The sequence below is a fragment of the Rossellomorea sp. ABR4_004 genome (assembly GCF_056159585.1).
The window spans coordinates 1,380,127-1,437,377 of record NZ_JBSWVM010000001.1 but is presented as its reverse complement, the minus strand read 5'-3'; the positions used below and the strand labels follow the sequence as shown (position 1 = coordinate 1,437,377).

At 43.3% G+C, this 57,251-nt stretch carries 49 protein-coding genes, 21 tRNA genes, 3 rRNA genes, 1 pseudogene and 4 riboswitches (2 of these 78 only partly in view); of the genes and pseudogenes, 58 read left to right on the top strand and 16 right to left on the bottom strand.

Annotated elements, in window-relative coordinates:
* The 3 genes from pfkB to ACXAF2_RS07600 form a co-directional block, all read left to right on the top strand.
* Window positions 1-868 carry the 3' portion of a 1-phosphofructokinase gene (gene pfkB, locus ACXAF2_RS07610; RefSeq protein WP_475138022.1) on the top strand. 44 nt of this gene lie to the left of the window's left edge, so the window shows 868 of its 912 coding nt (coding positions 45-912); its start codon lies off the left edge, out of view; it ends in the stop codon at window positions 866-868.
* A 12-nt stretch (window positions 869-880) separates the two neighbouring features.
* Window positions 881-2,752, top strand: a complete 1,872-nt coding sequence (locus ACXAF2_RS07605) for a PTS fructose transporter subunit IIABC (protein ID WP_475138021.1) — start codon at window positions 881-883, stop codon at window positions 2,750-2,752.
* Window positions 2,753-2,863: 111 nt separating this feature from the next.
* The gene (locus tag ACXAF2_RS07600) at window positions 2,864-3,589 is read left to right on the top strand and encodes an MgtC/SapB family protein (RefSeq protein WP_475139142.1); all 726 of its coding nucleotides are present in this window, start codon (window positions 2,864-2,866) and stop codon (window positions 3,587-3,589) included.
* A gap of 38 nt (window positions 3,590-3,627) precedes the next feature.
* Here ACXAF2_RS07600 and ACXAF2_RS07595 read toward each other — a convergent pair whose 3' ends face one another.
* Complete coding sequence (locus ACXAF2_RS07595) at window positions 3,628-4,320, bottom strand: MgtC/SapB family protein (RefSeq protein ID WP_148995191.1); 693 nt, start codon at window positions 4,318-4,320, stop codon at window positions 3,628-3,630.
* Window positions 4,321-4,422: 102 nt separating this feature from the next.
* Between ACXAF2_RS07595 and ACXAF2_RS07590 the strand changes: the two genes are divergently transcribed.
* Both ACXAF2_RS07590 and ACXAF2_RS07585 read left to right on the top strand, forming a co-directional pair.
* Complete coding sequence (locus ACXAF2_RS07590; RefSeq protein ID WP_148995190.1) at window positions 4,423-5,352, top strand: DMT family transporter; 930 nt, start codon at window positions 4,423-4,425, stop codon at window positions 5,350-5,352.
* Window positions 5,333-5,833 carry an N-acetyltransferase family protein gene (locus tag ACXAF2_RS07585; protein ID WP_475138020.1) on the top strand — a complete coding sequence of 167 codons (501 nt, stop codon included), beginning with the start codon at window positions 5,333-5,335 and terminating at the stop codon, window positions 5,831-5,833. Before ACXAF2_RS07590 ends, ACXAF2_RS07585 begins: the two co-directional genes overlap by 20 nt.
* 58 nt (window positions 5,834-5,891) lie before the next feature.
* On the opposite strand, the gene ACXAF2_RS07580 is transcribed toward ACXAF2_RS07585, so the two are convergent.
* Window positions 5,892-6,068 carry a hypothetical protein gene (locus tag ACXAF2_RS07580; protein ID WP_187443431.1) on the bottom strand — a complete coding sequence of 59 codons (177 nt, stop codon included), beginning with the start codon at window positions 6,066-6,068 and terminating at the stop codon, window positions 5,892-5,894.
* Window positions 6,069-6,408: 340 nt separating this feature from the next.
* Here ACXAF2_RS07580 and ACXAF2_RS07575 point away from each other — a divergent pair.
* From ACXAF2_RS07575 to ACXAF2_RS07435, 29 genes and pseudogenes are all read left to right on the top strand, one after another.
* Window positions 6,409-7,960, top strand: a 16S ribosomal RNA gene (locus tag ACXAF2_RS07575).
* Window positions 7,961-8,158: 198 nt separating this feature from the next.
* Window positions 8,159-11,095, top strand: a 23S ribosomal RNA gene (locus ACXAF2_RS07570).
* A 298-nt stretch (window positions 11,096-11,393) separates the two neighbouring features.
* A 5S ribosomal RNA gene (rrf, locus tag ACXAF2_RS07565) occupies window positions 11,394-11,510 on the top strand.
* Together the 16S, 23S and 5S rRNA genes with 21 tRNA genes alongside form the textbook arrangement of a ribosomal RNA operon.
* A 10-nt stretch (window positions 11,511-11,520) precedes the next feature.
* A tRNA-Val gene (locus ACXAF2_RS07560) sits at window positions 11,521-11,596 on the top strand.
* A gap of 94 nt (window positions 11,597-11,690) precedes the next feature.
* Window positions 11,691-11,766, top strand: a tRNA-Thr gene (locus tag ACXAF2_RS07555).
* Between the two features lie 30 nt (window positions 11,767-11,796).
* Window positions 11,797-11,872 (top strand) — tRNA-Lys (locus ACXAF2_RS07550).
* A 40-nt stretch (window positions 11,873-11,912) separates the two neighbouring features.
* Window positions 11,913-11,997: transfer RNA gene (locus ACXAF2_RS07545), tRNA-Leu, on the top strand.
* 8 nt (window positions 11,998-12,005) lie between these two features.
* Window positions 12,006-12,080, top strand: a tRNA-Gly gene (locus ACXAF2_RS07540).
* A gap of 11 nt (window positions 12,081-12,091) precedes the next feature.
* Window positions 12,092-12,180: transfer RNA gene (locus ACXAF2_RS07535), tRNA-Leu, on the top strand.
* A 70-nt stretch (window positions 12,181-12,250) separates the two neighbouring features.
* Window positions 12,251-12,327 (top strand) — tRNA-Arg (locus ACXAF2_RS07530).
* Between the two features lie 6 nt (window positions 12,328-12,333).
* Window positions 12,334-12,410, top strand: a tRNA-Pro gene (locus ACXAF2_RS07525).
* A gap of 6 nt (window positions 12,411-12,416) precedes the next feature.
* Window positions 12,417-12,492, top strand: a tRNA-Ala gene (locus ACXAF2_RS07520).
* Between the two features lie 76 nt (window positions 12,493-12,568).
* Window positions 12,569-12,645 (top strand) — tRNA-Met (locus ACXAF2_RS07515).
* Window positions 12,646-12,649: 4 nt separating this feature from the next.
* Window positions 12,650-12,726, top strand: a tRNA-Ile gene (locus tag ACXAF2_RS07510).
* A gap of 16 nt (window positions 12,727-12,742) precedes the next feature.
* Window positions 12,743-12,835 (top strand) — tRNA-Ser (locus tag ACXAF2_RS07505).
* A gap of 24 nt (window positions 12,836-12,859) precedes the next feature.
* Window positions 12,860-12,933 (top strand) — tRNA-Met (locus ACXAF2_RS07500).
* Between the two features lie 119 nt (window positions 12,934-13,052).
* Window positions 13,053-13,129, top strand: a tRNA-Asp gene (locus ACXAF2_RS07495).
* Window positions 13,130-13,180: 51 nt separating this feature from the next.
* Window positions 13,181-13,256, top strand: a tRNA-Phe gene (locus ACXAF2_RS07490).
* Between the two features lie 22 nt (window positions 13,257-13,278).
* Window positions 13,279-13,354 (top strand) — tRNA-His (locus ACXAF2_RS07485).
* A gap of 20 nt (window positions 13,355-13,374) precedes the next feature.
* Window positions 13,375-13,448: transfer RNA gene (locus ACXAF2_RS07480), tRNA-Gly, on the top strand.
* Between the two features lie 15 nt (window positions 13,449-13,463).
* Window positions 13,464-13,540 (top strand) — tRNA-Ile (locus ACXAF2_RS07475).
* Window positions 13,541-13,549: 9 nt separating this feature from the next.
* Window positions 13,550-13,624: transfer RNA gene (locus ACXAF2_RS07470), tRNA-Asn, on the top strand.
* Between the two features lie 7 nt (window positions 13,625-13,631).
* Window positions 13,632-13,722, top strand: a tRNA-Ser gene (locus ACXAF2_RS07465).
* Between the two features lie 6 nt (window positions 13,723-13,728).
* Window positions 13,729-13,800 (top strand) — tRNA-Glu (locus ACXAF2_RS07460).
* A gap of 818 nt (window positions 13,801-14,618) precedes the next feature.
* Window positions 14,619-16,616: pseudogene (gene glgB, locus ACXAF2_RS07455) on the top strand (1,4-alpha-glucan branching enzyme).
* Window positions 16,519-17,652 carry a glucose-1-phosphate adenylyltransferase gene (locus ACXAF2_RS07450; protein WP_475138019.1) on the top strand — a complete coding sequence of 378 codons (1,134 nt, stop codon included), beginning with the start codon at window positions 16,519-16,521 and terminating at the stop codon, window positions 17,650-17,652. The pseudogene glgB and the gene ACXAF2_RS07450 overlap by 98 nt, the downstream one beginning before the upstream one ends.
* A 39-nt stretch (window positions 17,653-17,691) precedes the next feature.
* Window positions 17,692-18,720 (top strand): GlgC family sugar phosphate nucleotidyltransferase, encoded by a 1,029-nt coding sequence (locus tag ACXAF2_RS07445; protein WP_475138018.1) that lies wholly within the window; start codon window positions 17,692-17,694, stop codon window positions 18,718-18,720.
* Window positions 18,717-20,162, top strand: coding sequence for a glycogen synthase GlgA (gene glgA, locus ACXAF2_RS07440; RefSeq protein ID WP_475138017.1), 1,446 nt, complete (start codon window positions 18,717-18,719; stop codon window positions 20,160-20,162). The genes ACXAF2_RS07445 and glgA overlap by 4 nt, the downstream gene beginning before the upstream one ends.
* Window positions 20,152-22,557: a glycogen/starch/alpha-glucan phosphorylase gene (locus tag ACXAF2_RS07435; RefSeq protein ID WP_475138016.1), complete on the top strand. Its 2,406-nt coding sequence runs from the start codon at window positions 20,152-20,154 to the stop codon at window positions 22,555-22,557. Before glgA ends, ACXAF2_RS07435 begins: the two co-directional genes overlap by 11 nt.
* Before the next feature lie 38 nt (window positions 22,558-22,595).
* Here the strand turns inward: ACXAF2_RS07435 and ACXAF2_RS07430 are convergent, their stop codons facing one another.
* Both ACXAF2_RS07430 and ACXAF2_RS07425 read right to left on the bottom strand, forming a co-directional pair.
* Window positions 22,596-23,357, bottom strand: a complete 762-nt coding sequence (locus tag ACXAF2_RS07430; RefSeq protein ID WP_475139140.1) for a TraR/DksA C4-type zinc finger protein — start codon at window positions 23,355-23,357, stop codon at window positions 22,596-22,598.
* 506 nt (window positions 23,358-23,863) lie between these two features.
* Window positions 23,864-24,787: a 1,4-dihydroxy-2-naphthoate polyprenyltransferase gene (locus ACXAF2_RS07425; protein WP_475138015.1), complete on the bottom strand. Its 924-nt coding sequence runs from the start codon at window positions 24,785-24,787 to the stop codon at window positions 23,864-23,866.
* A 300-nt stretch (window positions 24,788-25,087) separates the two neighbouring features.
* On the opposite strand from ACXAF2_RS07425, the gene ACXAF2_RS07420 reads away from it, so the two are divergent.
* The 8 genes from ACXAF2_RS07420 to ACXAF2_RS07385 all read left to right on the top strand — a co-directional run bounded on the left by ACXAF2_RS07420 (window position 25,088) and on the right by ACXAF2_RS07385 (window position 33,668).
* Window positions 25,088-26,497, top strand: coding sequence for an isochorismate synthase (locus ACXAF2_RS07420; protein WP_475138014.1), 1,410 nt, complete (start codon window positions 25,088-25,090; stop codon window positions 26,495-26,497).
* Window positions 26,490-28,232 carry a 2-succinyl-5-enolpyruvyl-6-hydroxy-3-cyclohexene-1-carboxylic-acid synthase gene (gene menD / locus ACXAF2_RS07415; RefSeq protein ID WP_475138013.1) on the top strand — a complete coding sequence of 581 codons (1,743 nt, stop codon included), beginning with the start codon at window positions 26,490-26,492 and terminating at the stop codon, window positions 28,230-28,232. Before ACXAF2_RS07420 ends, menD begins: the two co-directional genes overlap by 8 nt.
* A gap of 2 nt (window positions 28,233-28,234) precedes the next feature.
* Window positions 28,235-29,038: a 2-succinyl-6-hydroxy-2,4-cyclohexadiene-1-carboxylate synthase gene (gene menH, locus ACXAF2_RS07410; RefSeq protein ID WP_475139138.1), complete on the top strand. Its 804-nt coding sequence runs from the start codon at window positions 28,235-28,237 to the stop codon at window positions 29,036-29,038.
* Between the two features lie 15 nt (window positions 29,039-29,053).
* Window positions 29,054-29,872, top strand: coding sequence for a 1,4-dihydroxy-2-naphthoyl-CoA synthase (gene menB / locus ACXAF2_RS07405; RefSeq protein ID WP_044340358.1), 819 nt, complete (start codon window positions 29,054-29,056; stop codon window positions 29,870-29,872).
* A gap of 94 nt (window positions 29,873-29,966) precedes the next feature.
* On the top strand, window positions 29,967-31,457 hold the full coding sequence (locus tag ACXAF2_RS07400) for an o-succinylbenzoate--CoA ligase (RefSeq protein WP_475138012.1): 1,491 nt from the start codon (window positions 29,967-29,969) through the stop codon (window positions 31,455-31,457).
* Window positions 31,447-32,553, top strand: coding sequence for an o-succinylbenzoate synthase (gene menC / locus ACXAF2_RS07395; RefSeq protein WP_475138011.1), 1,107 nt, complete (start codon window positions 31,447-31,449; stop codon window positions 32,551-32,553). The genes ACXAF2_RS07400 and menC overlap by 11 nt, the downstream gene beginning before the upstream one ends.
* A 188-nt stretch (window positions 32,554-32,741) precedes the next feature.
* Window positions 32,742-33,194: a helix-turn-helix domain-containing protein gene (locus ACXAF2_RS07390; protein WP_475139136.1), complete on the top strand. Its 453-nt coding sequence runs from the start codon at window positions 32,742-32,744 to the stop codon at window positions 33,192-33,194.
* A 102-nt stretch (window positions 33,195-33,296) separates the two neighbouring features.
* Window positions 33,297-33,668 carry a VOC family protein gene (locus ACXAF2_RS07385; protein ID WP_475138010.1) on the top strand — a complete coding sequence of 124 codons (372 nt, stop codon included), beginning with the start codon at window positions 33,297-33,299 and terminating at the stop codon, window positions 33,666-33,668.
* 53 nt (window positions 33,669-33,721) lie between these two features.
* Here ACXAF2_RS07385 and ACXAF2_RS07380 read toward each other — a convergent pair whose 3' ends face one another.
* The 5 genes from ACXAF2_RS07380 to yidD all read right to left on the bottom strand — a co-directional run bounded on the left by ACXAF2_RS07380 (window position 33,722) and on the right by yidD (window position 39,236).
* A complete protein-coding gene (locus ACXAF2_RS07380) occupies window positions 33,722-34,444 on the bottom strand; it encodes a 3-ketoacyl-ACP reductase (RefSeq protein ID WP_475138009.1) in 723 nt (240 codons plus the stop codon).
* Window positions 34,445-34,552: 108 nt separating this feature from the next.
* The gene (locus ACXAF2_RS07375) at window positions 34,553-35,584 is read right to left on the bottom strand and encodes a cytochrome d ubiquinol oxidase subunit II (protein ID WP_475138008.1); all 1,032 of its coding nucleotides are present in this window, start codon (window positions 35,582-35,584) and stop codon (window positions 34,553-34,555) included.
* A 24-nt stretch (window positions 35,585-35,608) separates the two neighbouring features.
* Window positions 35,609-36,967: a cytochrome ubiquinol oxidase subunit I gene (locus ACXAF2_RS07370; protein ID WP_475138007.1), complete on the bottom strand. Its 1,359-nt coding sequence runs from the start codon at window positions 36,965-36,967 to the stop codon at window positions 35,609-35,611.
* Window positions 36,968-37,199: 232 nt separating this feature from the next.
* On the bottom strand, window positions 37,200-38,174 hold the full coding sequence (locus tag ACXAF2_RS07365) for a metal ABC transporter substrate-binding protein (protein ID WP_475138006.1): 975 nt from the start codon (window positions 38,172-38,174) through the stop codon (window positions 37,200-37,202).
* 816 nt (window positions 38,175-38,990) lie between these two features.
* Window positions 38,991-39,236, bottom strand: coding sequence for a membrane protein insertion efficiency factor YidD (gene yidD / locus ACXAF2_RS07360; protein WP_475138005.1), 246 nt, complete (start codon window positions 39,234-39,236; stop codon window positions 38,991-38,993).
* A 240-nt stretch (window positions 39,237-39,476) separates the two neighbouring features.
* On the opposite strand from yidD, the gene ACXAF2_RS07355 reads away from it, so the two are divergent.
* Window positions 39,477-39,950, top strand: a complete 474-nt coding sequence (locus ACXAF2_RS07355; protein ID WP_148971031.1) for an S-ribosylhomocysteine lyase — start codon at window positions 39,477-39,479, stop codon at window positions 39,948-39,950.
* A gap of 47 nt (window positions 39,951-39,997) precedes the next feature.
* On the opposite strand, the gene ytzI is transcribed toward ACXAF2_RS07355, so the two are convergent.
* Window positions 39,998-40,171 carry a YtzI protein gene (gene ytzI / locus ACXAF2_RS07350; protein WP_148971030.1) on the bottom strand — a complete coding sequence of 58 codons (174 nt, stop codon included), beginning with the start codon at window positions 40,169-40,171 and terminating at the stop codon, window positions 39,998-40,000.
* Window positions 40,172-40,365: 194 nt separating this feature from the next.
* On the opposite strand from ytzI, the gene ACXAF2_RS07345 reads away from it, so the two are divergent.
* Complete coding sequence (locus ACXAF2_RS07345; RefSeq protein WP_475138004.1) at window positions 40,366-40,548, top strand: polyribonucleotide nucleotidyltransferase; 183 nt, start codon at window positions 40,366-40,368, stop codon at window positions 40,546-40,548.
* Between the two features lie 193 nt (window positions 40,549-40,741).
* On the opposite strand, the gene ACXAF2_RS07340 is transcribed toward ACXAF2_RS07345, so the two are convergent.
* Entirely contained in the window at window positions 40,742-40,987 is a 246-nt protein-coding gene (locus ACXAF2_RS07340) for a DUF6154 family protein (RefSeq protein ID WP_044340349.1), read from the bottom strand.
* A 229-nt stretch (window positions 40,988-41,216) separates the two neighbouring features.
* On the opposite strand from ACXAF2_RS07340, the gene ACXAF2_RS07335 reads away from it, so the two are divergent.
* The 3 genes from ACXAF2_RS07335 (at window position 41,217) to ytkD (ending at window position 42,571) form a co-directional block, all read left to right on the top strand.
* A complete protein-coding gene (locus ACXAF2_RS07335; protein WP_475138003.1) occupies window positions 41,217-41,606 on the top strand; it encodes a phage holin family protein in 390 nt (129 codons plus the stop codon).
* A gap of 56 nt (window positions 41,607-41,662) precedes the next feature.
* Window positions 41,663-42,001 (top strand): hydrolase, encoded by a 339-nt coding sequence (locus tag ACXAF2_RS07330; protein WP_148971029.1) that lies wholly within the window; start codon window positions 41,663-41,665, stop codon window positions 41,999-42,001.
* 96 nt (window positions 42,002-42,097) lie between these two features.
* Entirely contained in the window at window positions 42,098-42,571 is a 474-nt protein-coding gene (ytkD, locus tag ACXAF2_RS07325; RefSeq protein WP_475138002.1) for an RNA deprotection pyrophosphohydrolase, read from the top strand.
* Here ytkD and ACXAF2_RS07320 read toward each other — a convergent pair.
* From ACXAF2_RS07320 to ACXAF2_RS07310, 3 genes are all read right to left on the bottom strand, one after another.
* The gene (locus ACXAF2_RS07320) at window positions 42,561-43,361 is read right to left on the bottom strand and encodes an ABC transporter permease (protein ID WP_475138001.1); all 801 of its coding nucleotides are present in this window, start codon (window positions 43,359-43,361) and stop codon (window positions 42,561-42,563) included. The genes ytkD and ACXAF2_RS07320 overlap by 11 nt on opposite strands.
* Window positions 43,342-44,118, bottom strand: coding sequence for an ABC transporter ATP-binding protein (locus tag ACXAF2_RS07315; RefSeq protein ID WP_475138000.1), 777 nt, complete (start codon window positions 44,116-44,118; stop codon window positions 43,342-43,344). The genes ACXAF2_RS07320 and ACXAF2_RS07315 overlap by 20 nt, the downstream gene beginning before the upstream one ends.
* A gap of 71 nt (window positions 44,119-44,189) precedes the next feature.
* A complete protein-coding gene (locus ACXAF2_RS07310; RefSeq protein ID WP_475137999.1) occupies window positions 44,190-45,191 on the bottom strand; it encodes an ABC transporter substrate-binding protein in 1,002 nt (333 codons plus the stop codon).
* A gap of 218 nt (window positions 45,192-45,409) precedes the next feature.
* Here ACXAF2_RS07310 and ACXAF2_RS07305 point away from each other — a divergent pair, with 218 nt between their 5' ends.
* Both ACXAF2_RS07305 and ACXAF2_RS07300 read left to right on the top strand, forming a co-directional pair.
* Complete coding sequence (locus ACXAF2_RS07305; protein WP_475137998.1) at window positions 45,410-46,192, top strand: alpha/beta hydrolase family protein; 783 nt, start codon at window positions 45,410-45,412, stop codon at window positions 46,190-46,192.
* A gap of 229 nt (window positions 46,193-46,421) precedes the next feature.
* Complete coding sequence (locus ACXAF2_RS07300) at window positions 46,422-46,664, top strand: DUF2584 domain-containing protein (RefSeq protein ID WP_475137997.1); 243 nt, start codon at window positions 46,422-46,424, stop codon at window positions 46,662-46,664.
* 39 nt (window positions 46,665-46,703) lie between these two features.
* Here ACXAF2_RS07300 and ACXAF2_RS07295 read toward each other — a convergent pair whose 3' ends face one another.
* The gene (locus ACXAF2_RS07295; protein ID WP_475137996.1) at window positions 46,704-47,036 is read right to left on the bottom strand and encodes a hypothetical protein; all 333 of its coding nucleotides are present in this window, start codon (window positions 47,034-47,036) and stop codon (window positions 46,704-46,706) included.
* A 130-nt stretch (window positions 47,037-47,166) separates the two neighbouring features.
* A riboswitch (cobalamin riboswitch) is annotated at window positions 47,167-47,353 on the top strand.
* A 166-nt stretch (window positions 47,354-47,519) separates the two neighbouring features.
* Here ACXAF2_RS07295 and ACXAF2_RS07290 point away from each other — a divergent pair.
* The 8 genes from ACXAF2_RS07290 (at window position 47,520) to ACXAF2_RS07255 (ending at window position 56,053) form a co-directional block, all read left to right on the top strand.
* On the top strand, window positions 47,520-48,059 hold the full coding sequence (locus tag ACXAF2_RS07290) for a hypothetical protein (RefSeq protein ID WP_475137995.1): 540 nt from the start codon (window positions 47,520-47,522) through the stop codon (window positions 48,057-48,059).
* 3 nt (window positions 48,060-48,062) lie between these two features.
* Window positions 48,063-49,001: an ABC transporter substrate-binding protein gene (locus ACXAF2_RS07285; RefSeq protein WP_475137994.1), complete on the top strand. Its 939-nt coding sequence runs from the start codon at window positions 48,063-48,065 to the stop codon at window positions 48,999-49,001.
* A gap of 220 nt (window positions 49,002-49,221) precedes the next feature.
* The gene (locus ACXAF2_RS07280; RefSeq protein WP_475137993.1) at window positions 49,222-49,914 is read left to right on the top strand and encodes a copper homeostasis protein CutC; all 693 of its coding nucleotides are present in this window, start codon (window positions 49,222-49,224) and stop codon (window positions 49,912-49,914) included.
* A gap of 81 nt (window positions 49,915-49,995) precedes the next feature.
* A riboswitch (TPP riboswitch) is annotated at window positions 49,996-50,112 on the top strand.
* 149 nt (window positions 50,113-50,261) lie between these two features.
* On the top strand, window positions 50,262-52,019 hold the full coding sequence (gene thiC / locus ACXAF2_RS07275) for a phosphomethylpyrimidine synthase ThiC (RefSeq protein ID WP_475137992.1): 1,758 nt from the start codon (window positions 50,262-50,264) through the stop codon (window positions 52,017-52,019).
* Window positions 51,997-52,194, top strand: coding sequence for a hypothetical protein (locus ACXAF2_RS07270; RefSeq protein WP_475137991.1), 198 nt, complete (start codon window positions 51,997-51,999; stop codon window positions 52,192-52,194). The genes thiC and ACXAF2_RS07270 overlap by 23 nt, the downstream gene beginning before the upstream one ends.
* A 95-nt stretch (window positions 52,195-52,289) precedes the next feature.
* Window positions 52,290-52,400, top strand: a riboswitch (SAM riboswitch).
* A 68-nt stretch (window positions 52,401-52,468) separates the two neighbouring features.
* A riboswitch (cobalamin riboswitch) is annotated at window positions 52,469-52,653 on the top strand.
* 153 nt (window positions 52,654-52,806) lie between these two features.
* The gene (gene metE, locus ACXAF2_RS07265; RefSeq protein WP_475137990.1) at window positions 52,807-55,107 is read left to right on the top strand and encodes a 5-methyltetrahydropteroyltriglutamate--homocysteine S-methyltransferase; all 2,301 of its coding nucleotides are present in this window, start codon (window positions 52,807-52,809) and stop codon (window positions 55,105-55,107) included.
* A gap of 107 nt (window positions 55,108-55,214) precedes the next feature.
* Window positions 55,215-55,397 (top strand): hypothetical protein, encoded by a 183-nt coding sequence (locus ACXAF2_RS07260; RefSeq protein WP_475137989.1) that lies wholly within the window; start codon window positions 55,215-55,217, stop codon window positions 55,395-55,397.
* A gap of 89 nt (window positions 55,398-55,486) precedes the next feature.
* Window positions 55,487-56,053, top strand: coding sequence for a biotin transporter BioY (locus tag ACXAF2_RS07255; RefSeq protein ID WP_475137988.1), 567 nt, complete (start codon window positions 55,487-55,489; stop codon window positions 56,051-56,053).
* A 42-nt stretch (window positions 56,054-56,095) separates the two neighbouring features.
* On the opposite strand, the gene ACXAF2_RS07250 is transcribed toward ACXAF2_RS07255, so the two are convergent.
* On the bottom strand, window positions 56,096-56,884 hold the full coding sequence (locus tag ACXAF2_RS07250) for a GNAT family N-acetyltransferase (RefSeq protein ID WP_475137987.1): 789 nt from the start codon (window positions 56,882-56,884) through the stop codon (window positions 56,096-56,098).
* 224 nt (window positions 56,885-57,108) lie between these two features.
* Between ACXAF2_RS07250 and ACXAF2_RS07245 the strand changes: the two genes are divergently transcribed.
* Window positions 57,109-57,251, top strand: partial view of a lmo0937 family membrane protein gene (locus tag ACXAF2_RS07245; RefSeq protein WP_113969836.1) — the 5' portion only. The gene runs 7 nt beyond the window's last position; only the first 143 of its 150 coding nucleotides appear in the window; its start codon is at window positions 57,109-57,111; its stop codon lies beyond the right edge, outside the window.

Genomic DNA, 57,251 nt, shown 5'->3' with positions numbered 1-57,251 from the left:
GGAACTTGACTCCTTTCAAAAAGGTGATTTAAACCGAAGTGAGAAAGAAAGTGCATTTCCCGGAGGCAAAGGGATCAATGTCTCCCGTGTTTTACATGTACTGAATGTAGAAAGTGTTGCTCTTGGATTCGCAGGAGGTTTTACCGGTGAGTACATTAAACAATTTTTAAATAATGAAAAGATAAAAACTGAATTTGTCGAAGTAGAAGAAGCTTCACGGATTAACGTGAAGGTTAAATCTGATGATGAAACGGAAATCAACGGTAGTGGACCATCGATTCGTGAAGCACATATACAGCAGTTACTCCAGCAAATATCATCATTAACAGAAGAAGACATGATCGTTCTGGCGGGTAGTATACCCGGATCGGTGCCTAAAACTTTTTACCAGGAGATTGCTAAGCAATGTAAGGAACAAGGAACGAAAGTGATTATCGATGCGGAGAAGAACTTGATTCAGCCAGTTCTTTCCTTGAATCCCTTCTTGATCAAACCGAATCATCATGAGCTGGGGGAGATGTTTGGTGTGAAGATTGAATCAGTTGATGACGCGGTTCACTACGGAAAGAAGTTGAAGGGTTACGGAGTCGAAAACGTGATGGTTTCAATGGCGGAAAAAGGTGCCCTCTTACTGACCGGTAAAGAAGTATTGTATTCTTCCGTACCACGTGGGGAGTTGCAAAGCTCGGTTGGAGCAGGAGATTCGACCGTTGCCGGATTCCTTGCGGGACTAACAAGGGGCTGGAACATTGAGGATGCATTCCGCTTAGGGACCTCGGCTGGATCTGCTACGGCTTATTCAATCGGTCTTTGCTCATCAGAAAAAGTGGAAAGCTTATTTGAAGAAATTCAGATTACGAAAAAATAGGGGGGAACAAATATGAGAATTACGGAATTATTGACGATAGATACGATTCAGCTAAATATATCTTCAGCATCCAAAACGGGCGTTATCGATGAATTGGTCTCCGTATTAGATAAAAGTGGGAAGCTGGAGGACCCTAAAGAATTTAAGCAAGCGATTCTTAATCGCGAAGCACAAAGTACAACAGGTATCGGGGAAGGTATCGCCATTCCTCACGCGAAAACATCGGCAGTCAAAACACCCGCGATTGCATTTGGCAAATCAGAACAAGGAGTAGACTATGAATCTCTGGATAGTGCTCCTGCTCATTTGTTCTTTATGATTGCAGCAACTGAAGGGGCCAATCAAACACATTTAGAAGCGTTAAGTCGTCTTTCTTCTATGCTGATGGACTCCGAGGTCCGAAAAGCGTTAGTGAATGCTTCATCAAAAGAAGAAGTTTTAGAAATTATTAATGCTCATGATCAAGAGGACGAGGAAGAGAGTCCTGCTGAAACTTCTACAAGCGAAGGAAAGGTCCTGGCTGTAACGGCATGTCCTACAGGGATTGCACATACGTATATGGCAGCAGATGCGTTGAAAGCCAAAGCGAAAGAAATTGGTGTGAAACTAAAAGTAGAGACGAACGGATCTGGTGGAGCAAAGAACGTCCTAACTTCTGAAGAAATTGAAAACGCTGTAGCTATAATTGTAGCTGCAGATACGAAAGTGGAAATGAATCGTTTTAAAGGAAAGCCTGTGATTGAAGTTCCTGTGGCAGAAGCGATTAGACGTCCGGGAGAATTATTGAATCAGGCTATGAAACAAGATGCGCCTCTATATAAAGGTAGAGAGCAATCTGGCGAGACTGGGGCTGGTCCTGAGAAAAAACAAAAGTCAGGCTTTTACAAGCATCTGATGAATGGTGTTTCTAACATGCTTCCATTCGTTGTAGGGGGAGGGATCCTGATTGCGATCTCGTTCTTATTCGGCATTCAGTCAGCGAATCCTGATTCTCCTGAGTATAATGAATTTGCAGCCATGCTAATGAAAATCGGCGGAGATAATGCCTTCTACTTAATGGTGCCTGTCTTAGCGGGATTCATTGCCATGAGTATAGCTGACCGACCAGGATTTGCCCCTGGTATGATTGGCGGGTTGATTGCTGCAACGGGTCAAAGCGGGTTCTTAGGTGGAATTATTGCCGGCTTCTTAGCAGGTTATGTAGTTCTCGGAATCAAGCGTTTAACAAACAATTTCCCTCCTTCATTGGAAGGGATCAAACCGGTATTGATCTATCCGTTGCTGGGAATTTTCATTACTGGATTCATCATGCTCCAGTTCCTTGTGGAGCCACTGAGTGCAGTCAATACGGGTATTCAAAACTGGTTGGATGGATTAGGAACAGGGAACCTGATTCTACTCGGACTGGTTCTAGGCGGAATGATGGCAGTCGATATGGGAGGTCCGATCAATAAAGCGGCCTTTACATTCGGGATCGCCATGATTGAAGGAGGGAACCTTGCTCCCCATGCAGCCATCATGGCGGGTGGAATGGTACCGCCACTGGGGCTTGCACTGGCAACGACACTATTCAAGAAAAAGTTCAATGATAATGAGCGAAAAGCGGGTATCGCTGCTTATTTTATGGGAGCATCCTTTATTACAGAAGGAGCGATCCCATTTGCTGCAGCCGATCCGTTCCGGGTCATCCCTTCTATTGTGACAGGTTCTGCGGTTGCAGGAGCATTAGCGATGTTCTTCGGAATTGGTTTACCTGCCCCCCACGGTGGATTATTCGTATTCCCGGTAGTAGAAGGGAATCCGTTCTTATATCTGTTAGCAGTACTGATTGGCTCTGTTATTACAGCCGTGATGGTTGGGTTATTAAAGAAGCCCATTAAATGATTCATGAAAGAACCAGGTGAACTCCACCTGGTTTTTTTGATTTTTGCGTTTTAAAAGGTTCGTTCCAGGTAAAAAGTATAGGTAGATGATGGAGGGGGAAAGGCTATGGAGATGATAGATTATCTGGAGATTCCAGATGAGTTTTACACTGCTCTAATTCGTATTATGTTAATCGTTCTATTGAGCGGCTTAATTGGTATAGAGAGGGAATTTAAAAATCACCCGGCTGGTTTACGCACTCATATTCTTGTAGGTGTCGGCTCCTGTTTATTGATGCTTGTTTCCCTATATGGATTCGAACCGTTTTTAGACGAACACCCTCAATTAGTTGGTTTTGATCCAAGCCGGATTCCTTCCTATGTTATTTCGGGAATCGGCTTTCTTGGTGCGGGAACGATTATGGTCCATGGAGGCGTGACGGTTAGAGGTTTAACCACTGCCGCCAGTATTTGGGTTGTTGCAGGCTTAGGGTTGGTAGTCGGCATTGGGATGTATTATTTAGCCATCTTTACAACACTAATAATCGTCGTGACGTTATTTTTTTTGAACAACCTGGAAAGCTTTTATAAGGAAAAAGTGAAGCATAAGAAGCTCCTGCTCCTTAGTCTGATCGTGCAAAAGGGAAAGGGGAATATCACGTCTATAAATGACGCACTTCATGATCATGGAATCGAGATCACTCAATACCAAATTGAAGAAGGAGATGAAATGGAGGCGGTGGATGCCTTTAAATATTCCCTTCTTATATTAACACCAAGCGCCCTTCAGTTTAATGAAGTACTGGAAGTTGTCCAAGAGTTAGAATGTGTGAAAAAGTTCCAGCTTCACAAAAAATAAAGGAACGAGGGTGTTCATGCATCCTCATTCCTTAATGTTTATAAGCTTTCAATTTCCACATCTTTTATTCCTTCTATTTCTGAAATCGTATAGTATATGTCTACCGTCTTTTTTCTGAAATCCACAATGATTTTCAATTCTAAAAGGTGCTGCTGATTCTTTAAGTCTTTGATCCGGATATTTTCAATAGAAATTTCTTCTGCTTTAATTCGTTCAATAATCGATTTGATCTCTTTTTTCTCCAAGATGATGGCACGCAGGGACAGCTCTTTTTCCCGTAATCGTTTCGGTCCTAAATACGTAATGATAATCGGCACCACTTCAACGGAGACAATCAAGAGGATCACACCAGCCGTAGCTTCCATATAGAAGCCTGCTCCAACAGCAATTCCGATTCCTGCCGCTCCCCAGATCATAGCTGCTGTCGTTAACCCTGAGATACTATCATTTCCTCTTCGTAAAATCACTCCTGCCCCTAAGAAACCAATCCCTGAAACAATCTGAGCTGCCAGTCGCAAAGGGTCCATCGTGATATTTACTTTATCCGATCCCTCCGAAATATAAGCAGACTCAATGGAGACAATCGTTAATAAACAGCTCACGATACATATAACGAGAGACGTCTTTAACCCTACAGGCTTTCGCTTTAATTCTCTCTCAAGCCCTATGATTAACCCTAATACCGCAGAAACTCCCAGTTTTATCATGAATGTCGTATCTAATAGTTCCATCAAGCCCCCTCCAGTTCTACGTGTATACCTGAAAATTCATGTAGTAATTTAACCCTGCTGACTATAAAATAGGAGCAACGAATACATATCAGGAGGTTTGTCATGTCAGACACAAAGGTCAATCCGTATCTATTACTCGCAATCGGAGTCATCTCCGTATCAACCTCTGCCATCCTGGTAAAAGTATCGAGTGCACCAGCAGGTGTTTTGGCCTTTTACCGGTTGTTTTTCACCGTTCTATTAATGTCCCCTGTATTTTTCTTAAAGTATGTGAAGGAACTGAAAGTTATTACTCTAAGAGATTGGATGTTTTCAATTTTAGCCGGGGTCTTTCTTGCCTTTCACTTCATACTCTGGTTTGAATCCTTGAATTATACTTCGGTTGCCAGTTCTACGGTACTCGTCACATTGCAGCCATTATTCGCTTTTATCGGTGCTTACTTGTTCTTTCAGGAGAAATTAACAGGAAGAGCCATCATCTCGGCGGTTTTAGCTGTTAGTGGTAGTATCATCATAAGCTGGGGAGATTTTAAAATAAGCGGAAGCGCGCTATGGGGAGATATTTTAGCCTTGGTGGCGTGCGCACTTGTAACAGGGTACCTGTTATTCGGGCAGACAATAAGAAAACGGCTATCCCTCATTACCTACACGTATTTGGTCTATGCGATCAGCTCAGTCGTTTTATTTTTATATGTCATGATGCGTTCAGAAAGCCTTGGGCCATATCCGAAAGAGGATTGGGTCTACTTTCTGTTACTTGCCATTATCCCGACACTATTAGGTCATTCATTATTCAACTGGTCCTTGAAGTGGCTAAGCACCTCAACCATCTCTATGGCCATACTTTTTGAACCAATCGGCGCTTCGATTCTTGCATATTGGCTCTTAGCTGAAAAAGTGATGATGACTCAAGTGGTTGGAGGTCTTGTCATAATCATAGGCGTTACCTTCTTCTTAATAGAAGAAAGGAAATTAAAAAAGATGGTCCAAAAAGTCAACGAGGTGAAAAAGAATGAAGAACTTCCGCTTTAGAAAGGCAAACCTTAAAGACTCACCCGGGTTAGCATACGTACACGTCCATAGCTGGAGAACGACATACAAAGGAATCGTTTCAGAAAACTATCTACAGTCTTTATCAATAGAAGAAAGAGAACAAAAGTGGGTACAAATCCTTTCCGGATCTCATCATACGTATGTATGTGAATTGAATGATGGGAAAATCATCGGCTTTGTCTCATTTGGGAAAGAGCGTTCAGGGGAGTACGAAGGGGAATTGTATGCTATTTATCTTTTAGAAGAGTATCAAGGTAAAGGCATCGGGAAAGAGCTCTTAAAAATTGCCGCTACAGGACTTAAAGAACAAGGACACAACTCTATGTGGATCTGGGTGTTGAAAGAGAATCCATTCAAACATTTCTATTATGCTTTTAAACCTACACTCATTAAGGAAGAGGTATTAACCATTGGTAGTGAGTCGCACCAGGAAGAAGGGTTGCTGCTGGAACTGCAGTAAAAAGGAGTAAGGGAGTGACGGCTCCCTTACTCCTTTTTACATTATTCACTTAACCTCTTCAAGAAAATACGTATGTAAAACCAGAAAACACAAACGCCATGACGACAGAAAAGATGAAGGTCATTCCTCTTACAGGTGTAGTGCTTTCGCTTATCTTTAGAGCTTGTACATATGAATACGCAAACAGATACACAGCCATGATGAAAGATAGAGATAATGCGACATTAGAAAGCATGATAGTAGTCTCCTTTCAGGAATGCGTAGTAATAATGTATATGGAGATTTACTGTTAAACAGAACAAAAGAAGTGATGGATTAAGTTTTTATCGTTTTCCTTAAAAATATATTGCAATAACATTAACAGCATGTTATATTTATAAACGTCGCTGATGCAGCAAACAATATTTTGGAAAAAATAAATGTGAAAAGTTGTTGACGCGAGAATGGAAGATATGTTATATTAATAAAGTCGCTTCAGAGCGGAGCGGACAAGCCTTGAACCTTGAAAACTGAACAAAACAAGACAATACGTCAACGTTAATTCTAGATTTATTTTTAAAGAGCTTTTCAAACTTTTATCGGAGAGTTTGATCCTGGCTCAGGACGAACGCTGGCGGCGTGCCTAATACATGCAAGTCGAGCGGATTGATGGGAGCTTGCTCCCATCAGTCAGCGGCGGACGGGTGAGTAACACGTGGGTAACCTGCCTGTAAGACTGGGATAACTCCGGGAAACCGGGGCTAATACCGGATAACTCATTTCCTCGCATGAGGAAATGTTGAAAGGTGGCTTTTAGCTATCACTTACAGATGGACCCGCGGCGCATTAGCTAGTTGGTGAGGTAACGGCTCACCAAGGCGACGATGCGTAGCCGACCTGAGAGGGTGATCGGCCACACTGGGACTGAGACACGGCCCAGACTCCTACGGGAGGCAGCAGTAGGGAATCTTCCGCAATGGACGAAAGTCTGACGGAGCAACGCCGCGTGAGTGATGAAGGTTTTCGGATCGTAAAACTCTGTTGTTAGGGAAGAACAAGTACCGTTCGAATAGGGCGGTACCTTGACGGTACCTAACCAGAAAGCCACGGCTAACTACGTGCCAGCAGCCGCGGTAATACGTAGGTGGCAAGCGTTGTCCGGAATTATTGGGCGTAAAGCGCGCGCAGGTGGTTCCTTAAGTCTGATGTGAAAGCCCACGGCTCAACCGTGGAGGGTCATTGGAAACTGGGGGACTTGAGTGCAGAAGAGGAAAGTGGAATTCCAAGTGTAGCGGTGAAATGCGTAGATATTTGGAGGAACACCAGTGGCGAAGGCGACTTTCTGGTCTGTAACTGACACTGAGGCGCGAAAGCGTGGGGAGCAAACAGGATTAGATACCCTGGTAGTCCACGCCGTAAACGATGAGTGCTAAGTGTTAGGGGGTTTCCGCCCCTTAGTGCTGCAGCTAACGCATTAAGCACTCCGCCTGGGGAGTACGGTCGCAAGACTGAAACTCAAAGGAATTGACGGGGGCCCGCACAAGCGGTGGAGCATGTGGTTTAATTCGAAGCAACGCGAAGAACCTTACCAGGTCTTGACATCCTCTGACAACCCTAGAGATAGGGCTTTCCCCTTCGGGGGACAGAGTGACAGGTGGTGCATGGTTGTCGTCAGCTCGTGTCGTGAGATGTTGGGTTAAGTCCCGCAACGAGCGCAACCCTTGATCTTAGTTGCCAGCATTCAGTTGGGCACTCTAAGATGACTGCCGGTGACAAACCGGAGGAAGGTGGGGATGACGTCAAATCATCATGCCCCTTATGACCTGGGCTACACACGTGCTACAATGGACGGTACAAAGGGCAGCAAGACCGCGAGGTTTAGCCAATCCCATAAAACCGTTCTCAGTTCGGATTGTAGGCTGCAACTCGCCTACATGAAGCTGGAATCGCTAGTAATCGCGGATCAGCATGCCGCGGTGAATACGTTCCCGGGCCTTGTACACACCGCCCGTCACACCACGAGAGTTTGTAACACCCGAAGTCGGTGAGGTAACCTTTTGGAGCCAGCCGCCTAAGGTGGGACAGATGATTGGGGTGAAGTCGTAACAAGGTAGCCGTATCGGAAGGTGCGGCTGGATCACCTCCTTTCTAAGGAAGATTTAACTAAACGTTTGACACGTCGAAGTTTTGTTCAGTTTTGATGGTTTGATATCCATCAAAACTTTTTGTCTCTTACGAGATCAAAATGTGTTTGTTCTTTGAAAACTAGATAAAGATATAATTGATAGTCAAGAAATTACCGAGTATCGCCATTTTAGGTTTTAAACCTGATGTAACAACCAATTCGGTTAAGTTATGAAGGGCGCACGGTGGATGCCTTGGCACTAGGAGCCGACGAAGGACGGGACTAACACCGATATGCTTTGGGGAGCTGTAAGTGAGCTTTGATCCAGAGATTTCCGAATGGGGGAACCCATTGTTCGTAATGGAACAATATCCTTACTTGAATACATAGAGTATGGAAGGCAGACCCAGGGAACTGAAACATCTAAGTACCTGGAGGAAGAGAAAGCAATTGCGATTCCCTGAGTAGCGGCGAGCGAAACGGGATGTAGCCCAAACCAAGAGGCTTGCCTCTTGGGGTTGTAGGACACTCTATACGGAGTTACAAAGGAATGAAGTAGACGAAGAAGTCTGGAAAGGCTCGTCAAAGAAGGTAACAACCCTGTAGTTGAAACTTCATTCCCTCTTGAGTGGATCCTGAGTACGGCGGGACACGTGAAATCCCGTCGGAAGCTGGGAGGACCATCTCCCAAGGCTAAATACTCCCTAGTGACCGATAGTGAACCAGTACCGTGAGGGAAAGGTGAAAAGCACCCCGGAAGGGGAGTGAAATAGAACCTGAAACCGTGTGCCTACAAGTAGTCAGAGCCCGTTAACGGGTGATGGCGTGCCTTTTGTAGAATGAACCGGCGAGTTACGATCCCATGCAAGGTTAAGTCGATGAGACGGAGCCGCAGCGAAAGCGAGTCTGAATAGGGCGAATTGAGTATGTGGTCGTAGACCCGAAACCAGGTGATCTACCCATGTCCAGGATGAAGTTCAGGTAACACTGAATGGAGGTCCGAACCCACGCACGTTGAAAAGTGCGGGGATGAGGTGTGGGTAGCGGAGAAATTCCAATCGAACTTGGAGATAGCTGGTTCTCTCCGAAATAGCTTTAGGGCTAGCCTCATGTGTAAGAGTCTTGGAGGTAGAGCACTGTTTGGACTAGGGGCCCTCATCGGGTTACCGAATTCAGACAAACTCCGAATGCCAAAGACTTATCCATGGGAGTCAGACTGCGAGTGATAAGATCCGTAGTCGAAAGGGAAACAGCCCAGACCACCAGCTAAGGTCCCAAAGTATACGTTAAGTGGAAAAGGATGTGGAGTTGCTTAGACAACCAGGATGTTGGCTTAGAAGCAGCCACCATTTAAAGAGTGCGTAATAGCTCACTGGTCGAGTGACTCTGCGCCGAAAATGTACCGGGGCTAAACGTATCACCGAAGCTGTGGATTGACACCTCTAGGTGTCAGTGGTAGGAGAGCGTTCTAAGGACTGCGAAGCTAGACCGTAAGGACTGGTGGAGTGCTTAGAAGTGAGAATGCCGGTATGAGTAGCGAAAGATGGGTGAGAATCCCATCCACCGAATGCCTAAGGTTTCCTGAGGAAGGCTCGTCCGCTCAGGGTTAGTCGGGACCTAAGTCGAGGCCGATAGGCGTAGACGATGGACAACAGGTTGATATTCCTGTACCACCTCTTTTCCGTTTGAGCAATGGGGGGACGCAGGAGGATAGGGTAAGCGCACTGCTGGATATGTGCGTCTAAGCAGTTAGGCTGATGATGAGGCAAATCCCATCATCGCATAAGGCTGAGCTGTGATAGCGAGCGAATTATAGTAGCGAAGTTCCTGATTCCACACTGCCAAGAAAAGCCTCTAGCGAGGAAAAAGGTGCCCGTACCGCAAACCGACACAGGTAGGCGAGGAGAGAATCCTAAGGTGAGCGAGAGAACTCTCGTTAAGGAACTCGGCAAAATGACCCCGTAACTTCGGGAGAAGGGGTGCTCTGGTAGGGTGCAAGCCCGAGAGAGCCGCAGTGAATAGGCCCAGGCGACTGTTTAGCAAAAACACAGGTCTCTGCGAAGCCGTAAGGCGAAGTATAGGGGCTGACGCCTGCCCGGTGCTGGAAGGTTAAGAGGAGTGCTTAGCGCAAGCGAAGGTGCGAATCGAAGCCCCAGTAAACGGCGGCCGTAACTATAACGGTCCTAAGGTAGCGAAATTCCTTGTCGGGTAAGTTCCGACCCGCACGAAAGGCGTAACGATCTGGGCACTGTCTCAACGAGAGACTCGGTGAAATTATAGTACCTGTGAAGATGCAGGTTACCCGCGACAGGACGGAAAGACCCCGTGGAGCTTTACTGTAGCCTGATATTGAATTTTGGTACAGCTTGTACAGGATAGGTAGGAGCCTTGGAAGCCGGAGCGCCAGCTTCGGTGGAGGCATCGGTGGGATACTACCCTGGCTGTATTGAAATTCTAACCCGCGCCCCTTATCGGGGTGGGAGACAGTGTCAGGTGGGCAGTTTGACTGGGGCGGTCGCCTCCTAAAGAGTAACGGAGGCGCCCAAAGGTTCCCTCAGAATGGTTGGAAATCATTCGCAGAGTGTAAAGGCACAAGGGAGCTTGACTGCGAGACCTACAAGTCGAGCAGGGACGAAAGTCGGGCTTAGTGATCCGGTGGTTCCGCATGGAAGGGCCATCGCTCAACGGATAAAAGCTACCCCGGGGATAACAGGCTTATCTCCCCCAAGAGTCCACATCGACGGGGAGGTTTGGCACCTCGATGTCGGCTCATCGCATCCTGGGGCTGTAGTCGGTCCCAAGGGTTGGGCTGTTCGCCCATTAAAGCGGTACGCGAGCTGGGTTCAGAACGTCGTGAGACAGTTCGGTCCCTATCCGTCGTGGGCGCAGGAAATTTGAGAGGAGCTGTCCTTAGTACGAGAGGACCGGGATGGACGCACCGCTGGTGTACCAGTTGTCTTGCCAAAGGCATCGCTGGGTAGCTATGTGCGGAAGGGATAAGTGCTGAAAGCATCTAAGCATGAAGCCCCCCTCGAGATGAGATTTCCCATCACGTATGTGAGTAAGATCCCTAGAAGATGACTAGGTAGATAGGTCAGAGATGGAAGCATGGCGACATGTGGAGTTGACTGATACTAATCGATCGAGGACTTAACCACACTATAAAGCGGAGGCGGCTTGAACAGAGACGACAAGCATTTCTGGGCAATCAGAAGAGGGTGCCTTTTACCCTCAGCTGATTGAACTGAAATGACCTCGAGTCTCTAGCCGCCGGAGCTGGAATGGTATCTGCTTGAAGAAGTAGGTGCAACAATTGGTCGATATTCGGCTTTCTTGACATCAATTCTTTATCTAGTTTTCAGGGAATAAATTTTATACGAAAATATAAAAAAGCCTTGAAAAATTATATCTACACGATATAATAATACTTGTCCTTAAAAAAGAGACAAGAAATAGTCTGGTGACAATGGCGAAGAGGTCACACCCGTTCCCATGCCGAACACGGAAGTTAAGCTCTTCAGCGCCGATGGTAGTTGGGGGATCTCCCCCTGTGAGAGTAGGACGTCGCCAGGCTTTATATTTTGGAGGATTAGCTCAGCTGGGAGAGCATCTGCCTTACAAGCAGAGGGTCGGCGGTTCGATCCCGTCATCCTCCACCAAGTTTTTTTACGAAAGTAAAATAAACTTCATTTTATTTTTGCGTCAACAAAATATCTCTCCTTAAATTTTCTTATATGAAAACCAATCATACATGCCGGTGTAGCTCAACTGGTAGAGCAACTGACTTGTAATCAGTAGGTTGGGGGTTCAAGTCCTCTTGCCGGCACCATTTTGGTCTTAATATCATCTTTATTAAGATGAGCCATTAGCTCAGTTGGTAGAGCATCTGACTTTTAATCAGAGGGTCGAAGGTTCGAGTCCTTCATGGCTCACCAAAGATTTTTGCACAGCAAAATATCTTACCATTTATATCATGCGGGTGTGGCGGAATTGGCAGACGCACCAGACTTAGGATCTGGCGCCGCAAGGCGTGGGGGTTCAAGTCCCTTCACCCGCACCATTCATTTTGCGGAAGTAGTTCAGTGGTAGAACACCACCTTGCCAAGGTGGGGGTCGCGGGTTCGAATCCCGTCTTCCGCTCCAGAAGATTTTATGCCGGGGTGGCGGAACTGGCAGACGCACAGGACTTAAAATCCTGCGGTAGGTGACTACCGTACCGGTTCGATTCCGGTCCTCGGCACCAAAGATTTTTGCGCTAGCAAAAAATCTTTCCTTGATTTGCACCAGCAGATAAGGAAAAATAATAAAATTATGCGCCCGTAGCTCAATTGGATAGAGCGTTTGACTACGGATCAAAAGGTTAGGGGTTCGACTCCTCTCGGGCGCGCCATATTATCGGGAAGTAGCTCAGCTTGGTAGAGCACTTGGTTTGGGACCAAGGGGTCGCAGGTTCGAATCCTGTCTTCCCGACCACTTCTTGGGGCCTTAGCTCAGCTGGGAGAGCGCCTGCTTTGCACGCAGGAGGTCAGCGGTTCGATCCCGCTAGGCTCCACCAATTTTTCTGTGAAAGCAGAATCAACATTGATTTTCGAGAAATCATCTATCAATTAATTTGATAAAAAATGTATCTTGGCGGTGTAGCTCAGCTGGCTAGAGCGTACGGTTCATACCCGTGAGGTCGGGGGTTCGATCCCCTCCGCCGCTACCAATAGGGACCTTTAGCTCAGTTGGTTAGAGCAGACGGCTCATAACCGTCCGGTCGTAGGTTCGAGTCCTACAAGGTCCACCAAGTACCATTTCAATACGGAGGAATACCCAAGTCCGGCTGAAGGGATCGGTCTTGAAAACCGACAGGGGTGTCAAAGCCCGCAGGGGTTCGAATCCCCTTTCCTCCTCCATTTTCTCTTTAAATCTTATATCGTCGCGGGGTGGAGCAGTTCGGTAGCTCGTCGGGCTCATAACCCGAAGGTCGCAGGTTCAAATCCTGTCCCCGCAATACCATTTTTGACTCGGTTTTATAAAGGGTTATCAATAATCCTTTATGAGTCACGCATGGATAGTTATTTTGACTAACGTCAAGGTAATGAAACCTATTTTGCTTACGCAAAAAGCTTTGGTCCGGTAGTTCAGTTGGTTAGAATGCCTGCCTGTCACGCAGGAGGTCGCGGGTTCGAGTCCCGTCCGGACCGCCATTTTCTTTTTATAAGATGATGGTTCATAATTGAATACTTTACTTCAAGTAAGGCTCAGTAGCTCAGTTGGTAGAGCAATGGACTGAAAATCCATGTGTCGGCGGTTCGATTCCGTCCTGAGCCACCATTTTCTATTTGAAGACATTATGGCGATTGTGGCGAAGTGGTTAACGCACCTGATTGTGGTTCAGGCATTCGTGGGTTCGATTCCCATCAGTCGCCCCATATTCTCTTATATAAATCGTGCGGGTGTAGTTTAGTGGTAAAACCTCAGCCTTCCAAGCTGATGATGAGGGTTCGATTCCCTTCACCCGCTCCAATTATTACTCTTAATGGGCCTATAGCTCAGCTGGTTAGAGCGCACGCCTGATAAGCGTGAGGTCGGTGGTTCGAGTCCACTTAGGCCCACCATTTCATTATTCCGCAGTAGCTCAGTGGTAGAGCTATCGGCTGTTAACCGATCGGTCGCAAGTTCGAATCTTGCCTGCGGAGCCAATCATATGGGGAAGTACTCAAGTGGCTGAAGAGGCGCCCCTGCTAAGGGTGTAGGTCGGGCAACCGGCGCGAGGGTTCAAATCCCTCCTTCTCCGCCATATTATGGCCCATTGGTCAAGCGGTTAAGACACCGCCCTTTCACGGCGGTAACACGGGTTCGAATCCCGTATGGGTCATCTGAAAAAAGACTATCATTTTTGATAGTCTTTTTTTGTTATACAAAGTAGAATGGGTGGTCATTTTATTAAAAATAAACTAATAACACAACTAAATGAAGCAATTTAATTGAAAATGTAGTCGGGATTGGGACTATAATTGCGGTTTTACATAAGAAAGCATGTTACTACTTCTGTAAGAGGGATATATTATCGACATTGCTCGCTTTATTATCGACTTTCCAACATATATTATCGACTTTCCAACATATATTATCGACTTTGATCACTTTATTATCAACTTCTACCCTCTTCTTTTCAGCTCTAATTTTTCAATACAACAAACGGAGGATATGAGAGAACAGGTCCTCGAAGAATAAAATACATCAACTACCTCTTAATCTCCCTATTAATCTTCTTAAAGTATTCAGTAACCCTCATGAATGATTTCTTCTTTATTGTCCATTAAAACAGGTTTCATCTTTCCTAAGCATGCAGCAACTGCCAGATTGATCATCCATTCCTAATCGCTCCTCCATTCGACACCGCCATCCTTCTCACAACTAGCCAAAAACGATACAAAATACCGTAATCCTTCTGCATTTCCCGCTAATTTCACTATTTTTCATTTAAAAACTTTCGACAAATTCCGCTATGAATTCAACACGTTTCCCCTATGTTCTTCCAATGTAAACCTTATCATTTAGTAATAATTCCCAAAAGAGAACCGTTTTATCATATGCATGTAGGAAATTGTCGTAATTGAGCGACGATTATAAAGAGGATTTTGATGAAGTTGAAAGAAAATAGTAAGTAGATTGAAAAATGTAGGTGAGATGATGAACGCAATGACCATATCAGATTATGATGTTTTTTTGTTTCATGAGGGAAATTTACAGCAGGCCTATCAGTTTATGGGTTCACATGTGAGAAGAGATTCCACTGGGACCTATACAGAATTTTGCGTTTGGGCACCGAAAGCAAGACATGTTTCATTAGTTGGATCGTTTAATCATTGGAATGGAGCAGGGTATGAACTTACACGGCGGAATAACGAAGGTTTATGGACCATTCGCATTGATGGGAATCTTTCGGGTGAAACGTATAAGTACGAGATTACCACTCAATCAGGGTTGAAGAAGCTGAAGGCGGATCCATATGGGTTTGCTTCTGAGAGGCGTCCAAATACTGCAAGCGTGGTGTATGAGCTGCAGGGATTTTCTTGGGAGGATGAGAAGTGGCTGGAGGATCGAGCCAGTTCGACGGTCTATGACAAGCCTATGGCGATTTATGAAGTGCATTTGGGCACATGGAAGAAGAAAGCGGGTAAGTTTCTTTCTTATAAGGAATTAGCTCAGCAATTAATTCCCCATGTGAAAGAACAAGGATTCACACATATTGAGTTGCTGCCTGTCACGGAGCATCCGTTTGATCGTTCTTGGGGGTATCAAGGTACTGGTTATTATTCTCCGACTAGTCGCTACGGCTCACCTCATGAATTGATGGCGTTCGTAAATGAATGTCATTTACATAATATTGGCGTGATTCTGGATTGGGTCCCGGGTCATTTTTGTAAAGATGCCCACGGGTTATATGAATTTGATGGTTCGTTTGCTTATGAGTATGGAGAGGAACGGGACCGTGAGAATTATACGTGGGGAACGGCAAATTTTGATTTAGGCAAGGGGGAAGTGAGAAGCTTCCTGATTTCGAATGCACGTTTCTGGATGGATCTATATCATATTGATGGTTTCCGGATTGATGCAGTGGCCAATATTATTTATTGGGCAAACCAGGGAGAGCTCGCTCCTAATGAGGGAGCCTTACAGTTTCTGAAAAATTTGAATAAGGCTGTTTTTGAGTATGACTCTTCGATATTGATGATAGCAGAGGATTCTACAGACTGGCCACAGGTGACGTCCCCTGTCCACTATGGAGGACTTGGCTTTAATTATAAGTGGAATATGGGATGGATGAATGACGTCCTTAAATATATGGAAACAGATACGTCTGAAAGGAGACATGTACATTCTCTTATAACATTTTCGTTGTTATATGCGTATTCAGAGAATTATGTGCTTCCGTTTTCCCATGACGAGGTGGTACATGGGAAGAAGTCATTATTGAATAAAATGCCCGGTGATTACTGGCAGAAATTCGCTCAATACAGGCTGCTACTGAGCTATATGATGGCTCATCCGGGTAAGAAGCTTCTGTTTATGGGAAGTGAACTTGCACCGTTTTCAGAGTGGAAGGATTTAGAGGAGCTGGATTGGCACTTATTGGATTACGAATTTCATCACAAATTCAATTCATATTTTAAAGAGCTTATGCATTTATATAAAGGTGCTGAACCATTATTCCAAATGGATCATCGTTCAGAAGGATTTGAATGGGTGGATGTGGATAATAGAGAGCAGCAGATTTTCTCTTTTATCAGAAATGGGAAAGAGAAAGGGGATCATCTTGTAGTGATCTGTAATTTCAGCCCTCATGTGTATCACCACTATAAGGTGGGTGTAAATAAGGTTTCTTCTTATGAAGAAATTTGGAATAGCGATGATGAACGATTTGGTGGATCTCATCAGGTGAATCCGTTGCCTCTAACTGTACACAATGAGCCGTACCATGGAAGAGATGGATATGTGGAAATGACGATCCCGCCATACGCAGCCGTTTATTTAAAACCAATAGATTGAAAGGGGAGAGAAAAGGATGGGAAAAGGTAGATGTGTAGCGATGTTATTAGCAGGTGGAAAAGGGAGCCGGTTAAGCTCATTGACAAAGAGCCTGGCAAAACCAGCCGTACCGTTTGGAGGGAAATACCGCATTATTGATTTCACATTGAGCAATTGTACTAACTCCGGGATTGATACGGTAGGGGTCCTTACTCAGTACCAACCTTTAGTACTGAATTCTTATATCGGAATTGGAAGTGCATGGGATCTTGATCGTAAAAATGGTGGAGTGACCGTACTGCCGCCTTATGCGGAATCATCAGAGATGCGCTGGTATACGGGAACGGCCAGTGCAATCTATCAAAATATGAATTATCTTGAGCAATATGATCCTGAATATGTACTGATTCTATCTGGAGATCACATTTACAAGATGGATTACAGCAAAATGCTTGATTATCACATTGAGAAGAAAGCGGATGTCTCGATTTCTGTAGTTGAAGTAGGCTGGGATGAGGCAAGCAGGTTCGGTCTTATGAACACGAATGAGGAAATGAGAATCACAGAGTTCGAGGAAAAACCGGCTTTTCCTAAGAGTAATCTAGCTTCGATGGGTATCTATATCTTCAATTATTCAGTGCTTAAAGATTACTTGGAGATGGATGAGCGTAATCCTGATTCCAGCCATGACTTTGGAAAGGATGTCATCCCTTTGCTGCTTGATGAGAAGAAGAAGCTGATGGCTTATCCGTTTAAAGGGTATTGGAAAGATGTAGGGACGGTTAAGAGCCTATGGGAAGCCAATATGGACTTGATTGATGAGGAAAATGAGCTGAATCTGTTCGATTACGATTGGAGAGTGTATTCGGTTAATCCAAATGAGCCGCCTCAATATATTTCTGAAGAAGCTTCTGTGGAAGGATCTCTTGTGAATGAAGGTTGTACGATTGAGGGTACCATTCGCAAGTCCGTCCTGTTCCAAGGAACCACCGTGAAAAAGGGAGCACATGTCAGTCGCTCAGTCATTATGCCGGATGCTGTCATTGGGGAAAACGCCTATATCGAGCAGGCGATCGTACCGTCGAATGTCAAGGTTCCGAGCGGCTTATGCATTATGCCGGAAGAAGGTTCGGATGAAATCATTTTGGTTACGGAATCATTCATTGAAACACTACTGGAACAAGAAAAAGTGTAAGGTTGAAGACCACATTACAACATAAGAGGAGGAAGTGTTTTGAAAAATACTATGCTTGGAGTTATTGATGCTACTAGTTACTATGATTCGTTAGAGGATTTACTGTTACATCGTTCATTAGCGGCCCTTCCGATTGCGGGCAGATACCGCCTGATCGACTTTGTACTCTCCAATATGGTGAATTCAGATATTGGTTCCGTTGCCATCTTCCCTAAGTTTCAATACCGTTCCCTTATGGATCATCTTGGATCGGGGAAGAACTGGGATCTGAACCGAAAGCGTGATGGGTTGTTTTTCTTCCCGGCACCAGGCTTGGAATCAAGTGAAGAGGGTGTGGGGTCATTTAATCACTTCGCTCATCACCTGGACTATTTTAATCGAAGCACACAGGAATACGCCTTGATCAGCAATTGCTTTACTCTATGTAATATTGACTACCAACCGGTCCTTGAACGCCATATACGAATCGGCTGTGATATAACGGAAATGCGTCATAATGGAAACTCTTTAGACATGTATTTGGTGAAAACGGGTACACTCATTGATTTGATCCAAAAACGACGTGAAACAGGATATACATGTATGCAGGATGTCGTGGAGGACATGGATAGCGGCTTTAAGGTGTGCGGCTATGAGCATGATGGATTTGTTCAGACGATTGATTGCATTGAAGAATACTATGATGCCAGCATGAAGCTAATGAACTTATCTTATTGGAAAGAGCTGTTCAAGAAGGATATGCCAATCTATACAAAGGTGAAGGATGAGCCGCCTACACGCTACACATCAGCTGCAAGTGTGAAAAATAGCATCATCGCCAATGGATGCTTCATCGAAGGCCAAGTGAAGAATTCTACGATGTTCAGAGCGGTGAAGGTTGGAAAAAACACAACGATTTCGGGCAGCATCATTATGCAGAAGAGCCAAATTGGAGATAACTGTGTACTAGAGAATGTGATCTTGGATAAAGATGTGAAAATCGAGGATGGCGTAAAGCTTATCGGAGATCCAAACAACCCAATAGTCATTCGCAAGGGAATGATTCAAGGAGCGCTGATGAATTCGTGAAAGTGTTATTTGTAGTATCCGAGTGTGTCCCTTTTATTAAATCTGGAGGCTTAGCGGACGTTGCAGGCGCCCTGCCTAAGGAGTTAAGAAGTTTAGGGACGGATGTCAGGGTGATTTTGCCTAAATACGGTGGAATCCCCCATGAATTTCGTTCGAAAATGAAACGAAAGAAAGAGTTTTTCGTGTCAGTCGGCTGGCGAAATCAGTATTGTGGGATTGAAGAGTACACCGAAAGTGGAGTAACGTATTATTTTGTCGACAATGAATACTATTTTAATCGGGATCGTCTGTACGGATATTTTGATGATGGGGAGCGATTCGCGTACTTTACAAGAGCTGTCTTGGAAAGTATCGCTGTCCTTGATTTTTATCCGGATGTGATTCATTGTCATGACTGGCACACCGGCATGATTCCGTTCTTGTTGAGAAGCGAGTATCAGGAGAGACCGGGCTATTCATTTATCCGCAGCGTGTTCACCATTCATAACCTGCAATTTCAAGGGATTTACCCTAAACAGGTGATGACTGACCTGTTAGGCATCTCCGAGAGGTATTTTCATCATGAATACCTTGAGTTTTATGGAAACATCAATTTCATGAAAGGGGCGCTCATTTCATCGGATTTTGTCACAACTGTGAGTCCTACATATAAAGAGGAAATCCTCACGCCTTACTATGGAGAAAAGCTTCATAATATCCTTGGTCAACGGTATAACCAATTATTAGGGATCCTCAATGGAATCGACGATGAAGTGTACAATCCCGATGAGGGAGAGTTTCCTTATTTCAGCGGCAACCTTCATGGAAAGAAGCAGGCAAAGCGCCATCTGCAAAAAAGTCTTGGATTGGAAGAGGACGAAGGAATCCCCCTTGTATCCATCATTTCAAGGTTAACGAACCAAAAGGGGCTTGAACTGGTCAGGGGTGTCTTTCATGAAATGATTCAGGAAAATGTTCAGTTTATCCTGTTGGGAACAGGGGATTGGGAGTTTGAACAGTTCTTCAGGGAAATGGAATGGACGTATCCGGATAAGGTCAGAGTGCAAATCGGATTTAATGAGGAACTGGCAAAACAGATCTATTCTGCCAGTGATATATTCCTGATGCCTTCTAAGTTCGAGCCGTGCGGACTGGGTCAATTGATTGCCATGAGATATGGAGCCCTGCCACTTGTCCGGGAGACCGGCGGATTGAACGATACGGTTGAATCCTATAATGAAGAAACGAAGACAGGGAACGGCTTTTCGTTTAAGAACTTTAATGCTCACGATATGCTCTACACTTATCGAAGAGCTCTATCGTATTTCTACGAAGATCCGGAAACATGGAATCATATTGTACGAACTGCAATGAATAAAGATTATAGTTGGGCCCAATCGGCCTTTAAGTATAATCAACTATATGCTGACCTGGTATCAAGGAGTGAAAGCCATGTTTTCTGATCCAATTGAATTTAAAGAAATGTTTCTGAAGAAGCTTGAAATGATGTATGGAAAGACGTTTCCTGAATCTACCAGTCAGGATCAATTTTTTACATTAGGTCATCTTATACGGGAATACATCTCGATGAACTGGATTCATACGAATGAGCAGTACCGGTTCAGTAAACAAAAGCAGGTGTATTACTTATCGATTGAATTTCTCTTGGGACGCCTGCTTCGCCAGAACCTGATGAATTTAGGAATCTACGATATTGTGGATAAGGGATTGAAGGACCTGGGAATAGACCTTGCTGAAATGGAAGAGGTTGAGCACGATGCGGGACTTGGAAACGGTGGTCTGGGACGTTTGGCCGCATGTTTCCTGGACTCATTGGCTTCCCTTAATTTACCTGGACACGGCTATGGGATCCGGTACAAGCATGGATTATTTGAACAAAAGATTGTCAACGGTTTTCAGATGGAGCTTCCGGAGCAGTGGCTGCGTCATGGACATGTATGGGAAGTTCGAAAGTCAGATCTTACCGTCGAAGTACCTTTCTGGGGGAAGGTGGAGTCCTATACAGAAAATGATGTATTGAAGTTTCGACATGTGGATGCAGAAGTAGTAGCCGCTGTTCCTTATGATATGCCTGTTGTGGGATATGAAACGTCGACGGTCAATACTCTGCGATTATGGAGTGCTGAACCTGCTGCCTATAAAGCCGGGAAAGATATGATGAAATACAAGCGTGATACGGAAGCGATCACTGAATTTCTTTATCCTGACGATACACATGAGGAAGGGAAAATCCTGCGCTTGAAACAGCAATACTTCCTGGTATCGGCAAGCATCCGTTCTATTCTTGATTCCTACCTGTATCGTAACGGGGATTTGAAGGAGCTTCATGAAAACATTTCAATCCATATCAATGATACTCATCCTGTCCTCGCGATACCAGAACTGATGAGGGTCCTTCTTGATGAATATTCCTTTGAATGGGAAGAAGCGTGGAAAATCACGACGAATACATTTGCCTATACGAATCATACGACTCTATCAGAAGCATTGGAAAGATGGCCGATCCGTATTTTCCAACCCCTGCTCCCTCGCATCCATATGATCGTGAATGAGATCAACGAGCGATTCTGTCAGGAGTTGTGGAAGGAGTATCCCGGTGATTGGAAGCGGATAGAGGATATGGCGATCATCTCCCATGATGAAGTGAAAATGGCTCATCTGGCGATTGTAGGAAGCTTTAGTGTAAATGGTGTGGCAAAGATTCATACTGAAATCTTAAAGCTAAGAGAAATGAACTTATTCTATCAATATTATCCTGATAAATTTAATAGTAAGACAAATGGAATTACACATAGAAGATGGCTATTGAATAGCAATCCTTCCCTGTCGAATCTGATATCCTCTTCCATCGGGGATAGGTGGATTAAAGATCCGGGTAAGTTGGCGGACTTGAAAGAGTATCATCACGATACAGCGTTTCTTAAGGACCTGTATGATGTAAAACAGGAAAATAAACGGAAGCTTGCAGATCGAATATTTGAAAGCAATGGAATCGTCGTGGATCCTACTTCGATATTTGACATTCAAGTGAAGCGGCTGCATGCGTATAAACGACAGCTCATGAATGTTTTACACATTCTTCACCTTTTTAATCGGTGTGTGGAAGATCCAAGCTTTGATTTTCATCCGCGAACGTTCATTTTTGGAGCTAAAGCATCCCCGGGTTACTACTATGCGAAGAAAATCATTAAGTTGATTCATTCTGTAGCAGATCTGGTGAATGACCACCCCCTTGTAAAAGGGCGGATTAAAGTCGTATTCCTGGAAAATTACCGGGTATCACTAGCTGAAGAAATCATTCCCGCAGCTGATTTGTCGGAACAGATTTCAACTGCCAGCAAAGAAGCCTCCGGTACAGGGAATATGAAGTTCATGATGAACGGAGCCTTGACGATTGGAACATTGGACGGGGCGAATATTGAGATTCTTGAGCAAGTAGGAAAAGAGAATATTTTTATATTTGGTTTAACAGCTGATGAAGTGATGAAATATCAGCATAACGGTGGATATTATGCAATGGAGTATTTTCACTATGATACCCGCATTAAGAGGGTGTTGAATCAATTGATCGACGATACACTGCCTGATGCTGGTGACCATTTTGAAACCATTTATGACTCCTTATTGACGGAAAATGATCAATTCTTTGTCCTGAGGGATTTCGACTCTTATGTCAGGGCTCAAGAACAAGCAGGAAAAGCGTATGAAAATAAAGAGCATTGGTCAAGAATGTGCTTGCAGAATATTGCTAACTCCGGCTATTTCTCGAGTGATCGGACGATTGAGCAGTATGCGAAGGACATCTGGGGCATTGCACAGGGCAGTTTAATTAAGTAGAGAAAAGCTTGGGGAAAGTTTCCCCAAGCTTTTTATAATTATTTCTTCTTATCAGAAATGTAACTGTCGCCATCTTTATACGGAATGTCACCTAATGTGGATTCCATATTGTTTTCATCCAGCATATCTTCGTATTCTTCATGGGTTTTCGAAGGATATGCCTTGCGGTTGGAGCCTTCCATGTCGGTTCCGACAAAGGATTCGAAATCCTCTGTAAAACCTTCTGATGTGTCTTCATCCTGATACAATTCGGAATAGTCTTCATAATCACCTTCGAAGTCAGAAGGGGTTTCGGATGTGCCGAAGCGGCCTACTTCCTGAAAGCTGTCATGGTCATCCCGGACATTCCCGTCTGTTTCGTGCCTGAATTCATTATCAACAGGCGGCTGCAACACATCTTCCTCTACTGGTCTATCCTGGGGGGTAGATTGTTCCGGTGAATGGTCTTTACAATAGAGCGTCGTCGGAATGACTTCCAAACGCTCATAAGGAATTTCCTGACCGCATTCTTTACATTGTCCATATGTTCCTTGTTCGATCGCCTGCAGGGCACTGTGAATTTTATTTAGTTCCAGTTTGGCGTGATCATCTATGGCGAAATCCTTCTCCCGTTCATATAGCTCTGTTCCCATGTCGGCAGGATGATTATCGTAAAGGGAGAGTTCACCTGAGTTATCACGTTCATTTGTATGGTGAAGATTATCTAAGTCCTGATGTAAATGTTCTTGTAACTGTTTTTCCTGTTGAACCAATTCTTGTTTTAGTGTCTGTTTTTGGCTGTCTGTTAGCAATTTCTTCACATCCTTCATTATGTTCGCTTAAAAAATGTACTAACCATACTTTATCCGAAAGTGGGGTTGTTAAAACATAAAAGGTTGATTTCATAAACTATGTTGCTTTTTCAATTAGCGAGCGGTTGCTGATTTCCGCTCCAGATGCTCGCTTTCCGCGGGGCGTGAGTTGAGCCTCCTCGGGCTTTGCCCTGCGGGGTCTCAACTTTCCCGCTATTCCCGCAGGAGTCGAGCATCTTCCGCTCCAATCAACTTTATGTGCATAAGTCCCTACTTTAATTATTGAAATCACCATATATTTGAAAAAGTATATTTTTCAATGTGTATAATGGTCAATTTTGATGAAAGTATTTTTCTTACAGTGTTTTGTGTCGCTGCTTAGTTCTGGCACTCAATCCACTATCGAACCGTTACTGTTTTTATAAGATTTAGCTCCTCCAGGAAATATAACAAGCATTGTAAAAAGAGCATATAAAAAAGAGTCGAACCCTAAATGAAGAGTCGACTCACGTTTTTTAAAGCATATATGCAAGTAATAGTCCGATGGATAATAGGAATCCAAAGATGGTGTTTGTTTGTGCGGTGGCTTTCATGGCGGGCATCATTTCGATTGGCTGTGATTTCCCGATGAATCCTGTCGTGGCCTTGACGGCTTTCGGGATACTGAGAAAGGCAACGAACAGCCAAGGAGATGAAACGCCGGCAAGGACCAGCCCGATGATCCAGCCATAGGATACAACAAACATGCCGCCCAAGAGGAAGATCGCACCTTTTCTACCTAGAAGAATGGCGATGGTTTTACGGCCGTTTTCTTTATCACCGTCCAGGTCGCGGATGTTATTCGCTAATAGAATGGCGCCGACTAAAATGGATACGGGGACAGACAATAGGATACTGTCACCATTGATATATCCAGTTTGAATGTAAAACGATATGAGAATGATCACGAGTCCCATAAAGAATCCTGCGACGATTTCTCCAAAAGGCGTGTAAGCAATTGGCATAGGTCCTCCAGTATAAAAGTACCCCGCTGCCATGCACACTATACCTATGAGTGCCAGCCACCATGTGCTATAAAAACAAATATAAATTCCTAATAAAAGGGCAATTCCGTACAGTGTAAAGGCCAAGTTAATGACCGTGGAGGGTTTGACCCCGTTCCGGACAATTGCTCCCCCGATACCTACAGAATGCTCTGTATCCAGGCCACGCTTATAGTCATAATACTCGTTGAACATATTGGTAGCAGCCTGGATAAGCAAGCATGCAATAAGCATGGCTGCAAATAATGGTACGTTTACTGCAGTAAATTGAAGTGCAAGAACAGTGCCTAGTAAAACAGGTACAAATGCTGCTGTTAGAGTGTGCGGCCTTGTTAGCTGCCACCAGATTTTCCACCCTTTATCTGATTCCAAAACATTGGATGCTTGTTGTTCCATCATACTCTCTCCCTTACGCAATAAGGAATTTTCAGAAGACATTACAATTCCTTTACAGATTAAAGTGTAGGTAAAGGGAAGTGGACTGTCAATGATTTTCTCAAAATCCGTGAAGGTGCTATTTTCCAGTAATTGAGTACTTTTACAACGCTTTTGGTTTCTCAAAAGGGGAAAAAGGGTTTATTATATAATAAGGATAAAAAATGTATCATGTCTTAAACTTCGTTGACACACCTTAAAGACAGGTGTATCTTATAATAAGTTTGAATATCGTACGTGATTTTGTTTGGGGGAATTCAATTGGTTACCATTCATAAAACCAAAATTGAAAAAGCATATGATACAGCCAAAATGAAGGCTAAACAAATACATCACCCCGTCCTTCTCAGCATAGTGGAGGAAGTAGATGCAGTGGATCCTCTTTCTTTTTATTATGGAGGAAGCTCTTTTATCGGAGAGCGTTTTTTATGGAAGGACCGTGATCATACCATCTCGCTGGTAGGGCTTGGAGCAGCTCATATCATGTCTGCAAATGATATAAATGACCGATTTTTTACGGTTGAGAAAGAGTGGAAGCGCTTAATTGAAGAGTCAGTGATTGTGACCGGGGAAGAATGGACAGGCACAGGACCTTTGTTATTTGGGGGCTTCAGCTTTGATCCGCTTAATGATATCGGGGAAGAGTGGGAGCCATTTTCGAACGGTACGTTTCAATTACCGATGTTTATGCTGACAAAGCCGGGGAAAACCAATTATTTAACGATGAATTTTATTTGTCATCCGGAAGAGTCGGAAGAAAGTTTATTTCATGACCTTTTCAGGATCAAAGATGAGCTTCTTGAAAACGCGGGGATGCCAATTATTCCTGAACAGCCCCGATGGCTGCAAAATAGGGATATGAAGCCTCAAGAATGGAAGGATTCTGTTCAAAATGTGGTGAATCGTTTAAAACAGGGTGAGATGGATAAAGTAGTGCTTGCCAGAAAATGTGAAGTGGCGTTTGATACGAAAGTGTCATCTGACTTTGTATTGGATAATTTGTGGAAGCAGCAGCCGGACAGCTTTGTTTTCAGCTTTGAAAGGGAAGAAAGCTGTTTTATTGGGGCCACACCTGAACGACTTGTCAAGAAAACAGGAGATGATGTTCTTTCCACCTGTTTAGCAGGATCCATTGCACGCGGGGATACGCTGGAAAACGACGAGAAACTGGGAACGGAGCTCCTCCAGGATGAGAAGAACCGTTACGAGCATCAGCTTGTTGTTGAAAGCATCCATGAGGCTCTTGCACCTTACTGCGAGTCGTTGACGATCCCATCATCGCCTCAATTGATGAAGCTGAAAGATATTCAGCATTTATATACTCCTGTCACTGGACAGGCATCTGAACATACATCCCTATTGGAATTGGTGGAAAAATTACACCCGACTCCTGCATTAGGTGGAGTTCCGAGGGATAAAGCATTGCACGTAATCAGGGAAGAGGAAGAGATGGATCGCGGATTATATGCTGGCCCAGTAGGCTGGATCGATGCCTATGGAAATGGGGAGTATGCCGTTGCCCTTCGCTCAGGTCTTCTTCAGGGAGATAAGGCCTATTTATATGCAGGGTGTGGAATTGTAGCTGACTCCGAACCTGAAAGTGAATTTAAAGAAACACAAATGAAATTTCGACCGATGCTAAGAGCATTAGGGGGAAAAGTACATGATTGATGAACATCAGCAGAAGTTAACTCATTATTTAGCGGCATTTATTGAAGAATTGGTTGGAAATGGAGTAGACGAAGTAGTCATTAGCCCTGGCTCCCGTTCTACTCCTTTGGCTTTGTTATTCGCCCATCATCCTGAAGTGAAAACGTACACTAATGTAGATGAACGTTCTGCTGCTTTTTTTGCTTTAGGGGTTGCGAAAGCAAAGAAAAAGCCGGTCGCCATCCTCTGTACATCCGGAACGGCAGCAGCTAATTATTATCCAGCGATTATTGAAGCACGGTACGCGAAAGTGCCATTGCTCGTGCTGACGGCTGATCGTCCCCATGAACTGCGGGAGGTAGGTGCCCCTCAAGCAATTGATCAGCTGGATCTATATGGCAAACATGTAAAATGGACAGTGGATATGGCACTGCCGGAAAACAGTCCGTCCATGCTTGAATATGCAAGATCTTCAGCATCCAGAGGAATAGGACTTTCAATAGGAGAACCGAAAGGACCCGTTCACTTTAACTTTCCATTCAGGGAACCGTTAATTCCTGATTTAAAGAACGTTTCTTATTCAACAGGTTCTAAAGCAAAAAGGGTCCTTCACGGAGAGAGGAGCCTGTCCCCCTCTGTCTCTCAAGAGCTTCAAGGGATACTTCGAAGTAAAGAGAGAGGTCTTATTATATGCGGGCCTGGGCTGAATAGTGATTCGATTGACTACATCGTTGAATTTAGTGAGCAATTCGGTTTTCCAATCGCAGCCGACCCCCTCTCCCAAATGAGAAGTGGTTCTCATTCGAAGGCACAAATTATCGACACCTATGATACGTTCTTGAAGATTGATGGAGTAAAGGAGAGCCTGCATCCTGAAATCGTGATTCGTTTCGGAGCCATGCCTGTATCAAAACCTCTCATGTTGTTTCTGAAAAGTCTTTCAGAAATCCCATACTGGATCGTGAGTCCGGGTGAAGAGTGGCAGGATCCCATATCGAAAGGGACGGAATACATCTATTGTGATGAGGGCTTATTCTGTCAAAGCATGATCAATGAAGCAAGCCGTGATGGTTCTCATGATTGGATCAATCACTGGAAGAATGTGAATCTTTCCACAAAGGAACTGCTTCTAAAAGGTCATCATTCTTGGGATGAAGGAATGGCAGTAAGTGAACTTATTCAACACCTGCCTGAAAAATCGAATGTATTTGTCAGCAACAGCATGCCGATACGGGACGTCGATACGTTTTTCTTTAGTAATGATCGGTCAATCGGTATCTATGCCAATCGGGGAGCGAACGGAATTGATGGAGTGGTGTCGACAGCACTTGGGATGAGCACCTGCTCGGATTCCATGTATCTTTTGATTGGGGATCTTGCTTTCTTCCACGATTTAAACGGACTTCTCGTTGGGAAAAAATATAAGCTGAATCTGACCATCGTGGTCCTTAATAATAATGGTGGGGGAATCTTTTCCTACCTTCCGCAAGCGAGTGAAGGTGAATACTTTGAAGATCTTTTCGGCACGCCGATGGATCTGGATTTTTCCCATGCAGCCAAGCTTTACAAAGCGGGTTATTTCCGAGTGGAATCAGAAGAAGAATTTGCCCATGCTGTAACGGAAGCACAGAACAGAAAAGGCTTAAAGATCATCGAAGTGATGACGAACCGTGATGAAAATGTAGCAAATCATCGCAATTTGTGGAATTTTGTTTCCCGGGAAATGATGAAGAAGTATAAGGGTGAAAATCATTGATCCTGCAAGTGAATGATATTCGCTATTTTGTAGAAGTTAAAGGAGAAGGGGAACCTTTGGTTTTTCTTCATGGTTTTACCGGGGATACGACGACTTGGTCACGAATCACCGATCAGTTATCTATTGCCTATAGGTGCATAAGCATCGATTTGATTGGTCATGGCCGCACAGATTCCCCTGAAGATCCATCAAGATATACAATGGGTCATGTATCTAATGATCTTGATACCATTTTGTCTGCACTTGAAGTAGACGAGGCGATCGTGATCGGCTATTCCATGGGAGGTCGGACGGCCCTTCACTTCACCATGAGCTATCCTCAAAAGGTGAAGACGTTGATTCTTGAAAGTGCCTCTCCCGGATTGAAAACGGGTGAAGAGAGAGTGGAACGGCGGAAAAAAGACCATGCGTTAGCCGACCGGATCATGAGAGAAGGAATGGAAGCCTTTGTCGACTTTTGGGAGGAGATCCCTTTGTTTGCTTCTCAAAAAAGACTTACTGAAGATGAGCGTGCCGAGATTCGTAAGCAGCGACTTGGGCAGTCTCCTTTAGGCTTATCCAATAGCTTAAAAGGAATGGGGACAGGGGCTCAAGCCTCATGGTGGGACAAGCTGGGAGAGCTCTCTCTTCCAGTCCATTTACTTGTAGGTGAGCTGGATCATAAGTTTGTTCATATTGCGGAAGAAATGAAAGAACTCAATCCGGACTTTCAAATCATGACAATTTCTAACACAGGTCATGCAATTCATGTGGAAGAACCGCGAAAGTTTGGTACAATAATAGAGGATCTACTGTTAACTACATAAAGGAGGAACAAACCAATGGCTTTTGAATGGGTTTCAGAAAGAAACTACGAAGATATTTTGTACGAAACATACAATGGGATCGCTAAAATCACGATCAATCGACCAGAAGTTCGCAACGCTTTTCGTCCTAAAACTGTAATGGAATTAATCGATGCATTTGCTTATGCACGTGACGATTCCAAGGTCGGTGTCATCGTTTTAACAGGTGCTGGAGAAAAGGCATTCTGTTCAGGGGGAGACCAAAGAGTACGAGGACATGGCGGTTACGTCGGGGAAGATGAAATTCCGCGACTGAATGTACTGGACTTACAACGTCTGATCCGAGTGATCCCTAAGCCGGTCATCGCAATGGTAGCAGGTTATGCCATCGGAGGAGGACATGTCCTTCATGTCGTATGTGATATTACGATTGCTGCTGACAATGCAATCTTCGGACAAACTGGTCCTAAGGTAGGTAGCTTTGACGCAGGATACGGTGCAGGATATCTTGCACGCATCGTCGGTCACAAGAAAGCAAAAGAAATCTGGTACCTGTGCCGTCAATACAATGCACAAGAAGCGCTTGAAATGGGTCTTGTCAATACAGTCGTTCCATATGAGCAGCTTGAAGCGGAAACAGTTCAGTGGGCATCAGAAATGCTGGAGAAAAGTCCGACTGCCCTTCGTTTCTTAAAAGCGTCATTCAACGCAGATACAGATGGATTAGCGGGTCTGCAACAACTTGCAGGAGACGCTACACTTCTATACTACACAACGGAAGAAGCCAAGGAAGGCCGCGACGCATTTAAAGAAAAGCGCAAACCGGACTTTGGACAATTCCCTCGTTTCCCTTGATCTAAGGTGGCCTGATGAATCTTTGCGGATTCGTCAGGCTTTTTTTTATAATGGTTTTAAAGAGCACAAACAAGAAAGGAATGGGAATGACAGGATGACTACACAGCAACTGCCAAATTGGCTAAAACAAAGAGCGTTCTTAACCCCTGATCGGATGGCAATAAGTAATGGCGATGTGGAATATACTTTCGGAGAGCTCTGGGAAAAATCCATTCACATCGGTGAGCAGCTTCATACCATAGTAAAATCTTCTGCACATCCTTTTGTGGGACTCATGATTAAAAATAAAGTGGAATCTGTGTTGGTCGTTCATGCCATTCAACAGCTTGGATTCACGACAGTTCTATTAAACAATAAACTGAGTTCGAATGAATTATCTTTTCAAATACAGGATATGGAGTTATCGACGGTCATTTATGACGATGAGTTTGAGGGGAAGCTGTCTTTTTCAGGGAAACACGTTAATGGAATCCCATTTTCTCAATTGCTGCAAACAGCCCCTACAGTCTTTAAAGTAAGGGATTATTTTCAGTTAGACCAAGCATGCTCGGTTATGTACACATCAGGTACGACCGGAGCCCCCAAAGGAGTTCTTCAAACGTATGGAAACCATTGGTGGAGTGCCACCGGATCTTCTTTGAATCTCGGAATAAGTGAAAATGATGCCTGGCTTTGCTCGGTTCCGCTCTTTCATATTAGCGGATATTCGATCCTTATGAGAAGTGTGATTTATGGAATGAAGGTACGACTATTTGAAACCTTCGACGTCGAGACCATCAATCAGGAGCTTGAAAGTGGAAGGGTCACGATCATGTCGGTTGTAAGCAATATGCTTCAGCGTTTGATGAACGATGCAGGGAACCGGACGTATCATCCGAATTTCCGCTGTATGCTGCTAGGCGGCGGACCTGCACCACTTTCTTTACTTCAGGATTGTAAGGATAAGGGAGTGCCCGTCTTTCAAACATATGGAATGACAGAAACAGCTTCTCAAATCGTGACGTTATCACCTGAATACAGTATGACGAAGCTAGGGTCAGCGGGTAAACCACTCTTTCCTTCAGAATTAAGAATCAAGAATGAAAAGGGTGCAGCTCGAGCAAATCAAGAGGGTGAAATTCTTGTGAAAGGCCCGAATGTGACGAACGGGTATTACCGAAGAGAGGAAGCGAATGCAAAGAGCTTTGAAGATGGCTGGTTTCATACTGGGGATATCGGCTTTGTAGATGAAGAGGGTTTCTTATTTGTATTGGATCGGCGATCAGACCTCATCATTTCCGGGGGAGAAAATGTGTATCCTGCCGAAATTGAAAGTGTGCTGTTGAGCTGTGAGGAAGTTGAGGATGCCGGGGTGGTTGGAGTTCCAAATGACACATGGGGACAGATTCCCTGTGCATTCATCGTTAAAAAAGAGTGTCTTACAAAAGAAGAGATCTTAAACTACTGCTCCGATAATCTGGCATCATATAAACAGCCGAAAAAAATAATCTTTGTAGATGAGTTACCACGAAATGCCTCGAACAAGCTGCTGAGAAGAGTGCTCAGAGACCAATGGGAAAAAGGACTGTATGCCGATGAAGATTAAATCCATTACCCTTCACTTCATATCGATGCCTTTGAAGAAGCCATTTGTGACACATCTGCAAACGGTTGAAAAACGGGAAGGGATCATCGTAGAGATTCAGGATGCTGACGGATTGATTGGACTGGGAGAGGGAGTTGCTTTTTCCACACCATGGTATACGGAAGAAACCGTGAAAACATCCTATCATATGCTCAAAGATATATTAATTCCTTTAATGAACAGCCACCCATTTAAACACCCTAAAGAAATCGGAAAAAGATTCGAAATGGTAAGGGGGAATTCTATGGCGAAGGCTGCACTTGAAATGGCATTGTGGGATCTCTATGCGAGACAGCAAAGCGTTCCTCTCTGGGAGATGATAGGGGGGACGCGTCCTGAAATTCTTGCCGGCGCCGTTGTAGGGGCCGACTCTGTGAAAGAGATGATTCATCAGGCTGGAGAACTTGTGCAAGAAGGGTATCAACGCATAAAGTTGAAAATCTCTCCTGGAGCGGACGTGGAGATTGTGAAAGAGTTGAGGGACCATTTTCCTTCTCTTACGCTTTTGGCTGATGCCAATTCAGCATACTCTCTTGAAGACAAAGGCCAACTACAGGCAATGGATGAGTATGGGCTGGAGATGATCGAACAACCTTTGGGAGTTGACGATTTAGTAGAACACTCTCTTTTACAAAAAGAGTTGCAGACTCCGATTTGTTTGGATGAGAGCATCGTAACTACACATGATATGAAGAGTGCCATCTATTTAAATAGCTGCGGAGTTGTCAATATCAAGCTTGGCAGAGTCGGAGGGTACACAAGTGCTTTGGAGATCTACCGGTTGTGCCAGGAGAATCACATCAAAGTATGGTGTGGAGGAATGATCGAGTTTGGGGTTTCCCGCGCCCATAATCTGACCCTTGCCACTCTCGAGGGATTCTCGATTCCCGGGGATATATCCTCCTCCTCGAAATATTGGGAAGAAGATATCATTACCTCTCCCATCGTTGTGAAAAATGGTGTGGCGGAACGCTTGGATGGTCCTGGGATAGGTGTGGAGTTGAATAGAAAACGGCTAGGTCATGTGACAATAGGTAAAGAAATGTTTAACATGTGATTATTCTCGATAAAAAAATGAATTTATCCATAAGCAGGTTCCATGTTGGAGCCTGCTTATTTCTCGTTCGAATGAATGATTAATGGTGGCAACCACTAGTTGCGGTGCATTGCAACCACAGTTATCTTTACTTTTTACATAGTGATTGGCAATAATGAATGGTAGATGGATGAAAGGTGATTGGTAGAATGGTCTTTGGAGAGAAATTGAAAAGTGAGAGAAAGAGTAGAGGCTGGTCTCAGGAAGAATTAGCAGAAAGGCTTTTTGTCAGTCGGCAATCGGTTTCAAAGTGGGAGACTGGTCAGAATTATCCCAGCATTGAAATCATCATTAAAGTAAGTGATCTGTTCGGAGTGACAATCGATGAATTGTTGAGGGGTGATGGGAAATTGACAGAGAAAGTAATCAAGGATAGTAAGCAATTGGCGCATCCAAAATTAAAAACGATGTTTGAATTTCTATTTTTAATTGGTGTTATTTTCTTGTTAGCAAAAATAGGGATTTTTCTTGTAAATAAATTTACTGCTTATGATATACCTTTGATTGGAAATGCGTTAATTTGGAACTTTGGACCGTTGATCTTAATGATAGGAGGCGGGATCGGTACGGATGTTCTTAAAGAAAAATATACAGAAGATTAATGCGTCAGGTGAATAAACAAAAATGGTGAATGTTGTATTTTTCCAAAACCGGAACTATACTTAACCTATGAATATAAACTTCATTACTATTAAGGAGGAATTATGAAACTAGGTGCATTTTCTGTAAGCTTAAGTGTTAAAGACATTCATAAATCAAAAGCATTTTATGAAAAACTTGGATTTCAAACTTTGGGAGGGGAAATTGCCCAAAATTGGCTGATCATGAAAAATGGAAGTACTGTTATCGGCCTGTTCGAAGGTATGTTTGACAAGAACATCCTGACCTTTAATCCAGGTTGGGACCAAAATGCCGAAAATCTTGATTCATTTACGGACATTCGGGACCTTCAAAAGAAGCTGAAAGAACAAGGGGTAAAAATATTGACTGAAGCAGATGAGTCAAGTGAAGGCCCTGCAAGTTTCACGATTGAAGATCCTGATGGCAATCCGATTCTTGTGGATCAACACAGATAAAGATAAGGTTTAAAAAAAGCTCAGAGCTGAATCTGAGCTTTTCCTTATGTTTATTAAAATGGATTCGTCGCCCATTGAAGAGACTGCTTGATAAAGATGCGAGGGTGTAATTTCAGCTGGGAAACCATATGTTCCGCTAAATCCTCCGGCTGCATGTATTTTTCTTTGTCCGCTTCATCAAGCTTATCCCCAAAGGTAAGATCCGTTGCCACCAGGCTTGGGTTCAGAGTCATGACACGGATATTATATGGACGCACTTCCTGCATCAACGCTTCTGTCATCCCTTGAACGGCAAATTTCGAACCACTGTAAGCCGTGCTTTTTGCCGTGCCTTTCAATCCGCTGCTGGATGAAATAGTGATGATGTCTCCCTGGTTTTTCTCGATAAGCTGAGGCAGAACGGCACGCGTCACGTGATACGTTCCAAATACGTTGACCTCAAAGGTTCTCTTCCAATCTGCCGGATTGATTTCCAGAAAAGATCCGTACGTTCCAATACCTGCATTATTGATCAGGATATCGGCTGGTCCGAGTTCATTTTTTAGTTTCGAAATGGCTTCTTCGACTTGCTCCATATCTGAGATATCAGCTACAGCCACATTGGCTTTCACACCCAGAGCTCTTGCTTCCTCTGCCACCTTTTCCAGCGTGCTTTCTGTACGGGCGATCAATCCGACATGAACTCCTTCTCGTGCAAGCTCCAATGTCGTTGCTTTTCCGATTCCCCGGGCAGCACCCGTAATATAAGCGATTTTACCTTTAATCGATTGTGCCACAATGGATCATCCTTTCAAATCAAATTTCTACCGTTAGTGTAAGGCCAAGGGAATGGATAAGCAAATGATAAGAAAAATAGCTCCGAGAGTCTCGGAGCTATCGTGCAGTCATTCACTTTTTTGCCTCAAGTATTGTTTATCATTCATAAACAAGCTCCAAAAGTAGACAAAACCGGGAAACAGGATGATGAATCCGACAATATAGGTGATGAACACAGCCTTAAACGAGTTGGGATCCGTGAATCCGGACTGGATCGTGACTTCCGGGTAGATGATATAGGGCAGGTGTGCTTTACCGTATACATAGCTTGCCAGTACATATTGAAAGGTCACGGCGATGACAGCTACACGGGGCATTCCCTTCATGCCCTCTTTGTTGGTGGGGAGAAATAATGCTCCTCCGGCAATCAGGAAACCGATTAAGGAGACCCATAACAAAATCTGGTCTTCCATCATTTTTTCATAAATCCATGACGCTTCATTTTTCATGGTGAACATAATGAAGAACGCCATGACCACAGAGATTGGACCGATGATCATGGCATCTCGCCGATACACTTTAAAAGCTTCAAATTCCTTGGAAGCTTTGGAGTAGTCGGCAAGAAGTAAAGATGAAAGGAACAACGTACTGGCAACGGCAAATCCGAAGAAGGCATATTCATGGGGACTCGTAAACAACTTCCCCAGAAGAAGCGTTTGTCCGTCTTCAAAATCGATGTAAGGTCCGTGAGAGATAGGAAGAACGCTGATAAGCAGACCGGGAATCAACAAGCCTGTAATTCCCGTTACATAGGTCAGCGGCTTTCTGTAATCATCTGCCACGTGAGAGAATACCAGAAATGCACTTCTAAGAGCCAGAAGCAGCAGGATTAAACTTCCCGGGATGAGCAGCACCGTTCCTAGTGAATAAGCAGCACCCGGAAACATACTATAGACTGCGACTACCAGGGCAACGATGAATGTATTCGTCACCTCCCAGGTTGGTGACAGATACCGGTTGGCGATATTGGTTGCTTTTGTTTTGTCATGATTAATGTAGATCATCGACCAAAAGCCGGCACCGAAATCCATCGTTGCCATGACGGCATAGATAAAGACGAATCCCCATAGTATCGTGATGGCAATCAATGCTTGTGTCATAACTTCACCTCCTATTCTTGCTGGTTATGTGGATAGAGGAATATCCTTATTCTTTCCTTCCGCTTTGTTGATATCTTTTTCAGGCGGATTCCGTTTGAAGTAGTACAAGAGAACAAGAACGACGGACACGGCCAAAATCGCATAAACCGAAACGAATAGAACGAACAGTACGGCCAAGTTTCCCGTCGTGGTAACCGAATCCTCTGTGCTCAGGATGCGGTAAATGGTCCAAGGTTGACGACCGGTACAAGCGAATATCCAGCCGAATTCGATGGCTAAGATTGATAGGGGGCCACCGGCTACAAACGACCACATCAACCATTTAGGGAACCGGTCTTTTTTCAATAATTTATTCCATACGTAGGCAATGAGGGAAAGCAAAATGAGAAGGGAGCCGATTCCCACCATCGCGTTGAATAACGTATGAACGAAGAGTGGTGGCCAATATTCCTCAGGAAAGTCGTTTAAGCCGATAACTTCCGTATCGAAGCTGTTCCCGGCAAGGAAACTCAGGGCCCAGGGGATTTCAATCCCCCACTTTACTTCCCTCTCTACAGGATCCGTAAAGCCTCCAATGGAAAGTGGTGCATGGGTTTGGGTTTCAAACAAGCCTTCCGCTGCAGCCAGTTTCTCAGGCTGATACTCATGAAGCATTTGAGCTGATTCATGACCATTAATCGCTGTGAAGAAGGAGAAGACGCCTCCGACTAATAAACAAATCATAAGGGATTTTTGATGAAATTTATAAATCCTTGACCCGAATGATGAACGGAGCATCTTAAATGCAGAAACTGTAGCAATCGTGAATGATCCCACTACATAAGCAGATAAAGCTACATGGCCTGCGGTAACAAAAAAGCTTGGATTGAAGAAGGCTTTCCAAGGATCCACATTGGTGATTTCTCCATTCACCATTTCAAATCCGGCAGGTGTCCCTTCAAACGCATGTACATTTGTGATTAATACTGCTGAAGCAAGTCCACCGATGGCGACCAGGACAAGACTCACGATTCTCATCCATGGAGCGATCCGGTTCGCCGCATACACATAAATAGACATAAATAATGCTTCAACAAAAAAGGCATAGATTTCGATTTGGAAAGGCAATGCCATCACCCGGCCGATAACCTCCATGAATCCTGGCCATAGGAGCGACAATTGAACACCTGCAATCGTCCCTGTCGGAATACCTACCCCGAGCAGTACGGCGAATGCCTTCGTCCAGCGTTTTGCCATCACGGAATAGTCCAGATCATTCGTCCGCTGATACATAATTTCTGCAACAAGAATCATTAACGGAATACCGACTCCGAGTGTGGCAAAAATGATATGAAAGGCCATTGTAGTACCAAACAAGGAACGAGCAATTACTAATTCATCCATTCTCATGTCTCCCTTACTAGTCTTTAACATTTCCTTATTGTCCACTTAATGGAAAATAATATTCATGATTTTTAGTAGGGGGAGAAAGTTAGATTGGGAATCTGGAATGCTGCAGGGGAAAGTCGATTTTTGTAAGGTGATAATATAATAGGCAGAGTCGATAATATAGTCGAAAATTTAATCGTAAAATCAAAAAAAGAGCAGCTCACCAGCTGCTCTCTTTCAAAAAGTTCTATTGTAATGCCTGTTTTAACGTCTCGATGTTCTTCTTCATGAGTGAAAAATAGTCTTCATCATTGCTTCTATCTTCTTCGGTAAGGACAGACAGATTATGGAGGGTCAGGGCTTTGGCACCCAATTCGTTTTGAACGACTTCTGTTAAACGCGAAGAGACGTTTTGTTCAAAAAGGATGTATTGTACATTGTCTTCTTTCCCTTTTTCAATGATCTTCTTAAGCTCTTGCTGAGATGGCTCATCAGCCGTATTCAATCCGGCGATGGCTTCTTGATGCAGCCCGTATCGTTCTTCCCAATAGCTGTAAGCAGCATGAGAAACGTAGAAGGTCTTCTTTGGCGCGTTATCTGCCATGTCCTTAAATTCTGCGTCAAGCGCATCTAAATCTTTCGTTAATGCAGCGAGGTTCGCCTGGAAATCTTCCTTATGTTCCGGCATTTCTTTAGAAAGTGTATCTGCAATGGTTTTCGCCATTTCTTTAGAGTACACCGGGTCTAACCAGAGATGAGGATCAACGTCATGGTTGTGCTCATCCCCGTGATCGTCCTCGTGAGAGTCGCCATGTTCTTCATGCTCTTCAGTGCTTTCTTCACCATGATCTTCTTCATGATTCAATTCAACTTGTTCACTGGTCGGTACAACGACTACATCTTCGTTTTCCAGAATCGATTTCGATCCCTCAACGAATCCTTCAAGTCCCATTCCGATGTAGAAGAAAACATCTCCATCAGCCATTTTAATCATATCTTTTTGAGAAGGCTCAAACGTATGCTCATCGGCACCTGGAGGGTAAATGCTTTCCACATCCACATGTTCCCCGCCAATTTTTTTCGTGAAATCCTCCAGTGGATACACAGTAGTGTACACTTCCAATGTATCTTTCTTTTCAGCGTCTTCCTGCTCAGAAGAGGCTCCGCAAGCAGACAAAACTAAAATCAATAATAAAAATAAACTCATACGAATATAGTTCAAGAGGAATCCTCCTTTAAAGGTAATAGTTTAATAACTGTAATGATTACGATTTAGCACAAAGGTTATTTTACTACCGTTATGGGGAATAAGCAAGATATATAGATGAATTTTTAAATTTTTGTCTTTAAAAAGGCTCTTTTCGTAAAGTTTGTTGCTATTGTAGAAGAGAAAGTAATAGTTGATTTCCGCTCCAGGATGCTCGCTTTCCGCGGGGCTGGCGGTGAGCCTCCTCGGCTGCGCCTCCGGGGTCTCACCTGTCCAGCTACGGCGGCTAGCCCCTCGAGGTCATAAGCTAAATGGTCCATGAAGGCAAAGTACGCCTTCCCGGCCCATTCATCTTATGCTTGTCGGGGCTGAGCGAGCCGCCTCCGCTTTTCGTACTGTCCAGCTATTCCCGCAGGAGTCGATCATCCTGCAGCGAGAATCAACTTTCTGAGCATGTATCCTTAATGGCAAACAATTAAAAACAAGAATTTTAGCTAACATTCTTATTTAAGGTAACTAGAGATTGATTTTCCTTTTAAGGAAGAAGAATTTTTTTCTAGTTACATTGTTTTATTGCACACCTTGAAGCTCTGTCATGAAAATTCCATTAAAGATGGTGAGGGGAACTGCGCAGACTCCTGCGGAAGTACGGGCGTGCCGAGACCCCGGAAGCGAAGGTGAGGAGGCTCGGCCGAACGCTAGCTGCAAGCGGAGCAGTTCCCCTCACCATCCTGCACACACCAATTGACAGAGCCTTGCCGAACTCGTGTTGAAAACAACAATCTTTGGGAAAAGAGCGTTTAAAAAAGAAAGACTACCCCCGGATAGGAGCTAGTCTGAATGATTTGTATTTTTGGATGGCCATTTTTCTGGCACGTGATCAATTCCACCAGGATGAAAAGGGTGGCATTTCAAAATCCGCTTTATTGTTAACCATCCTCCACGTAATGCACCGAACCGACTCACTGCCTGTACGCCATAATGGGAACAGGTTGGATAAAACCGGCAAGTGGGGGGCTTGAGAGGAGAGATGAGCCGTTGGTAAATCTTAAATACAAATAACAATAACCTTTTCATAACACGTCTCCTGATTGATTTTCTTTTACTATATCAAAACTCTTTGGAGGATAAAAACGTTTTTGACTGAATGTCTTCCAATGAACTTCACAATCGGTTTTTCTTCCGTACTTAAAAAGCTAGTCACAAAGAATTTCCAAATAGAAAATATAGGTATTTATTTTAATTCAGATTAAGTTGATGAAATAACTATGAATTTACGTTATACTTATAATTAGAAACTAAATGGGAGTGATTTTAATGCCTTCAGTAGAAAGCTTTGAATTAGATCATAATGCAGTGAAAGCACCTTTTGTGAGACATTGCGGTGTCCATAAAGTAGGTAGCGACGGACTGATCAATAAGTTTGATATTCGTTTCTGTCAGCCTAACAAACAAGCGATGAAGCCTGATTCCATTCATACACTTGAGCATTTATTAGCCTTCACCATCCGTAAATATGCAGAGCCGTATGCTCATTTTGATATTATTGATATTTCTCCTATGGGATGCCAGACAGGCTACTATCTGGTTGTCAGTGGAGAGCCGAAAGTAGAAGAAATCATCGACCTCTTAAATGATACGATGAAAGAAGCGGTCGAGATAGAAGAAATTCCCGCAGCCAATGAAAAACAATGCGGCCAGGCGAAGCTCCATGATTTAGAAGGAGCAAAGAAATTAATGAAGTTCTGGCTTAGCCAAAGCAACGAAGACCTAAAGCAGGTTTTTGCATAAAAACATAAAAAAATCCACCGTTCAAAAGTAGAACGGTGGATTTTACTTTATCTCTCTTGCTTTTCTTCTTCTTGCTTCATTTTCTCCAAATGAGGATTATCTTCAAGTGGATCTACTGTATGTTTAACAGCTGTATAGGCTTTGGAAGTCGTAAGGGCACTTACGAATATCACTAAAATACATATAGCAACAGCAATGATCAGGACAAGAGTTACTGACATTATGCAACCCCCTTTTTTTTCACTATTTTACCATAGAAGATGGGGATGTTCATGGACGAAAATCAACATTTTTATGACGTGAATCCGCAAGTTTATCTACTAATGACTAGTAATATTTGGTATTGTCAAAGGTGCATATGAATTTTTTATTAGTATGTACAAGCTTCGATAAACGAAACGAGGGGGAAATTACCATGGATGTTTCTTCAATGATGGGTAAGCAAGTTGCAGAGCTTCAACGAACACTCAGTATGAATTTATTGAAAAGTCAGATGGCGACACAAACGGCTCAAGTGACAGTAATGATGAAAGAAATGCAGGTCAGTCAGCCTGCGCCGCATCCCGTTAAAGGACATGTCCTTGATGTGAGTGGATGAAAAGGGAAGAAGCCTTGTTCCGGGGAAGTTCGGAACAAGGCTTCTTTTATTGGAAAATGACTATACAATTGTCCAGCTCCGGCGGCTAGAGGCTCGAGGTCATAAGTCAAGTATACCAAAAAGGCAAAGGGCGCCTTTCCGGTAAACTTGACTTATGCTTGTCGCCTCTACCCAAGCCGCCTCCGCTTTTCGATTAGTGCAAGCTCTTTTTCTCAAGTCTCACTCGTTCTTCGCTGTTGGACCATTTTTCTTTTAGTGTTTCAAATATGTATAAGCGGAAGAAGTATTGTAATTCTTCTGTTTCCATTTCTTGAATAAGTTCCAGTAGCTCGTTCCTAGAGGTATCTTCTAAGATTGTAAGGGCAATGAGGTCTAAGTCTTCGTCGGTACCTTTGATCCTTCCTCGGTACATTTCATAAATTTCTTCGATTAACTTCATGCGCTTCACCTCCCTTTCGTTCATTTTACCATGAACGTTTATGAATTACTCTACATATTATGCTAGGACAACTCTTATTTGTCTTTACCCTTTATAAGACTTACTAACCATGGGCTTTTTATACGGACTTTACTCACTTTTTTCACAAAAGCTGCTATAAAAGCAGGTTTAGCCTTGGTTTCAAATTCCTTGTTGCAAAGCCAACCATTAGAAAAAGGAGATGCTTTATTTGGAAAAAAGTATGCTGTTCGTTGGATCGGGACTGGGTGCAATGATTTTAAATTTATTTGGAGAATGGAATTCTCTGTTGACTATTTTGTTAATTGCCGTGACTTTGGATTATTTCACCGGAATGATTGCAAGTGGGATTGAAGGAAAGTTATCCAGCAAATTCGGTTTGAGAGGGATTGGGCGGAAAGTTCTGATTTTCTCCCTTGTCACGGTTGCCCACCTTATTGATACTATACTAACAAATCAACACTTTATTCGTAATGCCACGATTATTTTTTACTTATGTAATGAAATGATATCGATCATAGAAAATGTAGGCCGTGCAGGAGTACCCGTACCGGAGTTTCTCAGGAAAGCAGTAGAGGTCTTAAAGAAGAAATCGAAGTGAATAGAATTTCGACAATTGAGGAAAATGAAGGGTAAGCACAGTGAAGGAGTGGGAAGATGAACGAAGAACGACACGATTATTATATTGAAGTAGCCACGGGTGAGATTTCAAGAAGCTCGACAGATTCGCCCTGGAACTTTAAGATATCTGCAACAGATGAAGAAATCACCCAGCTTAGGGAAGTGTTCGATTCCAATCACTCAGTCGATTGGCAGAACTTCTATCGCGCGCATGTCCCTTATATTCAATATCATTTTGACCGGGAAAATGATGCATATGATGAAAACCTGCATCAAGTGTATGAAATGATTCATCGTCTTGGCGATGATGAAGCGAAGAAATTCATCGAGAGTATAGGTATCTTGAATTCAGAGCCTCATGAGGATCCAGAGTAATGAATAGAAGTGTTGGTTCAGAAGAGATATCTGTGGACCAATGCTTTTTATTTATGGTTAGATGGAAGTAAGTGTGTACGGATGAGGTGAAGTCAGATGGAACAGTTTATCGACGAAAATGGGAAGAGAGTAGAAATATCCTTTGAAAAGGGCAGGTTTCAACAAGAATCACATCATGTGCTGGTGCTATGTCGTTACAAAGAGAATTGGTTGTTAACACGGCATAAAAAACGAGGTCTGGAGTTTCCTGGAGGGAAGCGGGAAAAAGGAGAAACCCTTGAGGAAGCTGCCGTACGGGAAACGTATGAAGAGACAGGGGGAGTGATCAAGGAGCCATTATGCATAGGGGAATATAAGGTATATGATCACTCACCATTTATTAAAACGATTTTTTTCGCTGAAGCTGAGGGTATCGTAAGCAAGGAAGATTATCTGGAAACAGATGGAGCCGTCCTTTGGAACGGTGATTTCTCCAACATTCATGACGATCCTTCCTTTAGCTTTATCATGAAAGACGAAGTGGTGGACTTGGCTCTTAAAAGAATAAGGGATCTCAACCTTATGATTTGATCAACTTCTTTTCGAGCTGTTCAACCAGCTTATACATAATGGTAGCGAATACGGCAATGACAAGCAGGGATAGCAGGACAAGGGTAAAGTTAAAGACTTGGAATCCATAAATGATCATATATCCGAGTCCCTTTGCAGAAACCAGGAATTCTCCTACGATGACCCCGACCCATGATAAGCCCACGTTGACTTTCAATGTCGAGATGATGGTCGGGAAAGAGGCAGGGAGAATGACTTCTTTGAACATTTGCCCTCTTCGTGCTCCGAAGGTCTGCATTACCTTCAAATAATTCGGGTCCACTTCCCTGAAGGAAGTATACACAACAATCGTGGTGATGATGACGGATATGACGGTACCCATAGCGATGATGGATGTGAAGCCGGGTCCCAACCCCACAATTAATATCGGACCGAGGGCCACTTTCGGCATGGCATTCAGGATCACAAGATAAGGGTCCAATACTTTAGAAAGAAATGGTGACCACCATAATAAAGCGGCTAATAGCGTCCCAAGTAAGGTGCCGAGAATGAATCCGATGATGGTTTCACCGAGTGTGACGGACAGGTTGGCCAGAAGACTTCCGTCTCCCAGTTTTACGAGAAACAGTTTCCATATTTTTGAGGGTGAGCTGAAGATAAGTGGATCTATCCAGCTGTTTCGGCTCGCGATTTCCCAAAGCGAGAAGAACACAAAGAAAATAAGAGCTTGATAAAACCAGACCCATCGCTGTTCTTTCTTAATTGATTGGATGTATTCCAGGTGTTTTTGATTAATCGATTCGTGATTCAAGTTTTTCAAGCTCCTTCCATATGGTTTGGAAAAATCCCGGGTATCTCTCATGATTTCTTACTTCAAAGGGCATTAACTCTTTTAACGGAGACGGGACCTCGAATATCGTGTGAATATATCCTGGCTTCGACCCGAATAGAATGATGCGGTCACTCATGGAGATGGCTTCGCCAATATCATGGGTCACAAGAATAGCGGTTTTGCCAAAAGACTTTAATGTGGAGTACACCAGATCCTCCAGCTTCAATTTGGTTTGATAATCGAGTGCTGAGAAAGGTTCATCCAGGAGAAGTAATTGAGGTTCTGTGATGAGAGTTCGAATCAGGGCAACCCTTTGACGCATTCCTCCCGATAGTTCCCTTGGATAAGATGTTTCTACACCTTCTAACCCCATTTCAGCCAACAAAGCACGTGCTTCTTTCCTCTTTTCTTCTGTCAGGGTCCCCATAATGGTCAAACCTAGAAAAATATTTTCTTCGATGGTCTTCCACGGAAACAGATAGTCCTGCTGCAGCATGTATCCCAGTTTCTCTTTCATTTTTCGGATAGGTTGTTGGTTTAAAAGAATCGTTCCTTCTGTCGGCCGGATGAGTCCTGCAATAATGGAGAGTAACGTGGTTTTCCCGCATCCACTCGGACCGATAAATGAGACAAACTCACCTTCTTTTACTGCAAGGGTTATGTCTGAAAGGGCATGGGTGGCCGTTTTGGTTGAAAAGTAGGTGTGATGGATCGAATCTAAAGATAGAAAGTTCACTATATTTAAGCCTCCATTTTCTTTTTTTCTATAAGTGAAGGGCTGACATGTGAAGTCAGCCCCGGATCGTTCTACTTTGCTGCTTTTTCAGCGATTGACGTGTTCACTAACGTTTCATGATCAACGGACTGTGGAAGCTCTCCTGCTTCATCCATGATGTTTTGCAGATTGTTCCATTCTTCTTCGTCAAGGATTGGATCTGTTGCAAAGGACCCTTGTGATTTATAGCGATCGACAACAGTTTCAATCAGTGCAGGCTCTGTGTCTTCAAAATAGGGCTCGATCACCTTGGCAATGTCTGCTGCACTGTTTTCCTCCACCCATTGCTGAGCTTTGAATAATGCTTTCGTGAATTTTTCAACCGTTTCTTTGTTTTCTTTCATATAGCTGTCTTTGGCCATGAACGTTGTATAGGGAACGTGCCCTGATTCAGTTCCAAAGGAAGCCACGATATGCCCTTTTCCTTCCTGTTCAAAAATGGATGCCGTTGGTTCGAATAGCTGAACGTAATCTCCTGTACCGGATGCAAAGGCACTGGCGATATTCGCGAAATCAATGTTTTGGATCAGGTTTAAATCGCTTTGGGGGTCGATGCCATTCTGCTTCAGGACAAACTCACCAACCATTTGCGGCATACCGCCTTTACGCTGACCAAGGAAGGTGGACCCCTTTAACTGATCCCATTCAAAGTTATCTACTTCTTCACGGGAAACAAGAAATGTTCCATCGGTTTGGGTTAACTGAGCAAAGTTAATGACCGGATCATCTGAACCTTGTGCATGGACGTAGATGGAGGTTTCTGAACCGACCAGGGCGATATCAGCACCGCCGGATAGCAAGGTGGTCATTGTCTTATCTCCACCCCAGGTAGTGGTCAGTTCAATGTCGAGCCCCTCATCTTTGAAGAATCCTTTTTCGATCGCGACATATTCAGGAGCATAGAAAATCGAGCGGGTTACTTCTGCTACACGAACTTTCTGTACGACTTCTTCTTTTTCTCCACATGCTGTCAACCCGATTGCCAACATGCTTATGAGCAACACGGCAAAGCCACTACGAAGCCATTTTTTCATTTAATATTCCTCCTTTAAGCTTTGTGAAACTCGTTTATCGATAGAATGGGGATGAGTGCATCTCTCTTTGCCTTGTTTATCTTTCCATATTAAAAGGGTAGGATGGTCATAAAGGCAGCGCCATGTACCATCTGTTGATGATGAGATTTGCTAAAATATCCTATGTAGAGTATAAAAAATGTGTGAATACCCAATGCACGTTTTGAAAGGAAGAGAATATGAAAAACGGAACGATTGTGAAGAAAACATTGTTTCCTTCACCTAATCCTCGTGTTGAACTATATGAAATTACCTATCTATCCTCTGGATTACGCGTAAAAGGCTTATTAGCCGAACCTGCAGGAGTTGGGAAGTATGATGGGTTCCTTTATTTAAGAGGAGGGATCAAAGGTGTCGGCATGGTGCGGCCGGCGAGAATCGCTCAATTTGCTTCTCACGGTTTCATTGTATTTGCTCCCTATTACCGAGGTAATCTGGGAGGAGAGGGAAATGAAGATTTTGCGGGGGACGATCGTGAAGACGCCATTTCGGGTGTTGAATTGCTTAAAGACTATCATAGAGTGGCCCATGACCGGATTCATGTGTTTGGTTTTTCCCGTGGTGGGGTCATGGCGCTAATGACAGGTATCGAGCAGAGGGACGTCACCTCCGTTGTTACATGGGGAGGAGTATCGGATATGTTCTTAACATATGACGAACGGAAGGATCTCAGGAGAATGATGAAACGAGTCATAGGGGGCAGTCCCAATAAAGTTCCGGAACGATACGAATGGCGTACCCCACTATACGAATTAGAAAACCTAAAGGCTCCCGTATTGATCATTCACGGTGAAAAGGATCAGAACGTTTCAGTTGAGCATGCATATAGATTAGAAAAAAGACTGAAAGAATTGGAGAAATCTGTTTCGTCCCGATACTTCAAAGAGTTTACGCATTATTTTCCACCACGAAAGAATCAACAAATTGTCTCCATGCTATGCACATGGATGAAAAATCAATAGACAGTGGTGTATTAAATAAGGCTCTTCTTTGATCAAAGCTTGTAGCTATCTTAATGAAGAAAGTAATAGTTGATTTCCGCTACAGGATGCTCGCTTTCCGCGGGGCTGGCGGTGAGCCTCCTCGGCTTCGCCTCCGGGGTCTCACCATCCAGCACATACTAATTGACAGAGCCTAGGCAGTTCTTATGTTAAAATAGAGCAAATAAAAAAAGGATTGAGGTCAAGCGAAATGGGAATGGGCTTGGAGTTAAACACGATGATTGTGACAAAAGGAAAAGAAGTGCGGAAAGAAGAGAATCTGTTCGAGCTTCAAAAGAATGGATATCGTCTTTATCCTATGCATATTCCGATAGATGTCAGAAAAACGAAACACAGTGATCCCAGTGGTTACGGAAGGATCGAAAAGATGGAGTGGACGGATGAGAAAACGACGATCCTGTATCGGTTGATTTCCTTGAATTCCACGAACTAAGTAAAGGAGGGCTGTAAACATTCGCTTACAGCCCTCCTTTTATTGTATTTCCTCATATAAAATATAGCGATTATCCTCTGTCTGGGCGATCAGGTAGTTGCTGTGATCCTTCACGCTATAGATGGGTGTCCCTTTTTTCAGTGTATTTGCCGTGAAGTCATTGACAGGGTGATATTGACTGTCAATCTTTTCTTTAATAGCCCCGAGCTTTTCATCCAGGACCAGCTTCTTCTCCTCAGGGACCTTCACATATTCCTTCTTGTTCACCACCATCATATCCCCGTATCCACATAATTCATAGGATGCAGGTTCTTTGTCGCCGCATGCACTCAATAAGAATACGCATAATATCAAAACAACCAATCGCTTCATGTTTTTCCTCCTTATCATTTCTTCACATACTCAAAAGATATTCAAGCTTGTACGTCAACATGTTTGTTTTTTCTGCAAAACTTCATCAACTTTCATATGGATATAGTGGTATAATGTTCCTTAAGTGAATAAACCCACGCAGAAATTAGGTGCTGATCTTTAGCATAAAGGGAATTCGGTGTGAATCCGAAGCTGTTTCCGCAACTGTAAGTGCTGACGAAATAAGAAGAAAACCACTATTTGATCATTCAGATGGGAAGGTTCTTAGAGTAGGCTGACGCACGAGCCAGGATACCTGCCTTTTTTTCATCGTATTATGCTCTTCGGAAGTTAAGGGTATGGTGCGGCTTTTTAGCATCTCTATTTTCATATGGATGACAACTGCCGGCCAATATTCTTGGGTGGTTTTTTTGTGTTTATGTACCCTCCCGGAAGATACGATAGGTGTTTCACAAACATCATTCAGAAAGGAGGAACTTACATATGGCAAAGGATTTCCGCTACTTATGTTATCCCTATATGCGTGAGTCTGTTTCAACCGTAGATTTTGAGATCCGGACCGATTCACTGTCGACTAAAATCGGACTCGCGTCATCATTGACGGAACACTTACCGAAAGTGCACGACGATTTACTATATTTAGCTGAGATGGCGTACCATCTCAATGGCTCGGTGCGGGGGATGACGGCCATCATGGAAGAGGACTTGAATAAATTGAGCCAAATGTACGACCGTTATGTGTTGGAAGTCGAGGATCGTATCCAAACCTTTGTCCTTCCTCAAGGCTGTACAGCCGCATGTACGCTTCATACCTGTCGCAGTGAAGCGAAAAAGTCCGTCCGTGCCTTACATAAAGTCAGTACTGAGATGAAAGTGGAGAATATTTTATTTAAATACGCTCATTTACTGGCAAATGTCCTGTTTGTAATGGCTGTGTATGTGAATAAATGTGAAGGGATTGAAGAAATTCCTTTTGTGAGTAAATCGTATCGCGAAAAAAATATAGAGAAGCGGGGAAGATGAAATATGAAAAAGTCATGGTTAAGTAGTTTACTATTATCAATTATCCTGGTTGTTGTCGCAGGGTGCAGCAATGGGGAAGAAGTAACATCCACAAAGGAAGTCAAGCCTGAAAATGAGTCTTATTCTGTGACTGATGACAGGGGGGAAAAGATTAGCTTTGAGAAAGTGCCGGAAACCGTTATTTCCTTACAGCCGAGTAACACAGAGATTCTCTTTGCCATCGGAGCTGGAGATAAGGTAGTCGGGGCAACTGAATTCGACAACTATCCTGAAGAAGCGAAAGAGATTAAAAGAGTATCGGATTCCATGACGGTCAATGCTGAAGAGGTCATTGCGCTAAAGCCTGATGCTGTCATTGCCTATACCACTGGAGATGATGCCGGAGTGAAGCAGCTTGAGGAGGCAGGATTAAACGTATTCGTCATTCAATCTGCCCAAACCTTTGAAGATGTTTATGGGGATATTGAACAAATTGCAACGGTAATGGGAGTAGAGAAGAAGGGGGACGAATTGGTAGACGGCATCAAGCAACAAATTTCAGATGTGAAAGAAAAGGTAAGTACACTAAAGGAAAAAGAACAAGTATATTTTGAAATCAGTCCCTCCCCTGATATTTATACAGCAGGTGCAGAAACGTTTCAGCAGGAAATACTGGAAACGGCTGGGGTCGAGAATATTTTTGTAGACCAAAAAGGCTGGGTGAAAGTAGGCGAAGAAGAAATCATTAAACGGAATCCTAATATGATTTTGACGACAGTGGGGTATGTCGACGAGCCGACAGCTGAAATCAAGTCACGGGAAAGCTGGAAAGATGTAAATGCAGTGAAAAATGACCAAGTCTATTTCTTGGATTCAGACATTATGTCAAGACCGGGACCCCGTATTGGAGAAGCCGTTGAGCTAACAGCAAAAACCGTGTATCCAGATTTATTTTCCGAATAAGGTTGGATGTGAGGAGAGTAAGACAATGATTTGCAAGAGGAATCATTGTCTTTTTCTGATAGATTGTTACTTTTTATAGGTTTTATAAAGTAAACGTATTCGTACTGTCTTCTTTCTTAATAGCAACATTTTTTCGGGGAAATCCTTTTCATCACAAGTTCAACAATCTTCAACATTGTGATAAAGTTAACGTAACATCATTACGTTAGGAGAATTCAACATGAGCAAACTGGAAGTCATAGTCTTGAATGAGGAGGATGCCAAAGTTGCAGAAGCATCCGGAGCAGATCGACTTGAATTGGTGTCTGCCATACATGAGGGAGGATTAACTCCTGATTTTCATGTGATAGAAAAAGTATTAAAGACTGTTTCGATTCCTGTTCAGATTATGATCCGATTACATAGTAAATCTTTCTCGTATCAGTCTGATGAATTGCATACCATGGCCGATCAAGTTAGGACCATAGTTGAACTGGGAGGCTGTGGCATCGTTTTTGGCGCATTATCACATGAAGGTAAGCTTGATTCCCACGCTTTAAAAGAGATCGTACAAAGTGCGAAGGGTCAATCGATTACTTTTCACCGCGCTATCGACCAGTCAGATGATCCAGTAGCCTTATGTAAAGGAATATTCCATTCTGGCTTAAATGTTGATCGAATTCTCACATCAGGAGGAAAATCTGAAGTGAGTAAGGGACTGGATACGATTGGTGAACTGAGGGAAATAGAGAAAATGGGTGGTCCCATTATCATGCCAGGCTCGGGTTTAACGGTGAAAAATATAGGCGAAATACACAGCAAGCTAAAAGCAAGAGAATATCATGTAGGATCAGGTGTCTATCATAATGGGAGCTATGACTTAGGGATAGACTCTAAAAAGGTAATGGAAATCAAACGTGTGATTATGTCCTAATTTGATTTGTTACTATCCTACTATTGGAAAAAAGAATAAATTATGGTAATAATAGTATGTAATACAATTGAATACTATCAATATTTCTACTAGGGGAGTCCGATACATTGCTTGGACTGAGAGGAGAACGCATAAGTTCTTTGACCCTTTGAACCTGATCTGGATGATACCAGCGTAGGGAAGTAGTATGGAAGCGTTTATTTGTGTTTTGATGCGCTTACTACTTTTAGACATTTCGGGTTCTGATGATTCAGGACCCTTTTTTGTGTCTTCATGTCCTTTTGTTTAACAATGGGGATGCCTGACGCAGTATCCTCTAAGATCCAATCAAAAGGAGGAGAAGTGAAGTGGCAATCGAGTTAAAAACGCAATTTAATAACAGTAAAAAAGTATATGTGGGAGGATCAAGGCCAGACATACATGTACCGATGAGAGAAATTGACCTGAGTAGGACGAGTGTTACCTTTGGCGTGGAAGAGAATGAACCGGTTCGTGTATACGATACAAGCGGACCTTATACAGATGAGCGTTACCAAGTCGATATTACTAAAGGATTACCTTCCGTTCGCACAGAGTGGATCCAAGAACGTCAGGATGTCACGGCTTACCCGGGACGTGAAATCGAACCGGAAGATAACGGCTATAAAGGAGACGATCCTCGTGCAAACGTAGAGTCGTTCCCTACTATCAAACGTACCCCGATACGGGCAAAAATGGGTCGTAATGTGACTCAAATGCATTATGCGAAAAAAGGAATCATTACACCGGAAATGGAGTTCATCGCTATCCGGGAAAATGTTGATCCTTCATTTGTAAGAGAAGAGGTAGCAAATGGCAGGGCCATCATCCCTGCTAATATCAATCATCCTGAATGTGAACCGATGATCATCGGTCGTCACTTTCATGTGAAAATAAACGCGAATATCGGAAACTCTGCCGTATCATCTTCCGTTGAAGAAGAAGTGGAGAAAATGACGTGGGCAACTCGTTGGGGTGCCGATACCATAATGGACTTATCAACAGGTAAAAACATTCATACAACAAGGGAGTGGGTCATTCGAAACTCCCCTGTCCCTGTTGGCACGGTACCGATCTATCAAGCACTTGAAAAAGTAAACGGAATTGCTGAGAATCTTACTTGGGATGTATACAGGGATACATTGATCGAACAGGCGGAGCAGGGTGTTGACTATTTCACCATTCATGCAGGTGTATTATTGCGGTATATTCAGCTGACGGCTGAACGTACAACAGGCATTGTTTCCCGTGGAGGTTCAATCATGGCACAATGGTGTCTTGCCCATCATAAAGAGAACTTTCTTTATTCACATTTTGAAGATATATGTAAGATCGTAAAAGCCTATGATATCTCCGTTTCCTTAGGAGATGGTTTAAGGCCCGGATCAATTGCTGATGCGAATGATGAAGCACAGTTTGCCGAGCTTGAAACATTAGGCGAGCTAACCAAAATTGCTTGGAAGCATGATGTACAGGTGATGATTGAAGGCCCCGGTCATGTACCGATGCATATGATTAAAGAGAATGTGGATAAGCAAATGGAAATCTGTCATGAAGCCCCTTTTTATACCCTGGGTCCATTAACGACAGATATTGCACCTGGATATGATCACATTACTTCCGCCATAGGGGCTGCCATGATCGGTTGGTTTGGAACAGCCATGCTGTGCTATGTAACGCCAAAAGAGCATCTCGGATTACCTAATAAAGATGATGTGAGAGAAGGTGTCATTGCTTATAAAATCGCAGCACATGCAGCGGATTTAGCAAAAGGGCATCCAGGGGCACAAGTAAGAGATAATGCCGTTTCTAAGGCTCGATTTGAATTTAGATGGAATGACCAATTTAATTTATCCCTGGACCCGGAACGTGCAAGGGAGTATCATGATGAAACACTTCCTGCAGAAGGGGCAAAAACGGCCCATTTTTGTTCAATGTGTGGACCGAAATTTTGTTCAATGAGAATATCGCATGATATAAGGGGAATGAAGGAGAATGGCATGGATGACGCTTATAAGGAAATAGAAAAAGGATTGAAAGAAAAATCGAAGGAGTTTGTGGAAAATGGATCAAACATCTACCGATGAACCTCTTTGTCATGTACTCAAATTGAAGAATGATATCGTAAAGCTCAATCAGAGAGTCATCCAACTCGAAAAAGAAGTGAAGAGCATTCAGGAAAACTGCAGGCATGTCTTCTATGAAACGGATGTAACAAGATCTTGTATCAAATGTCATTATGTAGAAAGTACCTATTATTAGAAACGTGTAAGTGATTGATTAAATTTCTTTTGACAGCGTATATGTACCGTGCTACGATTATTACAAATTTCGGAATAGTAAATGAATATATATAACTCTTATTGAGAGAGGTGGAGGGACTGGCCCTGTGAAACCCGGCAACCATTCAACAGATGTGTTGAAAAGGTGCTAATTCCTGCAAAGCAATTGGCTTTGGAAAATAAGAGAGGATTCTAATAAACATGAAGCCCTCTCTATCAGAAGAGAGGGCTTTTCGTTTGTTGAAATAAAAATTTAATAGACAAATGCAATAGGTGCTGAGTCATGCTCAGCTAAAAGGGAAGACCGGTGAAAATCCGGCACGGTCCCGCCACTGTAATGGGGAGCGACTTATCATTTAACCACTATTTCTGTTGAAATGGGAAGGGAAAAGAAGCTGTGAACCTAAGTCAGGAGACCTGCCTGTTGTATGCGCTTATGCTCTACGTGGATATAGAGAGGGGTGAGGAATACGTGTTGAGAATACAAGAATGTCTCAACTCTAGTTAGTGATACGTATGAATCTCTCTTTCATTTGAAAGGGAGATTTTTTTGTTGATGACAACCATACCAAGTATAAGGAGTGAAGATTGAATGAGTAAGGTGATCAGTTCGAATTTAGGATATCCAAGGATCGGAGAAAAGCGTGAATGGAAAAAGACGCTGGAACAATTTTGGGCAGGGAAGATTGAAAAGGATTCCTTCTTAGAACAAATGGAGGAAATCCGAGTCAACCATTTGAAGAAGCAATTAGATCAGGGGATTGATTTAGTTCCGGTTGGAGATTTCAGCTTATATGATCATGTACTTGATACAGCGGTCATGTTCGGCTTGGTTCCCGAGAGGTTTCATTATAGTGGGGGTAAGGTCTCTCTTGAAACGTATTTTGAAATGGCCAGAGGCGCGAAGGACGCGGTGGCATTAGAAATGACAAAATGGTTTAACACCAACTATCACTATCTCGTGCCTGAGCTTGATGGGATCATACCTCAGTTAGTGGAAAATCGTCCCCTGCATTTTTTTAGAGAAGCAAAAGAAAAACTAGGTATAGAAGGAAAGCCGGTTATCTTAGGTCCCTTCACTTTTGTGAAATTGTCTAAAGGGTATGAAACCGGTGATTTTAAAACCCTTGTTGATCAATTTGTCCCTCTTTATGTTGAAGTACTGCGTGAATTACAGGAAGAGGGTGTAGAGTGGGTACAAATGGATGAACCGATATTGTGTACCTCCATCGGTGATGAAGAGATGGATCAATTCAAAGAAGTCTATCAAACGCTTAAAGAATCCTGCCCCGGGTTAAAGATCATCCTTCAAACCTATTATGATAGTTTGGAAAGGTACCAGCAGGTGTTAGCACTCCCGGTAGACGGAATAGGGATAGATTTTGTGCATGATCGTGGTGAAAATTTGACTGCGCTGAAAAGATTTGGCTTTCCTAAAGATAAATTCCTGGCTGCCGGCATTCTTGATGGCAGGAATATTTGGAGGAGTAATCTTGCGGATACCTATTCGCTTCTATCATTCATTGCAGGGTATGTTCCGGGTGATCGCTTGATCATACAACCATCATGCAGTTTACTACATGTACCAGTAACCTTGCAGAATGAAGAAACAATTGGTACACCCCTCATTGACGCTCTATCATTTGCTGATGAGAAATTACATGAAATCACTGTTTTAACAAAGGGGATTCGTGAGGGAACCGAGACAATAGACGATGATATTGCTCAAAGTGAAACGGCGATTAAGCATTTAAACGAATCACCGCTGCGTAATAAAAGGGAGGTGCAGGAAGAGGTTAAAGAATTGCATCCCAACAATGTCGGAAGAAAAGATCCATTCCATATTCGTAAACTGGAACAGGACAAGTACTTTTCATTACCTTTTCTCCCAACCACTACAATCGGCAGCTTTCCTCAAACTCAGGAAGTGAGAAGGCAAAGGTTGAAATGGAGGAAGGGAGATCTTTCTGATGGGGAGTATCAGCAATATATTCATGCAGAAATCAAACGTTGGATTGACATTCAGGAACAAATCGGCCTTGATGTGTTTGTACATGGTGAATTCGAGCGGACGGATATGGTTGAATTCTTTGGTGAGAAATTAGAAGGTTTTCAGTTTACGAAGTATGGGTGGGTACAATCATACGGTTCCAGATGTGTGAAGCCACCACTTATATATGGTGATGTGACATTTAAAGAACCCATGACCGTTAGAGAAACCGTATATGCCCAATCCTTAACGGATAAACCGGTTAAAGGGATGTTAACGGGCCCGATCACGATTCTAAACTGGTCATTTGTTCGGAATGATGTTTCTCGTTATGAAGTAGCTAATCAAATTGCGCTGTCTCTCCAAAAAGAGATTGAAGAATTAGAAGGCAATGGGATTCGCATGATACAAGTTGATGAGCCGGCACTTAGGGAAGGGCTGCCTTTAAAGCGTGAAAATTGGGATGAATATCTACAGGCTGCCGTTTATGCATTCAAATTGGCCACCTCATCTGTACAGAACCAAACCCAGGTCCATACGCATATGTGCTATTCGGATTTTGAAGATATTATAGATGCCATCAATGATCTGGATGCTGATGTCATCTCGATTGAAACCTCAAGAAGTCATGGGGAAATGATCACTGTATTTGAAGACAATACGTACGAAAAAGGGATTGGTCTGGGGGTATATGACATTCACAGTCCACGGGTGCCGAAGCGTGAAGAATTAATCCGTAATATACATCGGGCTCTTGAAGTGCTGGATCCCGAGTTATTCTGGGTCAACCCGGATTGTGGTTTGAAAACCCGCGGGATCGATGAGACAGTCTTAGCGCTTAAAACCATGGTGGAAGCGGCTGAAAAAGTGCGTGAAGAGATGCTCATGAAAAAGGAAGGGTAATTGTCAATATGATCGAGTGCCGATGATTACGTTCCTTTGATCCACCTTTTAAAACGCAGGGCGCAGTTGAAAAGAGTTGCGTCCTGCACATAAGGAGATAAAAGAAAATGCCATACATAGCCATAGGAAGAATCATTCAAGTATTTAATGAACATCAGCCAGATCGCACCATCCTGTATTTGGTGAGTGATAAGGGGATTGATGAGTTCCCCAAAGGAAGGGTTTCATTAAAAACCGCTTTAGAATGGCAGGCGCAAGAAAAAATATGCAATGTCTATGCTCCCAGTTAAAAAACGAGATGGAGAAAAAATAAGCTTCCCAACATCCTTTGAATTGTGTTAACTTAATGTTATACAGAGTTTACATACACAAGGGGGATTTGAAAGTGAACGGAGAAAAACTAAGGGTGATTATTCACTGTGCCATTTTTGCTGCAATTACGGGGATTTTCGCTCAAATCGAGATTCCACTGCCACTCGTTCCAATCAGCGGACAAACATTAGCAGTAGGAATTACAGCGACGATTCTTGGAAGCCGATATGGAGCGTTCGCCATGGTATGCTATGCAGCCCTCGGAGCAGTCGGTGTTCCTGTATTTGCGGGCTTCAGTGGAGGGGCACAGGTACTGGTCGGTCCAACGGGAGGCTATATTTTCGGCTTCATCGTAGCGGCATTCTTTACTGGCTTCATTCTTGAAAAAACCAAATTCACCATACCGATGGCGATGATCGCCAATACAGTTGGTATGATCATTACGTTGGTCCTGGGTACCATTCAGCTGAAATTTGTAGCCGATCTTAGCTGGAATCAGGCAATGGCGGCAGGAGTATATCCATTTATCGTAGTTGGACTTATCAAAGCATTCCTGGCAAGCTGGATTGGAATCACTGTAAGACAACGACTGGTTCAGGCCAGATTGATCGGGAATCGGAAAGCAGCAGCATAATGAAAAAAGTTGACTCTTTGTTGGGAGTCAACTTTTTTATGACTAAAATTTATACATAGACCAATAGCCTATATCCTTGAATCCGATTCGTTTATAAATTTTTCCTGCTTCAGGATTATCATAGAATAGGCATAACTCTTTTCCTTCTTCTAGTACGTCACGACAAAGCTTCGTCATGCACTCGGTCGCATATCCTTTTTTCTTATACTCAGGGTGTGTGCAGACAGCGACAATCATCGCGGACATACTGTTTTCGGCGGTTGTGGAAGCAGAAGAAACAAATCTACCATCTTCTTCTACATAATAGCTTCTCGAAACACCGGCCTCCATGCTATGTTTTCTTTTTTCTACAGAAAAATCGCCACCACTGAATTCGGGGATACTGTTCAATAGGTCCACAAGTTTAGGTAGATCATTAAGGGTAGCCTGTTGTACATGAGGAAGGTCTTGTCGATCCATTGATTCCGTGTTGTCACATTTCGCATAATACATATGTCTTAATGATTTAATTTCTCTGGATAAAAAGGGTTCAACCTGCGTCACGATCCTTTTTAATCCGGAAACGATGCTGTAGTCTTCAGTCTCATTAATGATTCTGGCAAATCCTTCTACATCGAATTCCCCCATGGAAAAAGGGATGAAGTTTTCTCTGTACTTAAGGAGGATTCCCCTCAAATTTCCTTCTGTGTCAAAGTCGCCCCAGATTTTCTGGAATTCCTGTTCATACCCGAAGGCTTCGATGTCCCCGATAATAAACAAATTCTCAGCCGGCTGCTGATGAATGAGTTGCTGGCAAATATCATGATCCTGTTCTGTAAGCTGTCTGATCATCTTGGTTCCCCCCCTGTAAATAATCATTATCATACCAAAATTAGAAATATTTAGTAAAGTGTTATTTTTAGGGGAATTTGATTAACAGACGACACAAGTGATGTAAATTGTATAAATTCAGTTGGACTAACAGAAGTTATGAATAGCTGCACTACCATGCGTGGTTTTAAATTCATTAAAATAGGGAATCTTAGCATCAAACACAGTTACTAGGAGGGAAACTCATGCTTTGGACCATTATTGGAATTCTTTTAGTCCTTTGGTTACTCGGATTGATCTTTAAAATCGGAGGAGCCATCATCCATGTTTTACTTGTTATTGCCATTGTTGTCTTTTTATTTAACAGAATCACCGGGCGTAAAAAAGG

Coding starts and splice junctions, on each gene's coding strand:
- ACXAF2_RS07435 (WP_475138016.1), top strand. CDS start 20,152: ATGTTTTCTGATCCAATTGAATTTAAAGAAATGTTTCTGAAGAAGCTT.
- menD (WP_475138013.1), top strand. CDS start 26,490: ATGATTGATGAACATCAGCAGAAGTTAACTCATTATTTAGCGGCATTT.
- ACXAF2_RS07290 (WP_475137995.1), top strand. CDS start 47,520: ATGGCAAAGGATTTCCGCTACTTATGTTATCCCTATATGCGTGAGTCT.
- ACXAF2_RS07300 (WP_475137997.1), top strand. CDS start 46,422: ATGGGAATGGGCTTGGAGTTAAACACGATGATTGTGACAAAAGGAAAA.
- ACXAF2_RS07390 (WP_475139136.1), top strand. CDS start 32,742: ATGGTCTTTGGAGAGAAATTGAAAAGTGAGAGAAAGAGTAGAGGCTGG.
- ACXAF2_RS07260 (WP_475137989.1), top strand. CDS start 55,215: ATGCCATACATAGCCATAGGAAGAATCATTCAAGTATTTAATGAACAT.
- ACXAF2_RS07605 (WP_475138021.1), top strand. CDS start 881: ATGAGAATTACGGAATTATTGACGATAGATACGATTCAGCTAAATATA.
- menC (WP_475138011.1), top strand. CDS start 31,447: ATGAAGATTAAATCCATTACCCTTCACTTCATATCGATGCCTTTGAAG.
- ACXAF2_RS07355 (WP_148971031.1), top strand. CDS start 39,477: ATGCCTTCAGTAGAAAGCTTTGAATTAGATCATAATGCAGTGAAAGCA.
- ACXAF2_RS07590 (WP_148995190.1), top strand. CDS start 4,423: ATGTCAGACACAAAGGTCAATCCGTATCTATTACTCGCAATCGGAGTC.
- ACXAF2_RS07295 (WP_475137996.1), bottom strand. CDS start 47,036: ATGAAGCGATTGGTTGTTTTGATATTATGCGTATTCTTATTGAGTGCA.
- yidD (WP_475138005.1), bottom strand. CDS start 39,236: ATGAAAAGGTTATTGTTATTTGTATTTAAGATTTACCAACGGCTCATC.
- ACXAF2_RS07285 (WP_475137994.1), top strand. CDS start 48,063: ATGAAAAAGTCATGGTTAAGTAGTTTACTATTATCAATTATCCTGGTT.
- ACXAF2_RS07345 (WP_475138004.1), top strand. CDS start 40,366: ATGGATGTTTCTTCAATGATGGGTAAGCAAGTTGCAGAGCTTCAACGA.
- menB (WP_044340358.1), top strand. CDS start 29,054: ATGGCTTTTGAATGGGTTTCAGAAAGAAACTACGAAGATATTTTGTAC.
- ACXAF2_RS07340 (WP_044340349.1), bottom strand. CDS start 40,987: ATGAAGTTAATCGAAGAAATTTATGAAATGTACCGAGGAAGGATCAAA.
- ACXAF2_RS07400 (WP_475138012.1), top strand. CDS start 29,967: ATGACTACACAGCAACTGCCAAATTGGCTAAAACAAAGAGCGTTCTTA.
- ACXAF2_RS07305 (WP_475137998.1), top strand. CDS start 45,410: ATGAAAAACGGAACGATTGTGAAGAAAACATTGTTTCCTTCACCTAAT.
- ACXAF2_RS07580 (WP_187443431.1), bottom strand. CDS start 6,068: ATGCTTTCTAATGTCGCATTATCTCTATCTTTCATCATGGCTGTGTAT.
- ACXAF2_RS07310 (WP_475137999.1), bottom strand. CDS start 45,191: ATGAAAAAATGGCTTCGTAGTGGCTTTGCCGTGTTGCTCATAAGCATG.
- ACXAF2_RS07330 (WP_148971029.1), top strand. CDS start 41,663: ATGAACGAAGAACGACACGATTATTATATTGAAGTAGCCACGGGTGAG.
- ytzI (WP_148971030.1), bottom strand. CDS start 40,171: ATGTCAGTAACTCTTGTCCTGATCATTGCTGTTGCTATATGTATTTTA.
- ACXAF2_RS07450 (WP_475138019.1), top strand. CDS start 16,519: ATGTTATTAGCAGGTGGAAAAGGGAGCCGGTTAAGCTCATTGACAAAG.
- ACXAF2_RS07600 (WP_475139142.1), top strand. CDS start 2,864: ATGATAGATTATCTGGAGATTCCAGATGAGTTTTACACTGCTCTAATT.
- ACXAF2_RS07270 (WP_475137991.1), top strand. CDS start 51,997: ATGGATCAAACATCTACCGATGAACCTCTTTGTCATGTACTCAAATTG.
- ytkD (WP_475138002.1), top strand. CDS start 42,098: ATGGAACAGTTTATCGACGAAAATGGGAAGAGAGTAGAAATATCCTTT.
- ACXAF2_RS07250 (WP_475137987.1), bottom strand. CDS start 56,884: ATGATCAGACAGCTTACAGAACAGGATCATGATATTTGCCAGCAACTC.
- ACXAF2_RS07385 (WP_475138010.1), top strand. CDS start 33,297: ATGAAACTAGGTGCATTTTCTGTAAGCTTAAGTGTTAAAGACATTCAT.
- ACXAF2_RS07370 (WP_475138007.1), bottom strand. CDS start 36,967: ATGGATGAATTAGTAATTGCTCGTTCCTTGTTTGGTACTACAATGGCC.
- metE (WP_475137990.1), top strand. CDS start 52,807: ATGAGTAAGGTGATCAGTTCGAATTTAGGATATCCAAGGATCGGAGAA.
- ACXAF2_RS07585 (WP_475138020.1), top strand. CDS start 5,333: ATGAAGAACTTCCGCTTTAGAAAGGCAAACCTTAAAGACTCACCCGGG.
- ACXAF2_RS07425 (WP_475138015.1), bottom strand. CDS start 24,787: ATGGAACAACAAGCATCCAATGTTTTGGAATCAGATAAAGGGTGGAAA.
- ACXAF2_RS07375 (WP_475138008.1), bottom strand. CDS start 35,584: ATGACACAAGCATTGATTGCCATCACGATACTATGGGGATTCGTCTTT.
- ACXAF2_RS07595 (WP_148995191.1), bottom strand. CDS start 4,320: ATGGAACTATTAGATACGACATTCATGATAAAACTGGGAGTTTCTGCG.
- ACXAF2_RS07280 (WP_475137993.1), top strand. CDS start 49,222: ATGAGCAAACTGGAAGTCATAGTCTTGAATGAGGAGGATGCCAAAGTT.